The following is a 57,081-nucleotide window of genomic DNA, read 5'->3' as shown; positions in this document are numbered from 1 at the left end:
GGACCTGCGCGCCTTCCTGATGGAGCGGCTGGCCGGCCACGAACTACCCGAACGGGTGCTCGTCGTGGACGTCCTGCCCAAGAACCAGTCAGGAAAAGTCATCAAAAGGGAGTTGCGGGGGCTCTTCGGCGCCGCCGCGACGGGTCGTACGGAAGGCACGTGAGATGTCGGTACCGCTGGTAGACGAGTCGCACCGGGCGTCCCTCGCCCAGCACGGAATGTGGGTCACCGAGCGGGCGGGCGCGGGCGGCGCGGTCTACCGCATGCCGCTGGCGGTCCGCTTCGACGGCCCGCTGGACGCGGACGCGATGCTCGACGCCTGCGCGGCGGTGGTCCGGCGCCACCCCGTCCTCGCCTCCGTGCTGGCCGAGCGGGACGGGCAGGTCTGGGCGGCGCCCGGCGAGGCCCCGCCGCCGATCCTCTTCGAGGACGTCTCCGGCGACGCCCCCGGCGCGCAGGAGCCCCCCGCGGGCGCCGGAAGCGCCGCGGACCCGGCGGGCGAGCCCGGCTCGCCGGAGTGGCTCGCCGCCCGGGTCGCCGCGGCCCCCCTCGACCTGGGGACCGGGCCGGTCTCGCGGTTCACCCTGTTCCGGCTGGGGCCGCTGAGCCACCTGCTGCTGGTCGTGGCCCACCACGCCGTCTTCGACGGCATGTCCAAGGACGTGCTCCTGCGCGACCTGGCCGCCGCCTACAACGGGGAGGAGCCGCCCCCGCTGCCGCTCTCGTACGGCGAGGCGGCCCGCGCCGAGCAGGAGCGGGTGGACGCCGGGCTGGACGCGGCGGCGGAGTTCTGGCGGTCCCGGTGGCACGACGACCGGGAGGTCGCGCTCCCCGGGGCCACCGGCTCCTCGCTGCGCGCGGCCCCCGGGGAGGCGGTGGAGCTGGCCCTCGGCGACGAGGTGGCCCGGGCGGCCGGGCCGCTGGGCGTCACCCGGTTCGAGCTCCTGCTGGCCGCCCTGCACGTGCTGCTGCACGCCTACGGCAACGAGCGGGTGACGGTGGCGGCGGACCTGTCCACCCGGACCGAGCAGACCCGCGACCACGTCGGGCTCTTCGTCAACGAGCTCCCGGTGGCCTCGGTGCCCGACGGGACGTTCGCCGGGTTCGCCCGCTCCCTGCGGGAGGAGCTGCGCGCGGTCTACCGGCACCGGGAGGTCCCGCTGGCCCGGGCGCTGGGCGGGATCGGCCCGCGCAGCGCCCTCACCCCGGTCTCGGTGAGCTACCGGGCGCGGCCGGGCGCCGACCCCGTCTTCACCGGGCTCGACGCCTCCGTCGACTGGGCGATGTTCAACGGCGCGGTCCGCAACACGCTGCACCTGCAGGTCGTGGACGCGCCCTCCGGGCTCTCGGGGGTGCTGCTGTTCAACCCCGCGGTCCTCGGCCGCGCCGGCTGCGAGGCCGTCGCGGAGCACCTGCGGGCCCTGCTGCGCGGCGTCGCCGCCCGGCCGGAGGCCCCGATCGCGGAGCTGCCGCTCCCGCCGCGCGCCGCCGGGCCGGAACGCGCCGCGCGGCAGGGCGGTGAGCCGGGAGCCGCCGCCGGCGGGGCCGCTCGGGAGACCGCCGGTCCGGCCGCCGACCGGGAGGGCGCCGGTCCGGGGCACGCCGGTCCCGCCGCGGGCCCGGTGCCCGCCGGAGGGTCCGGGGGGAGCGGCGCGGCCGGGACGGAGGACGCGCTGGTCGAGCAGGTCGCCGCGATCTGGTGCGAGGCGCTGGAGGTGGACGAGGTCCGGCCGGACGACGACCTGTTCGACCTCGGCGGGCACTCGCTGACGATCACCCGGATCATCGCCCTCGTGCGCGACCGGATGGGCGTCGAGCTCTCCTTCGAGGTGTTCATCGACGACCCCACCGTGAGCGGGGTAGCCGACGAGATCGCCAGGTCCCGATGACGGCCGGGGCCGTACCGGAGCGGGCGGTGCCGCTGGAGTTCGCCGGGGCGCGCGGCGGGCGGGCCCCGCTCGCCTGGGGCCAGCGGGCCTTCTGGCGGCTGATCCGCTGGCTGGACGAGGACGACCCGTACTACAACCTGCCCTGGAGCCTGCCCGTCTACGGCAGGCGCGACCTGGACACCGTCCTGGGCGCCCTGCGCGCGCTGGTCGAGCGGCACGAGAGCCTCCGCACGACCTGGACGGAGACGCCGGAAGGGCCGGTCCAGCAGGTGATGCGCGAAGGCGTGCTGACGGTCGGGGTGCTCGACGCCGGGGAGGCCAAGCCGCTCGCCGCCGCGCGGGAGGCCGCCGCCGGACTGGCGGCCAGGGCCTTCGACCACGCGGCCGAGCCGCCGATCCGGTGCGCCGTCGTCACCGCGGAAGGACGGCCCCGGGCGGTGGCCTTCGCCCTGTCGCACCTGGCGGTGGACGCGTGGGCGCTGGAGATCCTCGCCACCGAGTGGCGGGCGCTGCTCGCCGGGGAGGAGCTGCCCGCCCCGGCCTGGCAGCCGCTGGACCAGGCCGCCCTGGAGCAGGGCGGCGGCGCGGCCCGGGGCGAGCGGGCGCTGCGGCACTGGCGCGCCGAGCTGGAGCGGGCCCCGATGACCCTCTTCGACTTCCCCGGGCGCAGCCCGGAGGAGCCGAGGTTCGTCAAGGTCGGGATGGAGTCGGCCGCCGCGGGCTCGGCCGCCCGGACGCTCGCGGCGCGCTGGGCGGTGAGCACCTCCAGCGTGCTGACCTCGGCATGCGCCGCGGTCCTGGCGGCGCTGACCGGGCACCGCCGGGTGGCGATGCAGCTCATCGTGGCCAACCGGCACGACCCGCGGACCGCGGGCATGGTCGGCACCGCCGTACAGGACGGGCTCTTCACGCTGGACCTGTCCGCCGGGACGTTCGCCGACGCCGCGCGCGCCGGGCACCGGCAGGCGCTGACCGCCTACCGGTACGCGCACTACGACCCGGCGGCGATGACGGCCCTGCGCGAGGAGGTCGGCCGCGCGCGCGGCGGCGCCGTCGACCTGTCGGCCTACTTCAACGACACCCGGCCCACCGGCGACTGGCCCGGCCTGCCGCCCGGCGACCCGGCCGAGCTGACCGGGCGGACCCGGACCTTCCCCGTCGGCGCGTGGCCGATGGTGGACGCCACCGCCTTCTTCGCCGCCGGTCCGGCCGCGCACACCTGCCGGCTCGACCTGCTGGTCGACACCGCCCGGCTGTCCCGCGCCACGGCGTACGAGCTCCTGCACGCGGTGGAGACCCTGCTGGTCCGGAGCGTCGCCGGGGACGTGCCGCTCGACGGGATCGCCGAACTGTGCGGCGTCACGCCGGTGGACCGGCCCGTGCGGGAGGTCACGCCGTGACCGGAGAGGATCATGCGGGAGGTCACGCCGTGACCGGGGAGGCCCGTGCGGGAGGCCGCGCCGTGACCGGAGAGGAACGGCGGGCGGCGCTGCTCGCCCGGCTGGCCGCGCTCCCGCCCGAGCGCCGCGAGGCCCTGCGCGCGCTCACGCTGGCCGGGGCGGCCTCCGGCCGGAAGGCCCCGGCCCCGGCGGGCGGAGGCGCAGGGGGCGCAGCGGTCCCGGGGGTCCCCGGGGGCACGGAGGCGGGCCGTTCCTGGCCGCTCTCCTTCGGCCAGGAACGGCTCTGGTTCCTCAACCGCTTCGACCCGGCCGACACCGTCTACAACACCCCCTGGTGCGTACGGCTGCGCGGCCCGGTCGACGCCGGGGCCCTCGCCGCGGCCCTCACCCGCGTCGCCGGGCGGCACCACGTGCTGCGCGCCCGCTTCCGGCTGGACGGCGACCGCCCGGTGCAGGTCGTCATGCCCGCCGGGCCGGTCCCGCTGGAGGCCGCCGAGGTCGCCGGGGACCCGGCGCCGGCCGTGGTGGAGCTCGTCAACCGGCCGTTCGACCTGGAGTCGGACCCGCCGCTGCGGGCGGCGCTGATGCGGCTGGACGACGGGACCTCGCTGCTCTGCCTGGTCCTGCACCACATCGTGGTCGACGGCTGGTCGCTGGACGTCCTCATGCGGGAGCTGGCCGAGTGCTACGCGGCCCTCCGCGAGAGGCGCGAACCCGCGCTGGAGGAGCTGCCGATGCAGTACACCGACTTCGCCGTCGAGGACAGGCGGCACGACCGCACGGCCCGGCTGGAGTACTGGACCCGCACCCTGGCCGGGGTGCCCGTCCTGGACCTCCCGGCCGACCTGCCCCGCCCGGCCAGATGGACGGGACGCGGCGGACAGGAGCCCCTGACGGTGTCCGGTGAGACGGTCGCCCGGCTGGAGGAGGTCGCCCGCCGGGAGCGCTGCACGCTGTTCATGGCCCTGGTCGCGGCCTACCAGGCCGCGCTCGGGCTGCTGGCCGGCCAGGACGACCTCTGCGTCGGGGTGCCGGTCGCGGGGCGCGGCCGGACCGAGCTGGCCCCGCTGATCGGGTACTTCTCCACGACGCTCGTGCTCCGCGCCGACCTGTCCGGCGACCCCGCCTTCCGGGAGCTGCTCGGGCGCACCCGCGTCACCCTGCTGCGCGGGCTCCAGCACGCGGACGCGCCCTTCGAGCAGATCCTCGGGGGGCTGCGCCTGCCACGCGACCTGAGCCGCCCGCCGCTGCTGCAGGCCATGTTCAACCTGCACAACATGCCCAAGGGCGACCTGCTGCGCACCTCGATGGGGGACCTGGAGGTCGAGGTCTACCCGGTCCCGCCCGCGGGCCGTACCAAGGCGGAGGTCTCGGTGGACCTCTGGCGCGCGGGCGAGGGGCTGGGCGGGGTCCTGGACTACGGCTGCGACCTGTTCACGGCGGAGACCGCGCGGCGGTTCGCCCGCGTCTTCACCGGCCTGCTGGAGCGCGCCGGGACCGGCCCGGACCTCCGCCTGTCCGAGCTGGGAGGCGGCTGACGTGACTCCTCCGCTCCCTGAAGGGAGCGGCTTCTCGCTTTCCTCTGCCGAGGTAGGCGACGGACAAGCCCTGCCCGTTTCAAGCAGAAGAACTGTAACAGGGAAGCGATTCCACTGCCGGGTGAACCCGGCAGTGGAATCGCTAGATCTGATTGATCCGGCACGGACCGGAGATCCGACCCCGGATCCGAGAAGGAAGGGAGACGAACGGTGCTGACGACGCCGAGGACGCCGACGACGCTGGAGCTGACCCGGCGCCGCCGGGACCTGACCCCCGACGAGGTGGCGGTGAGCGGGCCCGGCGGCGAGCTGACCCACCGCGAGCTGCACGAGCGGGTCGACGCCCTGGCGGCGGTCCTGCGCGAGCGGGGCGTGGGCCCGGAGGTCCCGGTCGGGATCTGCATGGAGCGCACCGTGGGGATGGTGGTCGCGGTGCTGGCCGTCTGGGCCGCCGGCGGCGCGTACGTCCCGCTCGACCCCGCCTTCCCCGCCGACCGGCTCCGGCTGATGCGCGAGGACGCGGGGGCCGGCCTGGTACTGACCCAGGACGGCGTGGAGGCGCGGCTGCCCGGCGGGACGCCCCGCACGCTGGTGCTCGCCCCGGACGGCACGCTCCCCGGTGCGCGGCCCGCCCCGGGCGGCCCGCCCGCCCCGGACGGCCCGACGGGCGACCTGGCCTACCTGATCTACACCTCGGGGTCGACCGGGCGGCCCAAGGGCGTGGCGGTCCCGCACGGCGCGGTGGCCAACCTGATCGGGTCGTTCGCCTCCCTGCTGGAGCTCACCCCCGCCGACCGCTGGCTGGCCGTCACCACGCTGTCGTTCGACATCTCGGTGCTGGAACTGCTGCTCCCGCTGACCTGCGGCGCCCGGCTCGTGGTGGCCCCCGCCGACCGGGCGGCCGACGGCCCGGCGCTGCGCGCGCTGGCGGCCGAGGAGCGGATCACGGTCATGCAGGCCACCCCGGCGACCTGGCGCATCCTGCTGGAGGCCGGCGGGGTGCCCGAGACGGTCCGGACGCGATTGTGCGGGGGCGAGGCGCTCCCGCGCGACCTCGCCGACGCGCTCGGCTCCGGCGGCGCCCGGCTGTGGAACGTGTACGGCCCGACGGAGACGACCGTGTGGTCCACGGCCGGTCCCGTCCCGCCCTCTCCGGCCCCGGTGGACCTGGGCGGGCCGATCGCCGACACCGCCCTGTACCTGCTGGACGCCGGGGGAGACCCGGTGGCGGAGGGGGAGACGGGGGAGCTGCACATCGGCGGCGCCGGGGTGGCGCGCGGCTACCACGGCCTGCCCGCCCTGACCGCGGCCCGCTTCCTGCCCGATCCCTTCTCCGGCCGGCCGGGCGCGCGCATGTACGCCACCGGCGACCTGGCCCGGATCGGCGCGGCGGGACGCCTGGAGTACCTGGGCCGGGCCGACCAGCAGGTCAAGATCCGCGGCTTCCGGATCGAGCTCGGCGAGATCGAGACCGCCCTGCGCGCGGCCGGGGAGGTGCGGCAGGCCGCCGTCGCCGTGCGCGAGGGGCCGGACGGGCTGCCCCGGCTGGTCGCCTACGTCGTCCCGGCCGGCGGTCCCAGCGGTCCGGGCGACCCCGGTGACCCCGGTGACCCCGGTGGTCCGGAGGGCGCGGGCGGGCTCTGGCCGGTGCTGCGCGCCCGGCTGCGGGCGGGTCTGCCCGAGTACATGGTCCCCGCCCACCTGGTGGTCCTCGACCGGCTGCCGCTCACGCCCAACGGCAAGCTGGACCGCGCGGCGCTGCCGCACCCCGACTGGACGCGGGTCGCCGGGACCCCCTACCGGGCCCCGTCCACCCCGGAGGAGAAGGAGCTGGCCGCGATGTGGACCGACGTCCTCGGCCTGGCCGAACCGGTCGGGGTCGACGACGACTTCTTCGAGCTCGGCGGGCACTCGCTCACGGCCGCCCAGATCATCGCCAGGGTGCGGACGATGTTCGGGGTCGCGGTGCCGATCGTGGCGCTGTTCGAGAACCCCACGGTGGCCGGGCTCGCCCGGGAGCTCGACCGCGCGGGCGACGGCATGGACGACGGGCCGGACCTGATGGACATGGCGGCGCTGCGCGAGCAGCTCGACGGGCTCAGCGCCGAGGAACTGGCCGCCCTCTTCGACGAACTGGCGCCGGGCGCATGAGGGCGCCCCTGTCCCCGGCCCAGGAGCGGCTCTGGCTCCTGCAGCGCCTCGACCCGGGGAACGCCGCCTACAACCTCTATCTCGTGCGCGCGCTGCGCGGACCGCTCGACCGGGCCGCGCTCGCCGGGGCGTTCGACGACGTCCTGGCCCGCCACGAGAGCCTGCGCACCCGCTTCACCGAGGAGGAGGGGGTGCCCTGGGCGGTGGTCGAGCCCCCGGCGCCCGCCGCCGTCGACTGGCCGGTCGCGCGGGACCGCCCGGAGGCGGAGCGGATGACGGCCGAGCGGGCCAACGCCCCGTTCGACCTGGCGCAGGGACCGCCCCTGCGGATCGCGGTGATCCGCCTCGGCGACGACGAGCACGTGCTCTGCGTCACGATGCACCACATCGTCGCCGACGGGTGGTCGCTCAACGTGATCCTGGACGACCTGGCCGCCTGCTACACGGCCCGCGTCTCCGGCGCGGTGGCGGAGCTCGCCCCGCTGCCCGTCCAGGCCGTCCACCACGCCCTCTGGCAGCGGAGCCGGGCCGGGCGCGCGGTGCCGTACTGGCGGGAGAAGCTGGCCGACCCGCCGCCGCCGGAGCTGCCCTTCCGCGAGGGCACGGCGAGCGGGGAGGGGGACTTCCACCGGGCGCACCTGCCGCCGGCGACGGCCCGGCGGCTGGAGCGGCTGGCCGGGGAGCGGCGCACCACCCTGTTCACCGTGCTCATGGCGGCCTACCAGGTGCTGCTCTCCCGGCATACCGGTCAGAGCGACATCCTGGTCGGCAGCGTCTTCTCGGGCCGGGACCGGGTCGAACTGGAGGGGATGGTCGGGTACGTCTCCCAGACGGTGGTCCTCCGCGGAGACCTGAGCGGAGACCCGCCCTTCACCGAACTGATCACTCGCATGCGGGGCGAGGTCCTGGGCGCGATGGCGGGTTCGGCCGTGCCGTTCGAACGGCTCGGCGAGCGGGCCGAGTCGCTGCTGCCGTCGATGCTGATCCTGCACACCCAGGACGGCGGCCCCCGGCGGCCGTTCGGGGACCTGGAGGTGACCGGGATCGAATCGGGGTTCCGGCAGGCCAAGACCGACCTGATGGTCGAGGCCTGGTCGGACGCCGACGGGCTGGGCGTCTCGCTCTGCCTCGATACGGGGCTGTTCGGCCCGGAGGCGGGGCGCCGGCTGGCCGGGCGGTTCGCCCGGCTGCTGGAGTCCGTCGCGGCCGGGCCGGACACCGCGATCTCGGAGCTGCGGATCTGGACGGACGAGGACGAGGCGGAGATCCGCGCCCACGCCGTGCCCGGAGGAACGGAACCACCGGGGGGTGACGGCCGTCCTCCGGCCGTCGGAGCCGTCGGAGCCGTCGGAGCCGTCGGAGCCGTCGGAGCCGTCGGAGCCGTCGGAGCCGTCGGAGCCGTCGGAGCGGGCGCCGGGACGGCGGGGACGGTCCCCGAGCTGATCGCCGAGGTCGCGCGGCGGTCGCCCGGTGCGGTGGCCGTGGTCTGCGGCGGGACGGAGGTCTCCTACGGGGAGCTGATGGCGCGCGCGGACGCGCTGGCCGGCGTGCTCGGGGAGAGCGGGGTGCGTCCCGGCGACATCGTCGGCGTCTGCCTGCCGCGCTCGGTCGAGGCGATCGTCGCGCTGCTCGCGGTGTGGCGGGCCGGCGCCGCCTATCTGCCGCTCGATCCGGACGACCCCGACGAACGGCTCGCCTTCTCCCTGGCGGACGCCTCGGTCGTCCATGTGGTCACCCGGCGGAGTCTCCCCCCCGGCCGCCTCGCCGTCGACCCGTCCGGCCCGGCGCTCGCAGGCCCGCGGCCCGGCCGCGCCCGTGCGGCGGCGGCCCCGGAGGCGGGCACGGGATCCGCTGCGGCCCCGGGGACGGGGACGGAGCCCGCGGCGGGCGCGGGACCCGCGGCGGTCCGGCCGGCCGACGCCGCCTACGTGATCACCACCTCGGGCTCCACCGGGCGCCCCAAGGGCGTGGTGGTGGAGCACGGGGCCGTCACCGCGCGGGTGCGGTGGATGCGCTCCGCCTACGGCCTGGCCCCCGGCGACCACGTGGTCCAGTTCGCCTCGCTCGGCTTCGACGCGCACGTCGAGGAGGTCTTCCCCACGCTGGCGTCGGGCGCCGCGCTGGTGCTGCTCCCCGACGGGGCGACGAGCCTGCCGGAGGTGCTGGCCGGTCCCGCGGGCCGGCGGGTCACCGTGCTGGACCTGCCGACCGCCTACTGGCACGCGCTGGTGGAGGAGCAGGAGGAGGTGGCCTGGCCGCCCGGGCTGCGCCTGGTGATCCTGGGCGGCGAGCAGGTCGCCGCCGCGGCGGTCGAACGCTGGCGGACCCGGTTCGCCGACCGGGTCCGGCTGGTCAACACCTACGGGCCGACCGAGGCCGCGGTCATCGCCACCGCCGCCGACCTGGGCGCCGACGCGGCCTCGGGCCGTCCGCCGATCGGATGGCCGATCGGCGAGACCTCGGTCCACGTGCTGGACGAGCGGGGCCGGCCGCTCCCGGCGGGCGCGACGGGCGAGCTCGTCATCGGCGGGGCGGGGGTGGCGCGCGGTTACCTCGGCAGGCCGTCGCTGACCGCGGCGGCGTTCGTCCCGGACCCGTACGGCCCGCCGGGCTCGCGCCGCTACCGGACCGGCGACCGGGCCCGCCGCCGCCTCGACGGGCGGCTGGAGTTCCTGGGGCGGCTGGACGGCCAGCTCAAGGTGCGGGGCTTCCGGATCGAGCCCGGAGAGGTCGAGAGCAGGCTGCTCGACCATCCGGAGGTGGGGCAGGCGTTCGTCACCGTCCGGGGCGAGGAGCTGATCGCCTACTTCACCGGCACGGCCGATCCGGCCGAGCTGCGCGCCCGGCTGGAGGGCGTGCTGCCCCGGCAGCTCGTCCCGGCCGCCTGGGTGCGGCTGGAGGCGCTGCCCCTGACCTCGAGCGGCAAGGTCGACCGCGCGGCCCTGCCCGAACCGGACCTCGTCCCGGCCGCCGGGCGGGTCCCGCCCCGCACCGACGCGGAGCGGCTGGTGGCCGGGATCTGGGAGGAACTGCTCGGGGTCACCGGCCCCGGCGTGTTCGACGACTTCTTCGCGCTGGGCGGGCACTCCCTGCTGGCCACGCGGGTGGCCGCGCGGATCCGCCGCGCGACCGGGGTGGAGGTCCCCGTCCGCACCGTCTTCGACCGCGCCACGATCGCCGGGCTGGCCGCCGAGGTGGAGGAACTGCTGATCGCCGAGCTGGCCGGCATGACCGACGAGGAGGCGCTCAGACTGCTCGACGGCTGACCGCCGTCAGGATGACGGGCGGCCCGATCCGGAACGCTGCTCGACGGCTGACCGCCGCCGTCAGGACGACGGGCGGCCCGATCCGGAACGCTGACCCCGGCGGAGCGGGAGGGACTGCTTGGCCATGCGCTGCGCCTGGGTGCTGCCCCCGGGGTGGTCGGCGCCGTGCGTCCCGCTCGCCTTGCCCGCGCGGGAGGGCGTTCCCCCGGCGGAGACGGGGCCGGCCTGCTGCCGCCGGGCGGCCGAGGCCTTCCGCTGCTCGTGCTGGGCCTTCGTCTGCCGTGATTTCGAGCTCATGGGCACCCCCGAGAATTGATGGCCATTAAGGTGGCTCATGTCCGTTTTATGGCGGTGGAAACGTGGGAGTCCGGCCGGACGCGCCCGGAGTTCGCCCCGCCCCGGCCGGAGGTCACGGTTCTCCGCGGTGGAGGCGGTAGAAGGGGTGGCCGGGGACGAGCTCGGCCCGCAGGACGGACCTGCCGGTGAAGGCCGAGGCGTGGACGCCGGTGGCCAGCTCCAGCGCGCCGCGCCCCTCGGCGCCGCTGACCTCGGGGCGCTCGCCGCGCTCCATGGCGTCCAGCAGGGCGGCGAGCTGCACGGCACGAGGGCCCTCCGCGCCCTCCCCGGGCGCCCAGAGCCCGAAGGCGGAGCCGCGGCCGGGGTCGCGGCGGCCGTACGGATGGCGCAGCTCGACCGTGCCGCCGGTGAAGTCGAAGCGCAGGCGGCTCTCCTCGCACGGGGAGGCCGGGCTGTCGGCCACCGTGGCCACGGCGCCGCTCTCGAACCGGACCAGGGCGAGGAGGACGTCCTCCGCCCCGGCCCGCCCGGGGGTGCCCGCCATCGCGCGGACCTCCGTCCACCTGCCGAGGACCGAGAGCATCAGGTCCATCTCGCCGAGGGAGGGCCCGCCGCCCCCGGGCTCCCGGCGCCCCCGCCGGGACGCGCCGGAGCGGTCGCCGCGGTGCCGGACGGTGACGCACTGGACCAGCAGCGGACGGCCCAGCTCCGGGGCGGCCCGCCGCAGGCGGCGGGCTCCGGAGCCGAACCGGTGCGCGGCGACGGCCGAGGCGTAGACGCCGGGGTTCTCCCGCTCGGCCATGGTGACCAGGTCGTACTCGGCCAGGGAGAGGCCGGCGGGCCCTTCGCACCAGACCCACGCCCCGGCCCGCAGGCACTCGGCGGTCTGCGCGGCGTGCAGGTCCGCAGGCGTGCAGAGGTGCACGAGGTCGGGGCGTTCGGCGGCGAGCATCCCGGTGAGCGAGGTGTGCGCGGCGGGGACGCCGTGCTCGGCGCAGAACGCCTCCGCCCGGCCGGGCTCGGGGTCCACGGCCGCGATCAGCCTGACCCGGTGGGATTCGGCGCGCAGCGCCGCCAGGTGGCCGAGGCGGGCGGCCGGGCCGGTGCCGACGACGGCGACCCGGATCGGGCGCGGCACCGGCGGCCGGGCGCGCCCCGCCCGGAAGACGGGGGTCACCGTTTCACCGGCGCGTCCGCAGCGCGCGGGAACGCGCTTTCCGTACCCGGGGGCGAGGGCCCGGCCGGATCCGCGCCGCCGGGGGAGGGCTCCCGGCCAGGCCCTCGACCAGGCACGTCATGCGAGTTCGCGGCATGCGGGCACCTGCTGTCCGAAAGTTTCTTAAGATTTCCGAGATTTTTCGCGTCCCGTACCGTAAGCGCTTTCGCGGGCCGCGTCAACGGATCTCTCTCGCCAACCTCTAGATAACGGTGTGAAGACGGCCGTTGATACCACGGAAAAGCCAATGTAACCTCAGCGCCATCTCTAGAAACTATCGGCAACGCGATGAAACTTTCAGAGATCAATCCGCGGGCAGCGGATCACATCTGCGGTAGCGACGGCAGAGGAAGGAAGACCACTGTGAAGTCGTTCAATCGGCGAAGTGTGGTGACGATGGCGGCGGCCGCGCTACTCCTTGCGGGGTGCGGCGGCGGCGGCCAGGAGAGCAACAACGCGGGATCGGGCGGGGGCGCCTCCTCCGGGGGCAAGGTCACCGTCGAATGGTGGACCATCCACAACATCGATCCCATGCTGGGCGTCTGGAACGGGCTGGTCAAGGACTACCAGGCCAAGCACCCCAACGTCACCATCAAGGTGAACGCGATGAACGTCGAGAACTTCAAGTCGAAGCTCACGACGGTCACCCAGTCGGGCAAGGCCCCGCACCTGTTCCACACCTGGGGCGGCGGCGTGCTGGCCCAGCAGGTCGAGGCGGGGCTGGTCAAGGACATCACCTCCGACATCTCTTCCTGGTCCGACACGCTCTCCCCGGTCGCCCTGTCGGCCTACCAGATCGACGGCAAGACGTACGGCGTCCCGCACGACCTCGGCATGGTCGGCTTCTGGTACAACAAGAAGCTCTTCGCCAAGGCCGGCATCGACGCGCCGCCGGCGACGTGGACCGAGTTCCTCGACGCCGTCAAGAAGCTCAAGGCGGCCGGGATCGCCCCGATCGCCCTGGCGGGCAAGGCCAAGTGGCCCGGCCACTACTACTGGGCCTACCTGGCCATGCGCGTGGCGGGCCTGGACGCGCTCAAGCAGGCGGCCGAGACCAAGTCGTTCGAGAACCCCGACTTCGTGACGGCCGGGCAGAAGCTCAAGGAGCTGACCGCCCTCGAGCCGTTCCAGCCGGGCTTCCTGGGCGCCGACTACGACAAGCCGGACGGCCAGGCCGCCACGATCGGCAACGGCAAGGCCGCGATGGAGCTGATGGGCCAGTGGGCGCCCAGCGTCCAGCGGGACACCTCCAAGGACCTCGGCGAGGACCTCGGCTTCTTCCCGTTCCCGGCGGTCGAGGGCGGCAAGGGCTCGGCGACGGAGGCCTTCGGCGGCGGCGGCGGTGTCGCCGTCGGTGCCGACGCGCCCCCGGAGGCGATCGACTTCCTCAAGTTCATCTCCGAGCCCGACAACCACCGCAAGGGCGTCAAGACGGGCGCCATCTTCCCCGCGGTCAAGGGCACCGAGGACGCGGTCACGGACCGGCACGCCAAGCTCGTGACGGAGAGCCTCAACAAGGCCACCGGCTACCAGCTCTACCTCGACCAGGCCTACCCGCCGGCCGTCGGCCAGCAGGTGAACGACAGCGTGGCCGAGCTCATCGCCGGGTCGAAGACCCCCGAGCAGGTCGTCGCCGACATCACGACGGCGGCGAAGTCGGAGTGACGACCGAGTGAAGACGAAGGAAGGGGCCGGGCGCCCGCCCGGCCCCCCGATCGGGGAGAACCGATGAAACCGGAGACCCTGGCGGCGGACAAGCGTCCGGCGCAGCCGGGACCCCGCCGGGCGCGGCCCGCGTCCGGCGGCGGCCCGGCCGGCCGCCGCAGGAGCCGGCGCCGCACACTGATGACGATCACCCTGTTCCTGCTCCCGGCGCTGGTGCTGTTCGTCCTGCTGGTGCTGGTGCCGATCGTGCTCGCCGCGTACGCCAGCGTGTTCAAGTGGAACGGGTTCGGCGGGCTGCCGACGAACTTCATCGGCCTGGACAACTTCACCCGGATGTTCCAGGACCCGGTGTTCCTCGGGGACCTGTGGCGCGGGCTGCTGCTGATCGTGCTCTCGCTGGTGGTCCAGCTGCCGCTCGCCCTGGGGCTGGCGCTGCTGCTCAACCAGCCCATGCGGGGCCGGGCCTTCTACCGGTTGCTGTTCTTCGCGCCGTACGTGCTGTCCGAGGTCATCACCGCGGTGCTGTTCACGATGTTCTTCTCGCCCGAGCGCGGCCTCGCCAACGAGATGCTGAGCATGATCGGGCTGGAGGAGCTGAGCTCGACCTGGCTGTCGGATCCCTCGAGCGTCATGTACTCGGTGTTCATCGTCATGACCTGGAAGTACTTCGGCTTCCACATGATCCTGTACTTGGCCGGGCGGCAGGGCATCCCCAACGAGCTGATCGAGGCCGCCCAGCTGGACGGGGCGAGCGGCTGGAAGGTGTTCCGCCACGTGACGCTGCCGCTGCTGGGCCCGACCATCCGCATCAGCGCCTTCCTGTCCATCATCGGAGCCATCCAGCTGTTCGACCTGGTCTGGGTGCTCACCGAGGGTGGGCCCATCCACTCGTCCGAGACGATGGCCATCACCATGTTCACCTTCGGTTTCGGGCGCTACCAGGTCGGCTACGCCAGCGCCATCAGCGTCGTGATGTTCCTGATCAGCCTGGTCTTCGCGCTCGGCTACCAGAGGTTCGTCCTGCGCCGCGACACCGAAGGGGCGATCACCGGAATGCGAGACCAGCGATGAGCCACACCAGCACCCGCGAGCGGGTGAGGAAGCAGCGCAGGCTCCGGCACCTGGGACTGCACGCGATCGTCATCGCGATCGGGGCGCTGATCGTCGTCCCGATCGCCTACGGCGTGCTCGGCGGCTTCAAGAGCAACCAGCAGCTGTCGACCAACCCGTTCGGCCTGCCGTCGCCGTGGGTGGTGTCGAACTACACCGACGTCCTGACCTCGCCGGACTTCTGGCGCCAGGTCGGCAACAGCACGTTCATCGCGGCCGCCACGGCCCTCATCGTGGTGGCCACGGCGGCCCTGGCCGGGTTCGTCTTCGCCCGGTTCGCCTTCCGGGGACGGGAGCTGCTGTTCACCCTGTTCACGATGGGGCTGATGTTCCCGTTCGCGGTGGCGATCCTCCCGCTGTTCGTGCTGCTGCGCAGCCTGGGCCTGCTGGACAACCCGCTCGGGGTGATCCTGCCCCAGGCCGCCTTCGCCCTGCCGGTGACGATCATCATCCTGCGGGGGTTCTTCCGGACGATCCCGGGAGAGGTGGAGGAGGCGGCGACGCTCGACGGCTGCAGCGCGTTCGGGTTCTTCTGGCGGATCCTGCTGCCGATGGCCCGTCCGGCCATCGCCACGGTCTCGGTGCTCGCGGTGGTCAACAGCTGGAACAACTTCTTCCTGCCGCTGGTCGTCTTCAACACCCCCGAGTGGTGGACGATCCCGGTGGGCGTCCAGCAGTTCAGCGGCCAGTACTCCACCGACACGGCCAAGGTGCTCGCCTACGTCATCGTGGCGATGCTGCCGGCGCTGGGGTTCTACGCCGTCGCCGAGCGCCAGCTCATCAGCGGCCTCACGGCCGGGGCGACGAAGGGCTGAGGGATGAGCGGGCGGCGCGCCTCACCGCGGGCCGGGCGGCCGGCACCGGTGGGGCGCGCCCCTTCGCGGGCCCCCTCAGCGGCCTCCTCAGCGGCCTCCTCAGCGGCCCCTTCGCCGGCCTCCTCAGCGGCTCCTTCAGCGGCGGGGCGGGGCCGTGCTCTCCCGGACGACGAGCTCGGTGGCCAGCTCCACGCGCTTGGCCTCCGGGGCGCCCGGCCCGGAGGCCACCACCATGCGGGTGGCCAGGGCGGCCATCTCCTGGAGCGGCTGGCGGACGGTCGTCAGGGAGGGCCAGGCCGACTGGGCCAGGGGCAGGTCGTCGAAGCCGACCACGCTGAGGTCCTCCGGGACGCGCAGCCCCCGCTGCCGGGCGGCCTCCAGCACGCCGAACGCCTGCAGGTCGCTGCCGGCGAAGATCGCGGTGGGCGGGTCGTCCAGGGCGAGCAGCTCGCGGCCCTGCTCGCGGCCGGAGTCCACCAGGAAGTCGCCGCCGCGGATCAGCTCCGGGGCCACGGCGACGCCGGCGGTCTCCAGCGCGGCCCGGTAGCCGTCGATCCTGGCCCGGCTGCACAGCATGTCGGCCGGGCCGCCGATGATCCCGATCCGGCGGTGCCCCAGCTCCAGCAGGTGCCGGGTGGCGGCCAGTCCGCCGTTCCAGTTGGTGGCGCCCACCGAGGCGACGTTGGGCGGGGGCTCGCCCTCGGGGTCGACGACCACGAACGGCATCGACCGGGCGCTGAGCTGGCGCTGCAGGCCGGCCGAGAGCCGGGAGGCCACGATGACCACCCCGTCGGTGCGCCGGGCCGCGATGCGCTCCAGCCAGTCGCGTCCGGGCCCGGCGTGGGTGTGCAGTACGGAGATCACGACGCTGGCCCCGGCCTCGCGCGCGGCGGTCTCGGCGCCGCGCACGATCTCCATGGCCCAGGGGCTCTCGATCTCGGAGAAGACCAGGTCGACCAGGCCCGCGGGCCCGTCGGCCTGGCCGACCCGGCGCTGGTAACCGTGCAGGTGGAGCAGGCGCTCCACCCGCTGACGGGTCTCCGGTGCGACCTCCGGACGGCCGTTGATGACCTTGGACACCGTGGGGACGGAGACTCCGGCCTCCTCGGCGATCAGCGCGATCGTCACCCGCTTCTTCGTTGGCATGGCACGGAGTGTACCCGAAAAGTTTCGGGATTTCCCCCCGCTGTGTCACCGGTCACTGGGAGCGCTTCCACGGCCGTATTGACGCATAACGGGCAATTATCTATCCTCGCCCGAGAGCGAAACATTCGGAAGTTCAATGAAACTTTCACAAGATCTCTACTCTCCGTGATAAGGGAGATTTGATGACTCTGCGTGTCTCCGGATCCCAACTCGTCGACTCGGCAGGCACTCCGGTGAGGCTGCGTGGAGTCGGCCTCGGGGGCTGGCTCAACATGGAGAACTTCATTACCGGCTACCCGGCCAACGAGGCCGGGATGCGGGACGCGGTGCGTGAGGCGATCGGGGAGGACCGGGCGGAGCTGTTCTTCGACCGGCTGCTGACCTCCTTCTTCGGCCCCGAGGACGCCGACCTGCTCGCCGCCGCCGGGATGAACTGCGTGCGCATCCCGTTCAACTACCGGCATCTCGAGTCCGACGACCGGCCGTTCGAGATCGACGAGCGCGGCTTCCGCCACCTCGACCGCGTCATCGGCCTGCTCGCCGAGCGCGGCATCTACAGCGTGCTGGACCTGCACGCCGTACCCGGGTCGCAGAACCAGCACTGGCACTCCGACAACCCCACCCACGTCGCCGCGTTCTGGCGGCACCGCCACTTCCAGGACCGCGTGGTGCACATGTGGGAGGCGATCGCCGACCGCTACCGCGACCAGCCCTACGTGGCCGGCTACAACCCGGTCAACGAGCCGGGCGACCCCAGCGGCAAGGTGGTCGGCCCGTTCTACGACCGGCTGGTCAAGGCGCTGCGCGCCGTCGACCCGGGCCACGTGCTCTTCCTGGACGGCAACACCTACTCCACCGACTTCTCGGTCTTCCGCGAGGTCTACGAGAACACCGTCTTCGTCTGCCACGACTACGCCCTGGCCGGCTTCGCGCACGGCGGGCCGTACCCCGGCTACACCCGCGGCGAGTGGGTGGACCGCGACCACCTGGTGCGGACCTTCGAGCGGCGCACCGCCTTCCAGCGCGAGACCGGCACGCCGATCTGGGTGGGCGAGTTCGGCCCCGTCTACACCGGCGACCCCGAGATCGACGCGCAGCGCTACCGGATCCTCACCGACCAGCTGGAGATCTTCGACGAGCACCAGGCCGGCTGGGCGCTGTGGACCTACAAGGACGTCGGCCTGCAGGGCCTGGTGAGCGCGGACCCCGCCGGGCCGTACCTGCGGCGCTTCGGGGACTTCATCGCCAAGAAGACGCGCCTGGGCGCCGACCGGTGGGGCTCCACGATGGAGGAGTCGGCCGACGTCCTGGCGCCGCTGCACCGGCTGGTGGAGACCGAGTTCCCCGAGTGGGACCCCTACCCGTGGGGCGCCCGCTACCAGACCGACGACCTGATCCGGCACATCCTCGTCGCGCAGGCGCTGCTGCCGGAGTACGCCGCCCTGTTCAAGGGCCTGTCCGACGACGAGCTGGTCGCCCTGGCCGACTCGTTCGCCCTGCCGGCCTGCGTGCGCCGTGAGCCGCTCATCGAGCTGCTCACCGCGAACCTCGCGGGCTGAGCCAGGCCCGCCGCACCCCGCCGAGTCCCGCCCGCCGAGAGACCGCCGAGAGAAGAGCACCCCCCATGAGCTCCCTCCGCTCCCTGCTGACCGCCGCCCTGCTGTGCCTGGCGACGCTCGTCGCCGTCCCGGCACCGGCGCACGCCGCGCAACCGGTGACGTACGACTTCGAATCCGGCACGCAAGGCTGGGGACCCCGCGGCGACGGGGTCTCGGTGACCGCCTCGTCCGAACTCGCGCGCTCCGGGACGGCGTCGCTGCTGGTCACCGGCCGCAGCGAGAACTGGCACGGGGCGGTCGTCGCGCCGCACTTCGCCGAGGGGCGGACCTACACGGTGACCGCCTTCGCCCGCGCCGTGGCGGGGGAGAGCACGGTCGCGCTGACCGTGCAGCGCACCCCCGACGGAGGGGACACGGTCTACGAGCGTGTCGCCGCCGCCACCGTCGGGGACGCCGGATGGGTGGAGCTGTCGGGGCGGTACACCTTCACCGGCGCCTCCACCGATCTGCAGCTGTACGCCGAGAGCTCCGACCCGGCCGCCGCCTACCGCCTGGACGACGTCACGATCACCGAGGAGTCCGGCTCCGGCGGAGAGGACGGGACGAGCACCGACTTCGAGACCGGCACCGCCCAGGGGTGGCGGGCGCGCGCCTCGGCCACCCTGGCCGCCACCGCCTCCGCCGCGCGCCGGGGAGGGTACGGCCTGGCCGTGTCGGACCGCTCCGCCTCCTGGGACGGGCCGGCGCTCGACGTCCTGCCGGTGATGGCCAAGGGCGCCAAGTACACGGCCTCGATCTGGGTGCGCCCCGAGGCGGCGACCTCGCTGGGGCTGTCGATCGAACGGCGCAGCGGGGACACACCGAGCTATGACCGGATCGCCGCGCCCCGCGAGGTCGCGGCCGGTCAGTGGACCGAGCTGAAGGGCACCTACACGCTCGGCCACGACGTCGACTTCCTGTCGGTGTACGTCGAGTCGGCCTCGGACACCACGCCGTTCGCCGTGGACGACTTCACCCTGGTCCACGTCCCGGCGGTGCCGATCCAGCGCGACATCCCCGCGCTCAAGGACGTCCTCGGCTTCACGATCGGCACCGCGGTGCAGCGACCCCAGACGCTCGGCGAGCACGGCGAGCTGCTGCGCAGGCACTTCGAGAGCGTCACCCCGGGCAACCAGCTCAAGTGGGACGCCACCGAGCCGCGCGAGGGCGAGTTCACCTTCGCCGAGGGCGACCACCTGGTCGACCACGCCCACGCCAACGGGCTCAAGGTGCGCGGCCACACCCTCGCCTGGCACAGCCAGACGCCCGACTGGGTGTTCGAGGGCACCAAGGCCGACGTGCTGCGCCGGCTGGAGAACCACATCCGGGCCGTGGCCGGGCGCTACAAGGGCAGGCTGTACGCCTGGGACGTCGTCAACGAGGTCGTCGACGAGAACCAGCCGGACGGCCTGCGCCGGTCGAAGTGGTTCCAGACCACCGGACTGGACTACATCCGCACCGCCTTCCGGGTGGCCAGGGAGGTCGACCCGGACGCCAAGCTCTACATCAACGACTACAACACCGAGTTCCCGCGCAAGCGCCGGGCCCTGTACGAGCTGGTCAAGAAGCTCAGGGCCGAGGGCGTGCCGATCGACGGCGTCGGCCACCAGCTGCACGTCAACATCGAGCAGCCGCACGCCTCGGAGATCGAGGAGACCATCGAGCTGATCGCCGGCCTCGGCGTCGACCAGCAGGTCACCGAGCTGGACGTCAGCGTCTACACCGACTTCGTCCAGTCCTACCCCGAGATCCCCGCCGCGCTCCTGCTGCAGCAGGGGCACCGGTACAAGGAGATCTTCGACGTCTTCCGCCGGCAGAGCGGGCACCTGAGCTCCGTCACGCTCTGGGGACTGGCCGACGACGACACCTGGCTGTCGACCTTCCCCATCACCCGGCTCAACGCGCCGCTGCTCTTCGACGACCGGCTGCAGGCCAAACCCGCCTACTGGGGCGTGGTCGACCCGTCCAGGCTGGAGCCGCTGGTCCACGACGTCGAGGTGCCCGAGGGCACGCCGAGGATCGACGGCCGGCGCGACCGGGAATGGGACCTGCTGCCCGACGTGCGCCCGGCCAGGAACGGCGGCCTGTCGGCGGGCGTCCAGTTCCGCCGCTCCGCCAAGGGCCTGTCGGTGCTGGCCGAGGTGACCGACCCCTCACGGGACGGGCAGGACACCGTGACCGTGACGGTCGGCGGAGCCGACCACGTGATCCGGCGCACCGGCCCGCACGCCAAGGGCCCGCACGCCAAGGGCCTGCGGGCGCATGTCGGGAAGACCCCCGGCGGCTACCGGGTCGAGGCGCTGCTGCCCGCGGGGGCCTCCGGCGCCGGCGGGGTCCGGCTGACCGTCCGGGACGCCTCCTCGCAGGACACCCTGGTCTGGGCGGGCGAGATGACCCCCGTCCCGGCGGTGCGCACGACCGCGGCGGTCCGGGGCACACCGAAGGTCGACGGCACCGTGGACGCCGTGTGGGCCAGGGCGCCGGAGATCCGGACCGCGACCTGGGTCCAGGGCACGGCCGGGGCGACCGCCCGGGTGCGCGCCCTGTGGGACGCCGGACGCCTGCACGTGCTGGCCCGGGTGAGCGACCCGCGGCTCAGCGAGGAGTCCCCCGACGCCTGGCAGCAGGACTCGGTGGAGATCTTCGTGGACGCCGACAACGGCAAGACCAAGGGCTACGGCGACGACGACGGCCAGTACCGGATCTCCTTCACCGGGAGGCGGACGGTCGGCGGCCCCCTGGACCCCGCCGCCATCGAGGGCAACCTGACGAGCGCGGTCCGCCAGGTGCCCGGCGGGTACGTCGTCGAGGCCACGATCGAGCTGCCGACCGCCGCCCTCGGCGGGGACGCGCTGCTGGGCTTCGACGTCCAGGTGAACGACGCGACGGGGGCGAGCCGTACCGCCGCGGCGACCTGGAGCGACCCGACCGGCCTGGCCCACCTCAGCACCGCCCGCTGGGGCGTGCTCGGGTTCGCCCGGTGAGCCGGGAAACGGTACGAGAAAGCGGAAGAGGGCACGTGAGGACGTTCGGCAACCCCGTCATCCCGGGATTCCACCCCGACCCGTCGATCTGCCGGGTGGGGGAGGACTACTACCTGGTCACCTCCAGCTTCGAGTGGTATCCCGGGGTGCCGGTCTTCCACAGCCGCGACCTGGTGAACTGGCGGCAGCTCGGGCACGTGCTGGACCGCCCGTCCCAGCTGCCGCTGGACGGGATCCGGCCGAGCGGCGGGATCTACGCCCCCACCATCCGCCACCACGACGGCGTGTTCTACGTGATCACCACGCTGGTGGACGGGCTGGAGAACCTCGTGGTCACCGCGACCGACCCGGCGGGGCCGTGGAGCGAGCCGTACCTCCTGGACCTGCCGACGGCCTTCGACCCGTCGCTCTTCTTCGACGACGACGGGAGCGCGTGGGTCACCGCCAACCGGCCGGTCGGCGACGACGGCCTCGGCGAGGTCTTCCTGCGCGGGCTGGACCTGGCGTCCATGAGCCTGACCGGGCCGGAGCACGTGCTCTGGACCGGTGCGCTGCGGGACGCGGTCTGGCCGGAGGCCTCCCACCTGTACAAGGTGGACGGCCGCTACTACCTGATGATCGCCGAGGGCGGCACGGACATCGACCACGCGGTCACGGTCGCGCGGTCGGAGCACGTGACCGGGCCCTACCGGGGCAACCCGCGCAACCCCGTCCTCACCCACCGGGACCTGGGCCGCGACCACCCGATCACCGGCACCGGCCACGCCGACCTGGTCCGCACGCCGGACGGGCAGTGGTGGATGGTCCTGCTCGCCATGCGCCCCTACGGCGGCTACCACTACAACCTCGGCCGGGAGACCTTCCTGACGCCGGTCCGCTGGGAGGACGGCTGGCCGCTCGTGTCACGGGTCGAGCCGTACGGCCCGGCCCCGGACCTGCCCGAGCATCGCTGGCCCGCCGAGCCGGCCTGCGACCACTTCGACGCGCCGCGGCTGGCGCCGTGCTGGAACCACCTGCGCACGCCGCGCGAGCCGTACTGGAGCCTGACCGAGCGCCCCGGGCACCTGCGGCTGCGGGTCCGCCCGCAGACGCTCTGCGAGCGGGCGAACCCGAGCCTGGTGGCGCGGCGGCAGCAGCACCGGGACTTCGCGGTGCACGCCTCGCTCGACTTCACCCCCGGCCCGGGCGAGTGCGCCGGGCTGGTGCTGGTGCAGAACGACGACTTCCACATCCGCTACGTGCTCACGGAACGGGGGCTGGAGGTGGTCCGCCGGGAGGGCGGGAAGGAGGAGGTCACGGCCCGCGTCCCGGTGCCCGGCGGCCGGATCGTGCTGGGGATCGAGGCGCGGGGCCAGGAGTACCGCATGCGCTGCGCCGCGACCCCGGGCGAGTGGCTGCCGGTGGGGGACCCGGTGGACGGGCGCCTGCTGAGCTCGACCGTGGCGGGCGGCTTCACCGGCGCCTACGTCGGCATGTACGCCGCGGGCGGGAACGGCGGGAACGGCGGGAACGGCGGGAACGGCGGGAACGGCGGGAACGGCGGGAACACGGCCGACTTCGACTGGTTCGAGTACGTCGGACTCGCCCACTGAGCCGCGGCCGGTCCGGGGGCTCCCGCCCGTTTCCCCCGGTCCGGCCGCACACCGCCTCCGCAGGCACCGTCTGCTCGCACACCGCCTGCTCGCACACCGCCTGCTCGCCGCACCGTCTCCGCGTGCGGCGGTCCGGCCGTGCGGCCCGCGGCCGGTCAGCCGCGCAGCCGCCGGGCGGCCAGGGAGATCACCCGGACCGCGGCCGCGGGCGAGAGCCGTACCGCGCGCCAGAGCAGCCGGCCCGAGGCCGGGGCCACGACGAGGGCCTTGTTCCGGGCGACGCCCCGCATGATGTCGCCGGCCAGGGCGTCGACGGAGTAGAGCCGCCCCTGCGCCCGGACCGCGGCCAGGCGGGCGCCCGCGCTCGTGGCGGTCTGCGGCAGGCCCGGGTTGGCGTGGTCGAGCAGCGGGGTGTCGGTGAAACCCGGGCAGACCACGCTCACCCGCACGCCGTGCGCCCTGGCCTCGGCCCGCAGCGCCAGGGAGAGCCCGACCACGGCGTGCTTGGTCGCGGTGTAGGGGAGCATCAGCGGGGCGGGGGTCAGCCCGGCCAGCGAGGCGGTGTTCACGATGTGCCCGAAGCCCTGCTCGATCATGATCGGGTAGGCGGCGTGCACGCCGTGGACCACGCCGCGCAGGTTCACGTCGATCGTGCGGTTCCAGTGGTCGAGGGTGAGCTCGTCGGTGGTGCCGCCGACCGCGATGCCCGCGTTGTTGAAGACGAAGTCGAGCCGCCCGTGCTCGTCCCGCACCCCCCGGACGAGCGCGCGCACGGCCTCCGGATCGGTGACGTCGACCTCGGCGCCCGCGCAGCCGAACTCCCCGGCCGTGCGCGCGGCCCCCTCCCCGTCGAGGTCGGCGGCCACGACGTGCAGGCCGCGCCGGGCCAGCTCCCGGCAGAGGGCCCGGCCGATGCCGGACGCGCCCCCGGTCACGATCGCGGTCCTGCGGCCCCGGCGGGGAGGGACACAGCCTCCCACCGGGACACCGCCTCCCACCGGGACACCGCCTCCCACCGGGACACCGCCGTCCGGCTCCCCGTCCCGATCGATCATGCGGCCGCCTTCCGTGCGGGCTCGTCGTAGATCCCCATGGCCTTCCAGACCCTCCGCTGGACCCGGTTCATCATGCCCAGCTCGGCGCAGAGTTCACGGGTCCTGGAGACCGAGTCGCGGATCTGCTGCGCCATGTGCGGGTCGTCGGTGTAGACCTCCCGGACGACGTCGTCCGGGATGCGGAACGCCCTGATCATCGATCCGGGCGGCGAGAGCATGATGCGGGCCATGACGCCCAGCACGACGGGGGAGGCCAGGCCCAGCAGGAGGCGGTGCAGGCGGGGCAGGCGGGGGACCCGGCGGCGCAGGTAGTGCCGGGCGAAGGAGATGTGCCGGGCCTCCTCCGCGATGTGGATCCGCATGATGGTCTCCTCCAGCGGGTGCTTGATCTGCCCCTCCCGCAGCGCCTTGCGCTGCACGTGGTCGATGGGGTCCTCGCCGCCGAGCACGAAGACGAAGAACAGCTCGGTGGAGATCAGCGGGATCCAGGGCGTGATCTGGGAGAGCAGGCTGAGCGGACCGGGCATGCCGCGGATCGGGAGCCTCGTCCGGTTGACGAACTCCTGGAACATCATCCCGTGATGCCCCTCCTCGATCGTCTCGTGGTAGACGTAGCGGAACTCGGGGGAGCCGTTCGGCAGCCGGTAGGCGTAGTTGAGCAGGCCGCGTTTGAGCAGGTTCTCGAACTGCAGGCCGATCTTCATGGCGGTCGCCACCCGCCACAGCCCGATCTTCGCGCGGACCTCCGGCGGCTGCGCGCGGTACCACGCGGAGCCGCCCAGCCGGTCGACCCCGGGCAGCTCCCAGCGGGGGTCGTCCTGGTGGACCAGGAAGTCGGGATCGTCCCAGGGGATGTCGACGTAGGGCTCCCAGTGCTTGTCGACCGAGGCCTTGGAGAGGCGCTCGATGACCGCCTCGTAGGCGCGCCTCTCCGTGACCGCCCCGTCGCGCTCCCGGTCGGCCGTGGTTTGCGGAGTCGCTGTCATGCGGGCCTCCCTCTCGGATCTCCTGCTCCGTATTGTACGGAGAATCCAATAAGGCGGAAAGCCCGGAAAACTGAGGTCTTTCAGAACGGAGGGTCCTTTTCGTCACCCCGGAGTGGCGTCTGTCGCCCGCGGGAGGTGCGTCCTTCCCTCAGGGTTGTATTCAGCCCACCCCCCGAGCCCGAAGGCCGTCTTCCGGCGGCTCCCGGTGCTGCCACCCTTCCCCTTATGGCAGCACCGGTGTCGTCAGTGCCCCGGCCCCTCCTGGGCGCCGCCCTCCTGTTGTTCGTCAGCGCGGCCTGGGGATCGGCCTTCCCGCTGATGAAGGACCTCATCGGCCGCATGCCGGTGGCCGACCTGCTGGCCGAGCGGTACGGCCTCGCCACGCTGGTGCTGCTCGCGCTCCGCCCCGGCTGCCTGCGCGGGCTGCCCGAGGGCGCCTGGCCCACCGGCATCCTGCTCGGCCTGCTGTTCGGGGTGGGGCAGACCGCCCAGGCGGTGGCGCTGCACGACCTGCCCTCACCTGTCTCCGGGTTCACGGTCGGCTCCTACGTGGTGATCACCCCGATCCTCGGCCTGGTGGTGCTGGGCGCCCGCCTGTCGCGGCGGACGTGGGGAGCGGTGGCCCTGGCGGCGGTCGCGCTGGTCGCCTTCACCCTCCTGCGCGGGACCGCCGGGCAGGACGTCTCCCTGCCCGCGCTGGGCGTCACCCTGCTGGCCGCGGTCCTGTACTCCGCGCACACGCTGGTCCTCGGCGCCTCCGGCCGGGCGCGGCAGGACGCCTACGCGGTCACCGTGATCCAGCTCGGCGTGATCGCCGCGATGACGGGCGTGCTCGCCGTCCCGGACGGACTGACCCCGCCCCGGACCCCCGGGGACTGGGCGATCCTGGGCCACCTGTCGATCGTGGCCTGCGCGCTCGGCTTCCTGGCCCGCTCCTTCGGCCAGGCCCACGTCCCGCCGGTGCCCGCCGCGGTGATCCTGTCGTCGCAGCCGCTCTGGGTGACCGCGCTGGCCGCCGTCGCCTACGGCGAGGCGCTCACCTGGAGCGTCCTGCTCGGCGGCGGGCTGATCGCCGCGGCGATGCTCCTGGTCGTGGCGCCCGGCCGCCGGCCGGCCGCGGGCGCGGGGCCGGCGGGCGCCGGGCGGGCCGGGCACCCTCCGGGCCGGCCGGTCACGGGCGCGCCACCGGCAGCCGCAGGACGAACCGGGCACCCCCCGGACTGTCCTCGATCCGCAGGGTCCCGCCGTGGGACGCGGCGATCTCCCTGGCGATGGACAGTCCAAGGCCGGTGCCCCCGGCGTCCCTGCTGCGGGCGGCGTCCAGGCGGGTGAACCGGCGGAAGACCACCTCCCGCTGCTCGGGGGCGATCCCGGCGCCGTCGTCGAGCACCTCCAGGACGGCGGTGTCCCCGCGCGCGGCCACCGTCACCGTGACGGCGGAGACGGCGTGCCGCTCGGCGTTGTCCATCAGGTTGGTGAGCAGCCGGGAGAGCCGGAGCGGGTCGCCGGTCACCGTCACGCCCGGCTCCAGCCTCCTGACCACCTCGACCCGGCGCGGCCGGCGGTCCAGCTCGCCGCGGGCCAGTTCGCCCAGGTCGACGGCCTCCTCGGCGGCGGGCGCGCCGGAGTCGAGCCTGGCCAGCGTCAGCAGGTCGGCGACGATCGCCTGGAGCCGGTCCAGGCTGGCGAGCATCGCCTGCGCCTTGGTGGTCCAGTCGACGTCCTCGGGATACTGCAGGGCCTCCTCCACCTGGGTGCGCATCGCGGTGAGCGGGCTGCGCAGGTCGTGGGAGGCGTCGGAGGCGAACCGGCGCTGCTGCTCGACCGCCTCCTCCAGCCGGTCGAGGGTCTGGTTGATGGTCTCGGCCAGCTGCCTGATCTCGTCCTCGGCGCGCGGCACCGGGACCCGGCGGCCCACGTCGGTCGCGGTGATCTCCGCGAGCTCGCCGGTGATCGCGTTCACCGGGTTCAGCGCCCCGGTCACCGTGCGGTAGGTGCCGGCCCCGGCCAGCACCACGATGAGCAGGGAGACGGTGACGAGGAAGGCGAACAGCCCCGAGTGCACGTACCAGGGGATCATCGCGCCGACGGAGTAGACGAGCCAGTCGCCGGCCGGCCGGTGGATGCGGAAGACCACGGCGATCACGCACTCCCCGGGCATCCGGGGCGGGTCGCACAGCTCGCGGCCGGCCATGACGTCGTCCCCGCCGGGCCGGAAGTCCGCGACCGGGGGCGCTCCGGCCAGGTCGGGGGTGGCCGCGACGACCCGCCCGGAGGAGTCCAGCACCTGGCTGCCGACCCCGTTGCCGTGCTCCAGCACGGCGGGCAGCCGCCCCCGCTGGGCGAGGTGGACGACCTCCAGGGCGGCGCCGGCCACCTGGTTGGTCTGGTAGTCGCGGGCCAGGTCGTAGAGGGCGAGCGTGGCGACCGTGGTGATGACGAGGCCGGACAGGGCGGCGGTGGCGACGGCGATCAGCGTCAACCGGGTTCGGACGGACCACGAGTGACGTGTGATCACACCGACCTTCCCCCCGAACCCAGACGACCGCACCAGGCGGAGTAATTGCCGTTACCTGGCGATACATGGCCAAGAAGGGGCAAAGATCATCTCCGGGTCCGGTGTAGAGCAATGCTCTGTACGGCCGCGCCGCCGCTCGTTAGAGTAAGTGGGCACTGATTGGAGTGGACATGGATCTCGAGGAGTACCGGCGGCGCGCCAGGATCTGGCTGGAGGTCAACGCCCAGGACGGCCCGGACGGCCGGGCGGGGGACGCCTCCGACCCCGGCGGGGTCGCCGCCGCCAAGGAGTTCATGGCGAAGCTGTACGACGCGGGCTACTCGGGCATCACCTGGCCGGGCGAGTGGGGCGGGCAGGGCCTCACCCAGGCCGAGGAACGCGCCTTCGCCGCCGAGGCCGCCGCCTTCACCCTGCCGACCTACGTCTTCTCCATCGGCCTGGGCATGTGCGGGCCGACCCTCGTCGACCTGGGCACCGACGCCCAGCGCCGCCGCCACCTGCGGCCGCTGCTGCGCGGCGAGGAGATCTGGTGCCAGCTGTTCTCCGAGCCCGCCGCGGGCAGCGACGTCGCCGCCCTGCAGACCAGGGCCGTGGCCACCGACGGCGGCTGGGTGGTCGACGGGCAGAAGGTCTGGACCTCCGTCGCCCAGCACGCCGACCGGGGCCTGCTGCTCGCCCGCACCGACGCGGACGTGCCCAAGCACAAGGGCCTGACCATGTTCATCGTGGACATGCACGCCCCCGGCGTCACCGTCCGGCCGCTGCGCGACATGACCGGCCGCGCCCACTTCAACGAGATCTTCTTCGACGGCGTGCACATCCCCGCGGAGAACGTGGTCGGCCGCGTCGGCGACGGCTGGAACTGCGCCGTCACCACCCTGCTCCACGAACGCCTGTCGATCTCCAGTGGCGTCGGCATGGGCGGGCAGAAGGACAACCCGGTCGCCTTCGAGGCGCTGCGCCGCACCGCCGACACCGCCGACCCCGTGGTCCGCGACCGGCTCGTCGAACTGCACATCCGCTCCCGCGCCCTGGCCCTGTTCAACCAGCGGCTCGCCCAGGAGACGAAGGCCGGGATCTTCCCCGGCGCCCGGGGCAGCGCGGCCAAGCTGCTGCTGGCCGAGCTGACCATGTTCCAGGCCGACCTGGCCACCTCGCTGGCCGGGCCGGAGGCCGTCGCCTGGAGCGAGGACGGACCCGGGGACGCATCCCCGGGCGGGGCCGGGAACGGGGAGGGACCCGGAGACGGGGCCGGGGCCGGAGGGAGCGGCGGGACGGCCGGGGGCGGTGGGCTGGCCCACGCCGTCTCGCTCGCGCCCGCGATGGCCCTCGGCGGCGGCACCAACGAGATCATGCGCAACATCGTGAGCGAGCGCGTGCTGAACCTGCCCCCCGAGCCGCGCACGGACAAGAACGTGCCGTTCAGGGAGCTCAGGACGAGTGGAGAGGCCCCCCGATGAGACTCGTGCCCACCCCGGAGCAGCGGGAACTGCGCGACGCCGTCCGCTCCTTCCTCGCCGCCGCCTCGCCCATGCCGGCCGTACGGCGGGCGATGGAGTCGGAGCCGGGCCACGACCCGGAGGTCTACCGGCGGCTGGCCGGCGAACTCGGCCTGACGGGCCTGATCGTGCCCGAGGAGCGCGGCGGGACCGGCGCCGGGCACGCCGAGCTGGCGGTCGTGCTGGAGGAGACCGGCGCGGCGCTGCTGCCGGGGCCGTTCCTGGCCACCACGCTGGCCGCGATCCTGCTGACCGAGACGGGCGAGAAGGAGATCCTGACCGGCGTCGCCGCCGGGACGACCACCGCGACCGTCGTCCTCGACGGGAACCGGGCGCTCAACGGGGCCGAGGCCGACGTGGTCCTGACGATCGACGGCGACCGGGTGCTCGCCCGCACCGGCGGCGCGCGGCGGCCGCTGCACACCCTCGACCCCACCCGCAGGCAGGCCCTGGTGGAGCCGGGCGGCGAGGTCGCGGCCGTCTCCGCCGAAGGGGTCTCCCGCGCCCGCGACCTGTTCGCCGTGGCGGTGGCGGCCGAGCAGCTCGGCGTGCTGCGGGCCTCGCTGGAGGCCATCGTCGCCTACAGCAGGATCCGGGTCGCCTTCAACCGGGTGATCGGCTCCTACCAGGCCGTCAAGCACCGGCTCGCCGACATGCACTGCACACTGGAGCAGGCCGAGTCGATCGTCCGGTACGCCGCCTGGGCCGCCGACGAGGCCCCCGCCGAACTGCCCGGGGCCGCGGCGCTGGCCCAGGCCTACCTGGGCCGCGCCTGCTTCGAGGTGGCCTCCGGCAGCCTCCTGCTGCACGGCGGCATCGGCTTCACCTGGGAGCACGACGCCCACCTGTACTACAAGCGCGCCAAGGCGGACGAGGTGCTCCTCGGCCCGCCGCGGGTCCACCGCGCCCGCCTCGCCGACCTGCTGGAGCTGTAGAGCCGTAGAGAGACCTGCCGGAGCCGTAGAGCCGCACAGAGAGGGGACCCATGGCCGACATCAGCGGGCTGCCGGGCTTCTACCGGATCGCCGAGGCCGACCCCGGGCGCAGGGCCGTCATCGACACCGACGGGACCGTCACCACCTACGGCGAGCTGCTCGCCCGCGTCAACCAGGTCTCCCACGGGCTGCGGGCGCGGGGACTCGGCCGGGGCGACGTGGTCGCCGGGGTGCTGCCCAACGGGATCGACGCGGTGATCATGCTCCTGGCCACCGGCCAGATCGGGCTGTACCACGTGCCGGTCAACTGGCACCTGACCGAGGACGAGATCGGCTACATCCTGGCCGACAGCGAGGCCCGGATCACGGTGACCCCCGAGTCGGGCGGGACCGCCGCGCTGGCCGAGGGGCAGCCGGAGCACGCGCCGCAGGACCGGACCGCGGGCGCGGTCATGTGGTACACCTCGGGCACCACCGGGTTCCCCAAGGGGGTGCGGCGCCCGCTGTCCGGCGCCGAGCCGGAGCAGGCCGTCCCGCTCTACACCTGGTTCCTCGGCGAGGTCTGCGACCTGCGGCCGGGCGACGAGGTCCACCTGGTCACCTCGCCGATGTACCACTCGGCCCCGTGCGCGCACACCGTGTTCGCCCTGCACCTGGGGCACACGCTGGTGATCGCGCCGAGGTTCGAGCCGGTGACCGTCCTGGAGCTGATCGAGCGCCACCGGGTCACCAACGCGATGATGGTGCCCACGATGTTCCACCGGATGCTGCGCCTGCCGCCCGAGGTCCGCGAGAAGTACGACGTGTCCTCGCTCCGGCAGGTGGTCCACACCGGCGCCGCCTGCCCGGTGGCCGACAAGAGGCAGATGATGGACTGGTGGGGCCCGGTCCTGTACGAGTACTACGGCTCCACCGAGTCCGCCATCGCCTTCGCCGTCAAGCCGCACGACTGGCTGGAGCGCCCCGGCACGGTCGGCCGCCCGGCCCCGGCGTTCGAGGCGAGGATCCTCGGCCCGGACGGCGAGGAGCTCCCGCCCGGCGAGCCCGGCCTGGTCCACGTCAGGTCGGCCACCAGCCGGTTCGAGTACCTCAAGGACCCCGCCAAGACCGCCGCCGCCATGCGGGGCGACTGGTACGCCCCCGGCGACATCGGCTACCTGGACGCCGACGGCTTCCTGTTCCTGTGCGACCGCCGGACCGACCTGATCGTCTCCGGCGGGGTGAACATCTACCCGGCCGAGGTCGAGGCGGCGATCCTGGAGCATCCCGCGGTCGCCGATGCCGCGGTGATCGGGGTGCCGGACGAGGAGTGGGGCCACGTCGTGGTCGCGCTCGTCCAGCCCCTGCCCGGCCCCCGCCCCTCGGCGGAGGAGCTGCTGGCGCACCTCGGGCCCCGCCTGGCCCGCTTCAAGCACCCCCGGGTGATCGAGTTCCGCGACGAGCTGCCCCGCACCCCCACGGGCAAGCTCTCCCGCTCCCGGGTCCGCGAGGACTACCTGGGGCGCCGGTAGCCCTCGACGAGGCGCCTGCCCAGCCGCTGGGCAGGCGCCTCCACGTACCGCCAGGTCAACGCGCTGAGGCCGAGCAGCAGCCCCAGCACGCCTGCCAGCGCCGCCAGCCGCGGACCCGGCGGTACGGCCAGCGGCTCGGGCCAGAACCGCTCGACGCCCTCCAGCAGCAGGGGATGGAGCAGGTAGATCGAGTAGCTGACCAGCCCCGGCCAGGCCAGGACCCGCGGCACCGTGCGGTGCCGCAGCGCCATGCCGCCGGCGAAGGTGAGCCAGGCGGCGGCGATCGCGATCTGGAGGCCGGGCTCGCCGTGCGCCAGCCAGATCCCGGCCAGCGGCACCAGCGCCACCCACCCGGCCTGCCGCCAGGGGATCTGGCCCTGCTCGGCCCGGTACAGGGCGGTGCCGGAGAACATGGTGGCCAGGATCAGCAGTCCCTGCCCGGGGCCGGGGAAACTCTGGTTGACCGCCAGCAGCACCAGCACGGTGACCCCGATGACGATCGCGCCCGCCCGCCGTACCCGCTCCGAGCGCGTGAACACCGCCGCCAGCCCCGCCGCCAGCAGCGCGGTCACGGCCAGCACGACCATCAGCATCCGGCCCGATCCGCCGGCCGAGAGCAACGCGACCGGCAGCAGGGCCGCTCCCGGCACGGCCGCCGAGGTGAGGCCGAGCGCGCACGCGGTGCTCCCGCGGTGCAGGCCGAGGGTGAACATCGCGGTCACCAGCAGGTAGAAGGCCATCTCGTACGAGAGCGTCCACAGCACGTTGACCAGGTTCGGCACGTACAGCAGGTTCTGCAGCATCGTCAGATGACCCACTGCCAGAGCGATCGTCCGCGACCCCCACCAGACGTGCAGGCCGTCCCACCCGGCCGCCAGCAGCAGTCCCACGCCGGCCAGGCACACTCCGAACAGCGGGTACAGCCGGAGGACACGGGAGACCCAGAAGTCCCGGACGCTGCCTCGCCGCTCCAGTGACGCGGGCACGATGTAGCCGCTGACCAGGAAGAACACCATCACCCCGTACCAGCCCGGTTCGAAGACCGCCTTGACCGGCAGCCGTGCCTCGGGCAGCAGGAACTTGAAGGCGTGCTCGAAGACCACCGCCACGGCGGCGATACCGCGCAGGGCGTCGAGCCAGGCCATGCGGTTGCCGGTCTGCCGGGCCGCCGTCGGAGGAGTGATCATCCGGCGATGTTAGCGACCAAGTGGTTGAAGACGCTTATATGCCGATAAATGTCTATGTTCTGGCGTCGAAGGGCTCCGCGACACGCGGGCCGCCGTGGACGCACGCGCATGGAGGCGAGCTTTCCGGCCATGGAGGGTTCCGGCCGCGCGGGGTTGACTTGCCCCATGACGCAGAACGACGCAGAGAAGACGACGTTGGTCACGGGCGGCACCGGTAAGACCGGGAGGCGGGTGGCGGCAGGGCTGCGGGCACGCGGGCTGCCGGTGCGGATCGGCTCCCGGTCCGGGAACCCGCCGTTCGACTGGAACGACCCGGGCACCTGGGAGCCCGCGCTGCGGGACGCCGGGTCGGTGTACCTCTCCTACCAGCCCGACCTGGTGGCGCCCGGAGCCGTCGAGGCGGTCGGCGCGCTGGCCGGGCGGGCGGTGGCCGCCGGAGCCCGCCGCCTGGTCCTGCTGTCCGGCAGGGGCGAGGAGGAGGCGGAACGCGCGGAAGAGGCCGTGCGGGACTCGGGCGCCGAGTGGACGGTCGTGCGCGCGAGCTGGTTCTGCCAGAACTTCGACGAGGGCCACCTGCTGGAGCCGGTGCTCGGCGGCGCGATCGCGCTCCCGGCGGGGGACGTCGCCGAGCCGTTCGCCGACGCCGGCGACATCGCGGACGTGGCGGTCGCGGCCCTCACCGAACCCGGCCACGCGGGCCGGGTCTACGAGGTGACCGGTCCCCGGCTGCTGACCTTCGCCGACGCGGCCGAGGAGATCGCCGAGGCCTCCGGCCGGGAAGTCCGCTACGTCCCGGTCTCCGTCGACGGGTACGCGTCCATGCTGGTGGAGTACGGCGTGCCCGCCGGGGAGGCGGAGATGCTGGCCGCCATGTTCGGCAAGGTCCTCGACGGCCGCAACGCCCACCTGGGGGACGGGGTCCGGCGCGCGCTGGGCCGCGACCCCCGAGACTTCACCGACTACGCCGAGGCCGCCGCGGCCACCGGCGTCTGGAAGGGCTGAGGGCGGCCGGGGACGGCGGGCCGGGGGCCCGGAAGCGGCCGGCCACCGGGACCCGGGGCCCGGACCCGGACGGCTGGAGAGACCGGGACCGGGACGGGCCCGGGCGGTCTGAGCGCGGGGCCGTCCGGGGCCCGTGCCCGGTCACCGGACGGCTGCCCGGGCCGTGCCCGGCCGCCCGGGACGGCCCCGGGCTCAGGCGGGCCTGCCCAGCTCGGCGCGGAACAGGCGCAGGACGTTCTCGCCGAGGATCTTGACGATCTCCTCCTCGGCGAAGCCGTGCCGGTCCAGGGCCTCGGTGACCAGCGGCAGGCCGGACGGCCCGGCCAGGCCGGGGACGGCCGCCAGCACGTCGAGCCCGCTGACGCCGGCCTCGCAGCACGGCGGCGTGACGTCGTGCATGACCTCGCGGATGAAGTCCGGGCCGAGGCCCACGTGGTCGATCCCGGCCACGCCCGCCACGTGCGCGATGTGGTCCACCAGGCGGTCCACGGTGTACTCGGCGGGGTCCTCCGACAGGAACGCCGCCAGGAAGTTCACGCAGACCACGCCGCCGGTCGCGGCGACGCCGCGGATCTGCTCGTCGGCGAGGTTGCGGTGGTGGTCCCGCAGGGCGCGGGCCGCCGAGTGGGTCGCCATCACCGGCCGGGAGGCCAGCTCGAGCACGTGCTCGACGCCCGACGCGCCCAGGTGGGAGACGTCGAAGACCATGCCGAGGCGCTCCATCTCCCGGACCGCCGCCACCCCCGCCGCCGTCAGCCTGCTCCCGGTCGCGTCCTCGCCGCTGCCGTCCGCCAGCGGAGTACGGCCCCAGTGGGCGATCGAGGCGACCCGCACGCCCAACCGGTGCAGGGCGGGCAGCAGCTCGACGCTCGCGTCCAGGCCGGGCATGCTCTCCAGCGCCAGGACCAGGGCGATCCTGCCCTCGGCGAGGGCCTCGTCGATCTGGGCGCCGTCCGTGCAGAGCCGTACCTCGGCGGCGTTCCCCTCGGCCAGCGCGTGCGCGCACTCGATCATGCGCAGGGTCTGCCGGAGCGCGCCCTCGGGCCGGTACTGGTCGTCGACGAACACCGGCAGCACCTGCAGGTCCACCCCGCCCTCGCGGAGCTGGGGCAGCCAGCGCTCCCGGAAGAACGACGCCCAGCGCTCCGGCGGCCTGGCCGTCACGGCCATCAGCAGGTCGTTGTGGGTGTCGGCGACCACGGCGCGGTGGTGCAGGCCGTGGTGCGGAGCGCTGGGGAGGTCGGCGGGCACGGGCGGGTTCCTCCTCGGAGAAGACGGTTGCGCACCGACGCTACCGCCCCGGTGCGCTCACCCGCCGAAGCGGAACGCCCCCGGCCGGGGCGAGCGGGTCAGGCGCCGGTAGAGCGTCGTCGGCCCCGGCCAGTTGTTGGTCACCCGGCCCGCCGCGTTCTTGTACCAGCTCGTGCACCCCGCCTGCCAGACCATGTCGTCCATCGCCCGCTCCAGCCTCCGCCGCCAGGCGTCCATCGCCTCGGGCCGCACCTCCATCGGCCCCGCATCCGCCAGGTACGGCAGGCAGCCCATGATGTAGCGGACCTGGCACTCGAGCATGAAGACGATCGAGTTGTGGCCCAGGTTGGTGTTGGGCCCGTACAGCAGGAACAGGTTCGGGAAGTGCGGCACCGCGATGCCCAGGTACGCCTCCGCGCCGTCCTTCCACTCCTCGTGCAGGCGGCGGCCCTGCCTGCCGACGACCTCGATCGGTGCGAGGAAGTCGGTGGTCCGGAACCCCGTCGCGTAGACGATCACGTCGGCCTCGCGGTGACCGGCGACGGTCTCCACCCCCGAGGGCGTGACGCGGACGATCGGGTCGGTGACGACGTCCACGTCGGGCCGGGCCAGCGCCGGGTAGAACGCGCTGTCGATGACGACCCGCCGGCAGCCGACCGGGTAGGCCGGGGTGAGCCTGGCCCGCAGCTCCGGGTCGGGGATCCGGGCGTGCAGGTGCTCCAGGGCGCGCCTGCGGAGCAGCCCGGTGCTCCACCCGCCCGCCAGGGCGCTGTGCAGGGTGGCCTCGGCGTAGCGGTAGACCCACTCGCGATAGGCCCGCTGCAGGAACGGGACGTACCGGAAGGCCGCCCGCGCCGCCGGGCCGAAGACGGCGTCCGGCTTGGGGATCACCCAGTTGGGAGTGCGTTGGAAGACGTCGAGGTGTCCGGCGGCCTCGGCCACCGGCGGGATGAGCTGGGCCGCCGACGACCCGCTCCCGATCACGGCCACCCGCCTGCCCGTCAGGTCCACCGAGTGGTCCCAGCGGGCCGAGTGGAAGGAAGGACCGGCGAAGGACGACCTGCCGGGGATGTCGGGCAGGCGGGGCCGGTTGAGCTGGCCGACGGCCGAGACCACCACGTCGAAGAGCCGCTCGCCGTCCGCCGTGCGCACCCGCCACCGGCCCAGGGACTCGTCGAAGGCGATCGAGGTGACCTCCGTGCCCAGCCGGATGCGCGGGCGCAGGCCGTACTTGTCGGCGCAGGCCTCCAGGTAGGCGAGGATCTCCGGCTGCCCCGGGTAGCGGCGGGTCCAGCTGGAGTACTTCTCGAAGGAGAAGGAGTACAGGTGCGAGGGGATGTCGCAGCCCGCCCCCGGATAGGTGTTGTCCCGCCAGGTGCCCCCGACGTCGCCGCCCTTCTCGAAGACCGTGTAGGAGCGGATGCCCGCCTGCTCCAGCCGGATGGCCATGCACAGCCCGCCGAACCCGGCACCGATGATCGCGACAGTGGGACTCATACGTCGGCCCTCCACGAGTCAGGATCCACTTACACTAGGCGATCCGCGCGCCCGGAAACAGGGGCGGAGATGACGACGGCGGCGGCGGGGCCGGGACCCGGGAGGGGGCCGCGCCCCGGACGCAGGGAGCCGGGGAGGGGGCGCGCCTCGGACGGAGGAAGCCGGGAAGGGGGCGCGCCTCGGAAAGGGGGCGCGGGGGGCGGCGGGGGCGGCGGGGTTCGGCCCCTCCCGGAGCGGGCCGGTAGTCTGCCGCACGTGTCCACCCTCGCCGACGCCGTCACCGAGCTCGAGACCCTCTACGACCCCGCCTGGGCGGAGTCGTGGGACGCGGTCGGGCTCGTCTGCGGCGACCCCGCCCAGCCCGTCCGGAAGATCCTGTTCGCGGTGGACCCGGTCGCCGCCGTCGCGGACGAGGCCCTGGCGTGGGGCGCCGACCTGATCGTGACCCACCACCCGCTCTACCTGCGCGGCACCACGACCGTCGCGGCCACCACCTTCAAGGGCCGGCTGGTCCACCGGCTGATCAAGAACGACGTGGCCCTCTACACCGCCCACACCAACGCCGACGTCGCCGACCCCGGAGTCTCCGACGCGCTCGCCCGCGCCGTGGGCCTGACCGGGCCGCTGGTCCCGCTGAGCCCCGCCGCCGACGACCCCCGCCGCGGACTCGGCCGCGTCGGTTCGCTGCCCGAGCCGACGCCCCTGCGCGACTTCGTACGGCGGGCCGCCCGGGGACTGCCCCGCACGGCGGGCGGCCTGCGCGTCGCCGGAGACCTCGGCCGGGAGGTCCTGCGGGTCGCGGTGAGCGGGGGAGCGGGCGACTCCCTCCTGGGCACGGCCCGCGCCGCCGGAGTCGACGTCTTCCTCACCGCCGACCTCCGCCACCACCCGGCCAGCGAGTTCGCCGAGGCGTCCTCCTCCGGCGGCGGCCCCGCCCTCGTCGACGCCGCCCACTGGGCCACCGAATGGCCCTGGCTGGCCGACGCCGCCCGGCGGCTGACGTCAGGGTTGGCGGCGCGGGGGATTAATGTTGAGGCACGTGTCTCCGAGACGGTCACGGACGCATGGACGACAACAGCAGAGTCAATGACCCCGGCCTGAAGGCCGGGGCGTGAGGTACGGCACCGCCGTATCTCAAGCCCGCGTTGACCAGCCCCAGTCATCAGCGGATGGAGGTGCGAAGTGATGGCTACGTCCGATGTGCGACGGCAGACCCACCGGCGGGTGCTTCCTCAGCCCGCCGCTCTGGAATCCACGGGAGCAGACACCCCGGGTCGGGACGAAACGGCCCGTGGAGACACGATCGGCGACGATTGCGTACCGGGCATCGGACCTGGGCGAGGGGAGACCCGCGCGTGGCGCACCCGCGCGCGCGGGCGTCACCCCGAGGCGGCTGCGGTCGCCGAGGGAGAGCGGGGCGGTAACGTCCCATCCGTGTTCGTGCTCGACAAGCACGGCGAGCCGCTGATGCCGTGCCATCCGGCGCGTGCCCGCGAACTGCTGGCATCGGGGAGGGCGGTGGTGGTCCGGCACACACCGTTCGCCATCCGGCTCAAAGACCGTACGGTCGCCGACTCCAGGGTGGCCGGGGTGGAGGCGGGCATCGATCCGGGCAGCCGCCACACCGGCCTCAGCATCTTCACCCAGGCGGGCGGCGTCCGACGGGGGATCTTCGCCCTGCAACTGGACCATCGGGGCGGGTGGATCCGCGACAAGCTGACCGCCCGCGCCGCCTACCGGCGGGGTCGCCGGTCACGGAACCTGCGCTACCGCGCCCCCCGGTTCAACAATCGGACCCGGCCCAAGGGGTGGCTGGCGCCGTCGCTGCGCCACCGCGTCGACGGCACCCTGTCGTGGATCACCCGGCTGCGCCGGTGGGCGCCGATCCGGGCGATTCACGTGGAGCGGGTTGCGTTCGACACCTCCGCGATGGCGGCCGGGCGGTCGCTGTCGGGAACGGAGTACCAGCAGGGCACCCTGGCAGGATATGAGGTCCGCGAATACCTGCTGGCCAGGTGGGAGCGGCGGTGTGCTTACTGCGATGCGCAGAACGTCCCGCTGAACATCGATCACATCCGGCCCCGCGCCCGGGGCGGCTCCGACCGGATCAGCAACCTCACCCTGGCGGTGCACGCGGTCTCGGGCGGACGTACCAAGTGGAACCGGCACCGGACCGCAGCGCCGAAGTCCCACACGCTGGACGCCCTGCACGTCGGTGAGATGGAGACCGTCGTTTCCTGGCCGTCGACCGTACTGGTGGCGTCCGCGACCGGGCGCGGCTCCTACGCCCGCACCGCACCGGACCGGTACGGCTTTCCCCGGCTGCGGCGGCCCCGGACCAAGCAGGTGCACGGGTTCGCCACCGGGGATCTGGTCCGCGCGATCGTCCCGGCCGGGAAGAAGGCCGGGACCCATGTCGGGCGGGTCGCGGTCCGCACCACCGGCAGCTTCAACATCCGCACCGTCCGCGGCTTGGTGCAGAGCATCGGCCACCGCCACGTGCGGTTGCTGCAACGCGCGGACGGCTACGGCTACACCACCATCAAGGAGACCACGATGACCGACCGTTCCGCGTTTTCTCCCCGGCCTGAAGGCCAGGGCTTCCACGCTGGAGGTAATCAGTGAAAGCAGCCCCGGCATCCCAGAAGCGCCTGCTCGACCTGGCCGAGGTCGACTCCGTCCTCGACCGGCTGGCCCACCGCCGCCGCACCCTGCCGGAGCTGGCCGAGATCGACGAGCTCGCCGCCCGCGTGGCCAGGCTGGCCACGCAGGTGATCGCCGCCGAGACCGAGGCGGGCGACCTGGCCAGGGAGCAGTCCAAGGCCGAGTCCGACGTCGACTCGGTCCGGGTCCGCGTCGAGCGGGACCAGAAGCGCCTCGACTCCGGTCAGGTCTCCTCCCCCAAGGACCTGGCCAGCCTCCAGTCGGAGATCGCCTCGCTGACCCGCCGCCAGGGCGACCTGGAGGAGGTCGTGCTGGAGATCATGGAGCGCCGGGAGGCCGCCGACGAGCAGGTCGTCAAGCTGTCCGCCGAGCGCGACGAGCTCGCCGCCGCCCGCGCCGCCGCCGAGGACCGCAGGGACGCCGCCTTCGCCGAGATCGACAAGGAGCTCGGCGAGGTGAAGGCCAAGCGCTCCGGCGTCGCCGCCGACGTCCCCGCCGACCTGCTCTCCCTCTACGAGAAGCTCCGCGAGCAGTTCGGCGTCGGCGCCGCGATGCTCCAGGGCGGCCGCTGCCTGGGCTGCCGGACGAGCCTGTCCATCGCGGACGTCAACCGCATCAAGGCCGCCCCGCACGACGAGGTGATCCGCTGCGAGGAGTGCCGCCGCATCCTGGTCCGCACCCCCGAGTCCGGGCTGTGACGTCCTATCTCGTCGAGGCCGACGGCGGGTCCCGGGGCAACCCCGGTCCCGCCGGTTACGGCGCGGTGGTCAAGGACGCCGCCGACGGCCAGATCCTGGTCGAGGACGCCGCGGCGATCGGCACCGCGACCAACAACGTCGCCGAGTACCGCGGGCTGATCGCCGGCCTGCGGGCCCTGCTCGACCTGGCCGGGGACGGCGCGGCGGCCGAGGTGCGGATGGACTCCAAGCTGGTCGTCGAGCAGATGGCCGGCCGCTGGAAGATCAAGAACGAGGGCCTGCGCCCGCTCGCCTCGGAGGCCGCGGCCCTGGCCCGCCGCCTCCGGGTCACCTGGAAGTGGATCCCCCGCGAGCGCAACACCGATGCCGACCGCCTGGCCAACGAGGCCATGGACGCCGCCGCCAAGGGCCTCCCCTGGCGCTCGACCGCCTCCGTGACCGGGGGAGCCCCCGCGATCGGGGGAGCCTCCGGGCGCGGGGGAACCTCGGCCGTCGGGGCCGCTCGCGTCTCGGAACGCCCGGCCGCCTCCTCGTCCTCCGGTCCCGCCGCCTCCGCGCCCGCCGCGTCCCCGGCCGCCGGACGGGCCGGAGCCTCCGCGCCCGCCGCCCAGGGGTCCCTCTTCGACGCGACGGACGTCTCCGAGGTCCCGTCCGGCCTTCCGGCGAAGGCGGCCGCGACCGCGGGTACGGTCACCGGAACCGCCCCGGGCACCGGCTGGCGGCCCCCCACCACCGCGGCCACCACCCTCATCCTGCTCCGCCACGGCGAGACCCCGCTCTCCGTCGAACGCAGGTTCTCCGGCCTCGGGGACCCCGAGCTCACCGCGAACGGCGCCGCCCAGGCCGAGGCCGCCGCGGCCAGGCTCTCGCAGCCGCCGTACGGCGTGCAGGTGATCGTCAGCTCCCCGCTCAGGCGGGCCCGGGCCACCGCCGAGGCCGTCGCCGTCAGGACCGGCCTGGAGGTGGTCGTCGAGGAGGACCTGCGGGAGGTCGACTTCGGCGACTGGGAGGGCCACACCTTCACCGAGATCCAGCGCCGCTGGCCGGACGGGCTCAAGGCGTGGCTGTCGGACCCGGCTGTCGCGCCGCCGGGCGGGGAGAGCTTCGAGACGGCGGCGCGGCGGGTCGAGGCGGTGCGGGACGGTCTCGTCGAGCGCTACGAGGGCAGGACGGTCCTCGTCGTCTCCCACGTGACGCCGATCAAGACGCTGCTCCGGCTCGCGCTGCTGGCTCCGCCCGCCGCGCTGTACCGCATGCACCTCGACCTGGCCTGCCTGTCCCAGGTCGAGTACTACGCCGACGGTCCGGCCGTGGTGAAGTCGTTCAACGACACCTCGCACCTGCGCTGACGGTGAGGGTGGGCCCGGCCGGAGATCGCCCGGGAGCGGATAAGCTAGGCGGCACGGCGGACGAGCCGGCCGGGCGGCCGCGTCGGGTCCCTTGCGGGCCCGCCGAGGAAGGTCCGGGCTCCACAGGGCAGGGTGGTCGGTAACGCCGACCCGGGGTGACCCGCGGGACAGTGCCACAGAGAACAGACCGCCTCTCGCAAGAGGGGTAAGGGTGAAACGGTGGTGTAAGAGACCACCAGCGCCCACGGTGACGTGGGCGGCTCGGTAAACCCCACCCGGAGCAAGGTCAAGAAGGGACGCTCCGCGAGGAGCGTCCCGCGCGCGACGTTCGAGGGCTGCCCGCCCGAGCCGCGCGGGTAGACCGCTCGAGGCCGGCGGCAACGCCGGCCCTAGATGGATGGTCGCCCCTTCATGCGAGTGAAGGACAGAACCCGGCCTACAGGCCGACTCGTCCGCCCTATCCGCCCCTGACCTGCGGCGGAACCCTCAGACGGGAAGATCGAAGCCCTGAGAGGGCACATCGGGGGCACATCCGGCGGACCCGAGCGCCGGGGCGAACGCGTTGTCCAGCGCCGTCCGCGCCCGCTCGGAGGCCTCCGGGACCAGATGCCCGTACAGGTCCACGGTCGTCGTGATGGACTCGTGCCCGAGCCACCGGGACACCTCGGAGATCGGCACGCCCTCGGCGAGCGCCGTACTGGCGAAGGTGTGTCGCAGATCGTGGAACGTCATGTCCACCGGCACCCCGGCCGCGAGGATCGCGGGCCGCAGTACGTCGGCGTTCCGCCGGCAGATGCTCGGCGATCTGCCGTGCCGCGGCGAGGTGGTGTTCCGCCTCGCTCTGGTTCCACAGCCGGGAGTAGGCGGCGGCCCGCAGGTGCAGCGCTCCCCACAGCGCCCGGATCGTGTCGTCACCCGTACCCATGTGCGGGTCAAGCTGGTCGAGCGCGGACAGCGCCGCGTTCTTCGCCGGGTCGAGCGCCGCTTCGTGGAACCAGACGCCGCACAGGTCCCAGGACGCGGCAGCGACGAGTTCGGGAACGCCGACCTGCTGGGCGGCGACGAGCTCGCGCTGTAGCGCCACCGAGGAGATTGGAGGAGACGCGCGCCATGTGGCAGGCCCGCAGCATCAGCGCCTCTGCCCGGTCCTTGTCCGCTGTCGAACCGGAGGTGATGAGCAACAGGTCGGTGATGATGCTCGGCAGCACCTCGCCGAGGGCGGTGAATTTGGCGTCCTGGCGGAGTTGCTCGGCGAGCCGGACGTTCGCCTCCAGTTCGTCGAGGCCCCGCGGTTCCCGGTTGCCCAGGAGCGCGGCCCCGCCCGGCATGGTGGCCTGCTGGAGAGCCGGACGCAGGCCGGGGACCGCGGAGTGTCCGGAGTCGAGGTCTTCCGTGTCGTGCCGGTACGGCTGGCCGGTGAGTTCGGCCATCTCGACTCCGAGCGCTTCGGCGAGCTGGCCGACGACGCTCATCCGGTCGAGCGGCAGCCGGCCGTTCTCCACCTTCGACAGCCAGGAGACCGAGCGGCCGATCTTCTCCGCGAGGGTGGCCTGATCCCAGCCCTTACGGTGACGGGCCCGCGCGATCCGCTGGCCGGTCGTCATCTGTTCGGTAGCCACGTTCTCCCCTGCCTCTCGTCGTCTGGTTCGACGATAAGCCGGGTGATCTGAGCCACTGGCAGAAAAACTGCCAGTGGGCAAACGCCTGTAGCCGCAGGCCGGGTGTGACCTGCGGAAACAGACGATGATGAAGTTGTCCGCAACTGCGCGCGACATGTTCAACGCACCGTGTCGAGCATTCCGGTTACCGGATCGGTCAGAACATATCCGCTATTTCCATCTCCTCTCAATTCCGGGTTAATCCGAGGGCGGTCATCGGGCCTGGCCGAGGAGGAGCCGCAACCACAGGCGCTCGGCGTCCCGGATGCGCAGCCACTCGCTCTCATGGACGGCCACGCCGTCGGAGCGGTACGTCCGGCGGATGAACGCCAGGCCCCCGCCGAGGCAGAACTCGTAGCTGACCGCATGGTGGGAGCAGGTGTGCTCGCGGATGCGGATACGGTCCGCGCGAGGAGCAGCCGGGTTCCAGGTCAACCGCTCATAGGCCTGCTGGAGCGGTGCCAGGTGGAGCGTGTGGTAGACGTCCGCGGTCCGCCCCTGGTCGCGCATGGTCTTACCTCAGCCCCTCTTGCTCTTGGAGGAGTCGGACGAAGTTCGCCAGGCCGTCTGCGCAGACCGTGCGCTGAAGGCCGGCGTCGATCTGCTGGTCCGTGAGCGTCTCGCCGCGCCGGGTCGCGTAGAAGGCTCCCGCGTCGCTGCGGAACACCGACCAGGAGGGGAAGACCGTGCGGATCGCGTCGAGGTCGTAGGTCACCGGGGTCATGATCTAACCGTAGGTCAACCTGTCCTATCCTGTCTACACCATTCCTAGGAATTGCTGTTCTATGTTCGCAGGTAGGGGCATACCTAGAGTCGTCTTGTGATCGAATGGGACCCCAGGCTGTACAAGTGGGAGCAGATAGCGAACGTCGTCGCCGAGCGCATCAAGGACGGCATCTATCCGCCCCTGACGCTGATCTCCGAGGTGAAGCTTCAGGAGGAGTTCGACGTCGCCCGGGTTACCGTCCGCAAGGCGATGGAGGCCCTGCGCGCGCAAGGCCTGATCACGACCAAGCCCGGCAAGGGATCGATTGTCAGCCCTGCCGACAGCTCATGATCGGGTAAGAGGACGCGCATGTTCGCCTGACACCCGTCTGAAAGCGTCAGTCCATGATCGTACGATCACCGTCCATGACTGACGCCCGAACCGTATCGTTCGATCTATATGTCCACTATCGCCAGACGTACCTCGTCGACGACACCGACGACGCCATGGGCCCGAACGGCATGCCCGCCGATCACCCGGTGCATCCCGTCGGGATCATCCGCGTGGACGACGGCGGTGCCTTCCTGATCACAGGCCTGCACACAGGCACGGTCGGCTTCTCGGTGACCGTGGTCGACCATGATCCGGGAGCCGACATCGACGGGTACGAGGACATCGTGGAGATCAGCTTCAAGTCCGAGGCCGGACAACTCTCCCTACACGAGTGGGGCGGTGGGGACTTCCACGAACTCCCCGAACTGCCTGCTGGACCAGGCTGGTACCGGTTGCGCTACCACGCCCAGAACATGGACGAGGCCGCGGAGGTGGACACCTCAGACGAGATCATTGACCGCTATCTCCTGCAGATCTGGCCCCAGGATGAGTCCACGCCACGTGTCGTCAAGAGCGCGAGCGGATGCCTTGCTTACTGGCGCAGGCCACGCTGAGGTCCAAGAGGTCTCCGCTGCTCAACGATGACCCCACGCGCCCAGCTGAGCCACCAGGTTGAAGAGCACACCTTCCCGTATCCCGCAGCAGTCCAGCAGGCGGAAGCCATACCAGATGGGGCACCCGCCTGAACAAGATCATCCGTGCTCGTGAGCTGCGGATGAGAACTTTCTCTACGTCTTTAAAGGCGGTCCGCTCCGCGGCCCGCCGCGCGTCGGACGGTCGCCGGCCGCGCTGCGGCTCTTCGGCCGGTCGCGGCCGCGCCGCCCACGCGCTCAGGTCCACCAGGCAGACCGCTGGAGACGATGAAGTCATCCGGTAGCTGCGGAGATCTCTCGGTAGGGCTGCCGCGCCGCTTCCGCTCCTCGGGCCTGGCGGCCCTGCGGTACGGGTCGGCTTGCCATCGAATAGCCCTTGATCTCGCCGTGAGGCCCTCAGGAGGCTGCGAGCGCCCGCGGTAGGATGTCAGCCGCGCAATAGCTTGCGCTCTTCGGCCTTAGACAACGTGCTCGTGGACTTGGACGAGGCGTTCCGGGTGTGGGGCGGAGAATTCGTCGAGGACCACCGGCTCGGTGCTGGGGGAAGTGCTGGGTAACCGGGCGATCACTTCGGATTGAAGTCTTCGAAGACGTCGAGCGTCTTCGGTCTCGATCGGACCATGCGGCTCGACCTCCTCTCCGGCCAGCCGGGCGGCCATGGGCCAGATTATGGCTAACTTGATCATCGCTTCGGCGTGCACGATCTTGCATTCGTAGTCGCGGGCCAGCCTTCTACAGCATCCCAACCAAGAGAACGTCCGTTCCACTACCCGTCCGCGGGGCAGCACCTGAAAGCCTTTCACGCCAGCGTTGCGCGGCATCGCAACGGTCTCTGTCCTTGGCGGCCCAACACACCAGCCCGGAATCAACGGTGTTGACGTACCCGCGGTCCATCCACGCAAGCCCCACCCGCGGAAACATTGCGCGGAGCTCGGAAAGGACCAGCTTGGCGCCGGCCCGGTCATGCACGGAGGCCGAATTCACCACCGCTCGCAGCGCCAGGTCACAGGTGTCCACCAGCAGGTGACGCTTACGGTCCTGCATCCTCTTGCCCGGCTCGAAACCGATCGCCTCGCCGCCCTGGCAGGTGCGCACGGGCTGCGAATCCAGCATCGCCACCAGCGGCTGCGGGTTACGGCCCTCGGTGACACAGACCTTCTCACGCAGCACGTCATGGACACGGTCTCAGGTGCCGTCGGCTGTCCAGGTGCGAAACCGCCGGTAGGCCGCATCCCCATTGATCCAGGTCATGCAGGACCAGCCGTCAGACGCAGTTGGTGCCCACACGTACAGCACCGTGTCGATGATCAGTTGGCGCGGGAACTTCGGCGAGTGTCCGCCTCTGTGCGGGTCCCGCGTGGGCAGCAACAGCGCGATCACCGCCCACTGAGCATCGGTCAAAGGGTTGTCATGGGAAGGCTCACACGTGCAGGAACACATGTCGATGATCCTTGCGAAGCCGGAATCCGTAAGGATGCATCACGGGAGCTTTCCCGCAGAGTGTACGGACCCTAGGTTAGCCGACCCAGTCCTCTGACCACACCTTCTCTTCAAGCCATAGCGTTCATGAAGGCCGTACCCAATGCCCAATGCGAGCCCACATGCTGATGGAACAAGGAGGGCGCTCGCGACAGGTGTCGTCACAAATTGTAGTGTTTCAATTACATAAAGTGAGTATCCCTTGAGTGTCGGACTTGTGCAAACACACATCGTCCTCACGTGTATGCTCCAGACACTCGCGGCGTTGGACCCTCGACAGGAGTCGACAGAGCATGCATAGCAAGGTGACCCTGGTAACACCAGAGTTGGCCCAGGAGTGGCTCAACAAGAACGATCAAAATAGGCCGATGAGCAGGCAGTTCGTTGCTACCCTTGCCAAGGCGATCGAGCGCGGTGAGTGGCAGGTCACGCATCAAGGGATCGCGTTCAGCGAGAACGGCTCACTTATCGACGGCCAACACCGGCTCGCTGCCGTGGTCAAGGCGAATATGCCTGTGGAAGTGCTTGTCACGTGGAACGTTGCCCAGACTGCTTTCACGGTGATGGACACCGGTCGAAAGAGGACGGGACGCGATGTCTTGTCGCTGGCTAACGAGACCAATAGCACTCACCTGGCAGCCGCTATACGAGGACTCCACCTCTATCGAACGGCGCGGGATGCACAGTGGTCAGGGGGTCAGTCGATCGTCAGCAACGACCAGATCTTGAAGATCCTCGAAGAGAACCCGGGCATGCGCGAGGCCGTGACGCGCGGGATTGCGATTAACCGGAGTACAAAGATTACGATTACAGCGGCGGCGGTCGGCTGGTACGTTACGAGTCAAGAGCGGCCAGACGTCGACCAGGGGCCCTGGCTTGACGGGCTCCTCACCGGAGCGAATTTGACCGTTGGTGACCCTCGCCTCACATTGCGCAATACCATGCTGAACCTTGCCAGTGGGAAGGCGGTTCGGCGAAAAGATGACTCACGAGAGCATCTGCTGTACTACCTGAAGGCATGGAATGCCTGGGTGGAAGGGCGTCAGAGCAAGCTGTTGCGGCGGTCTCCTGGGGAACAGATGCCGGCTGTCTCTCGACGTTCCTCTCCTCCGGATCTGCTACCACAGTAGGTTGATCAGCAGTCCGTTCGTTGCGAGATGTGTCTTGCTTGGGGAAGCTCATCCGGTGCTCCGCGGCCTGTGCCAGGCCATGGCGGTACTGGAGGCCATCCTGAGCCCAGACGACGAGGAACGCCGTACCATTCCTTCGACGTGGACTGGAGCCCAGGGGAGGCGGCGGCCTCCATGCGCAACGGCTCTGGAGACGAGTACCCCATCGTCTTCTCAGCGGGGAGTGCCTACATCCGCGGGTTCGACCACGAGGCAGTGATGAGTCCGTACGGCAATGACGCAGCTTGGCCGGGAGTGCTCGACTCCGTTCCCGAGGACTTCCGCGACTGCGTGACCAAGCTCGCGTTCGACGAGGACGGCATGCGGGTCGTGATCACCTGCCTGTGGCGCGAGATCGGCGACGATCGCTGGCGCATAGGCAAGATCGACTACTCGGACGGGGTGAACCGCCCCGACGGCGTGATGCACTTGTTCGCGCGGCTCGTCGACCCGTCTGCGGAGGCGTTCCGGTGTTTCGCCGAGGACTACTACGGGGTCCCGATGAATCTCGGCGCGGTGCGGCACGCCTACGCCCCCGCCCGCCGACGCAGGCGATGGTCACCGCGCTCAACGCCGATCTCACCGTGAACGACCTCGCCGGAGACCTCGCGGCGGCCCTGTATTCCTCCGCCGCCGACTGAGATGACGGCCCCCCGTAGGGCGGTGATCGTGCAACGGCTCGCGCTCTTCGACCTGGACGACACGCTGGTGAACCTGGACGAGGCGTTCCGGGAGTGGGCTGCGGAGTTCGCCGAGGGGTACGGCCTCGGACGTGAGGCGGTTGACTGGCTCATTGCTCTCGACCAGGCGGGTTATCCACACCGTGAGGTCTTCTTCGGCAAGGTCCGCGAGCACTTCGCCCTCGCCGAGTCGATCGAGGAGCTGTGGGGCCGCTACCGCAGGCGCATGCCGTACCTGGTGCGCTGCCAGCCCGAGGTGATGGACGGACTAGCGCGGCTGCGCGCGGCTGGGTGGAGGGTGGCCATCGTCACAAACGGGACGGCGGACAATCAGCTCGGTAAGATCCAGCGGACGGGACTGGCCGAGGCCGTCGACGCCTACGCGCTCTCCGGGCTGGAAGGCATTCGCAAGCCCGATGCAGGCCTGTTCGAGATCGCCGCCCGGCGGTGCGGCACGGCCCTTGCCGGCGGGGGATGGACGGTCGGGGACCACCTGGTCGCCGACATCGGCGGGGGACGGGCCGCCAGTCTCCGGACGGTCTGGATCGACCGGGGAACGTGGCCGGACCAGGAGCGCGAGGCGGACCACGTCGTCACGGACGTACTCCAGGCCATGGAGATCCTGCACGGCGAGCGCTGAGCGGAACATCGTGCGGTGATCCGCAAGGGAGCCCGCCCGGCAGGGATCCATGGACTGATGGACGGGGACGTTACCTTGGTGCAGGTGACCTTTGTGAACGTCGTCCGGGGCAAGGGCGACGAACCGTATCTGTGTCCGTGCTGTGGATTCCGCACTCTCGACGAGCGAGGCATGCACGAGATCTGCCCGGTGTGCTTCTGGGAGGACGACGGGCAGGACGGGCATGATGTCGACGAGATCCGTGGCGGTCCCAACCGAGGGTTGAGTCTTACCCAGGGACGGGACAACTTCGCCGTATTCGGCGCGAGCGACAAGCGGGACGTCGGCAAGGTCCGCGATCCGCTCCCGCACGAACATCCGATCGGATGATCTTGCTAACGTGGATGCTAACAGCGGATCCGGACGGACCTGGACGATCACGGATTGAGGGGCGCCGTGGAATCGTCCTGAGCAGGCGTGGAAGACGGAGGCGGACGGTCCTGGACGGTCTGCATTCGGTTTGTAAACAGAAGGTCAGGGGCTTGCAGGCCAGAACCGCAGCCGGTACGCCTCCAGTCCTTCGGGAAGGCCTTCTTCCGGGTAGCGGGCACCGAGGCCGGGGCGGACGCTCGCGCAAAAGAACCAGGTGCGAGCCTGCTCGCACAGATCGATGATCTTTCGAGAGGGGTGGCTGTGAACCCCGGTCAACCGCAGCTTGCCCGAGCTGGAGTAGAACTCTGCCGTCTCGCTTCTGCTCCACTGGTCGGTGTCGTCGGGTGGCGGGCCGTCCCAGCGCTCAACGGTGACGTCGACACTGTGCCAGGATTCCGTCTGGCTGCTGATGATGGCGGCGTTCGCGCCGGCCAGGAACCAGTCGGTCCTACTCGCCCGGTCCGCGAGCTCGAAGAGGCCCTCGGTCCCCTCCGGTTGCCCGTTGGCTCCATCAAGGTCGATGACCATGAACTGGCCGAAATCGATCGTGACCGTGTCCGACAGGCGTTCGATCAGACGGGACATCGACGTCCTTGGGGTGAGGCGGGAGAGGGAAACCGATGCTACCTCTTAATGATCATCCGGTGTGGCCGGCCATGGTGCCGGACGAGTGCGGTGACAACAGCGCTGACGGCGACGTCCTCGCACCCGAGCTCACCTCAGCCACCGCCCACCACCCTCTGACCACGGCGTCCGATGCCCGATAAGGGCGATCGCTCCGCCTGAAAAACGGACGGTCGCTCTGTCGCAGAAGTCAAGGCAGTTCCGGCCTGTCTCTGCAGATCGGAGGGCGGGGTCTGAATCAAGGTGCGGGTAGTTCGCCCATGCGAAGCAGGACGAGCCCTTCGTCGTACCACTCGGAGCGGTCGCCAGCCGGAGGCAGTTCGACTCCCGCACATCCAGCAGGAGCGGAAAATTGTTGTCGGAGCTGTTTCATGAGCTGTTCGGCCAGCTTGAGCGTCTCCGGCAGGTCGTCAGGGGCCTCGATGCTGAGGCCGAGAACCGTCGCCCCATCGCGGGTGATCGTGATGATGGCCCCATAGTGGTCACGAGCCCTGAGGTAGAGCGTGAAGGCGTCATCCCCGTCTGCGCGGCGTAAGTCGTCCAGGGCCTGGGCATCTGTGTCGCTCGTGATACCCAGGACATGGACCCGTGTGAAAGTGTGGAACCGTTCGTCGCCGGGGTCGTCCACATCGACGTAGGTGTCGATGAACTGTCTGAAGATTTCAGAGCTACGCCCCGGAATCCACACGTAGACGTCAAGGCATAGGCACACAGGCTCAGCATAGGTCCTCACACCATGCTGGATCGGTGCAGGTCAGCCCCATAAAAGGCGTCAGGGTGAGGGATACCGTCGTCGGCGGGGTGCGGTCTGGAGAGGACGCAAGCGGAGCGTGAGGTATTTCCGGCGAGAGTGGGACGAGGACCGTGGAGATCGGTACGCGAGCTGGGGGACGTCCGTGTTCTACCTGGCGATCGACGACGAAGGATACGCCCATATGCAGGTCGAGGCATACGCCGACGGAACGGTGACCGCCTACGATCCGGAGCATGACGAGGATCGGTACGGCATGCTGACTTACGCCCGGTCGGATCTGGACGGGTTCGCCCCGTACGAGATCAGCGAGCAGGAGTTCCACGAGGTGTTGAGCCGGCTTTCCCCGATGAACCTGCCGACTGATCGGGCGTGGCCGCCAGGGCGATGATGCGCCGTATTCCATCGCCCCTCTGCCGGAGCACCAAGCCTGCGAGGACAGCCCTCCTGAGCCGAGCAGGGGAAGCGCCCGCGGGGCACATCGAGGGCACATCACGCCGGAAGGCAGCGACAACCATCGGCAAACGACGACAGTGTTTTCCCATTTCAGAGCCAAAGTCGTTGATCCCGCCGCAGGTCGCAGGCAGGCGGAATCAGAACCCGGCCTACAGGCCGACTCGTCCGCCCCACCCCTTTGACCGCGGGCTCAGGGTTCAAGCTCCGTTCTCGTTCCGGCTCTGTTCCGCCAGGCCCTTGATCTCAACGTCGACGGCGCCCCGGCCGAGGTCCTCGTCGTCCGGGAACAGGTGCCCGTGGGTATCGAAGGCCTCGCCGATGGCGGCGTGGTCCAGGCGGCGCTGGATGCTCTTCGGTTTACGGCCAACGAGGCTCTCCGGCCGCCCCAACCTCGGACCTCGCCTCCGGGGTGGTGTACGCCCGTCCGTTCCAGGTCGAGGGAGCCGAGGCCGGAGTGGGCGGCAGGCGGGTACGGCGACGAGCGGCGTTCGCCGCCCCTTCCATCCAGAAAACGAACATAAAGTCATAAAAGGGACTCGATTCGAGATCGGTGAAGGAGCTCGCGGTGCACAAGGTCGTCCACATCCGGCCGGTCGATGACGTCATCAGCCACGAGGAGGCCGCTGACTGCCTGTGCGGTCCTGCCGGGGAAGGGGTGTACGCGGCGGCCACGACGCAGGCGGTCGGCCTGATCTACCGTCACCACGCGCTGCAGCCCTGCCGGGAATGGGAGGCCTCCGCCGACGCCTGAACGGCCGGGCGGACCCGGCCGGGTCCGCGGCCGTGCGACCCCGTCAGCAGATGGTGATGGCCCCGCGTCGGGCGGGGCCGCCCTCCGGGCCCGCGTGAGCACCGGTGGGCGACCGCCTCTGTCCGTCTCGGTGCACCGGTCACCGGCTCACTGATGACCCGCGCGGGCGGCCTGGACGGTCTCGCGAAGGTGGGCTTCGGCCTCGTTGCTGAGGGAGGTCTGGATGATGTGCCCGCCGTAGGAGGAGATCTCCGGGATGACCTTGTCCGGGGTGCTCCGCACGACCAGGGCCAGCAGTGCGGCGGTGCCGGGCTCCAAGCGGGTGGCGAGCTGCCGCATGAAGTCGTCGTCGACGCCGACGTCGCTCATCGCGCCGCTCGCCGCTCCGGCGGCGGCGCCCAGGGCCATGCCGAACAAGGGCATGAAGAACAGCATCCCGATCAGGCCGCCCCACAGCGCGCCGCTGCTCGCGCCCAGGCCGGTCATGCTGGTGGCCTGGTGCAGTTTGATCTTCCCGTCCTGGCGGCGTTCGACGACGACCGCGTCCTCCAGGGTGATGAGGTTCTGCTGCTGCAGCTCGGTCAGCCGGCCGCGGACCGCCTGGGCGGTGGCGACGTCGGGGTAGGCGACGGCGATGAGATGGCTCATGGGTGTCCTGTTCTCTGGTCGGTTTCGTCGATGACGGCCTGGTGGACCGCGGCGTGCATGCGAGCCGGCGGCGTCCCGGCATCCCGGCGGGCGGCCGGGTGGCGTGCCGCTGACGCTTGTCTGCTCCCCCCTCCCAAGTCGGGAGAGCCCCACGCTCAGCCAAAGAAGTGCTGTGGGTCGCAGAAGGAGTCCTCTTGGAGCGCCCCGGCCGAGGCCGCGCGGACCGGAGTGGGGACGGGCCGGGCAAGTCCCACCCGAGGGGTGATTTATCCGATTTATGGGCTTTATTCCGATTATGTGGATGCTGGAGGGTCCGGTGGGGTAACCCAGCCTTGAAAGGAGGGGCGGCCGAATCATCGCGCGCCGCTCGGCCGATGACCCCAGGCTGTCCGGGCGGAGGCTCCGCCGGATCAGGCCGATGCGCAGTCGAGGTCGCATCACCGGCGACAGGCCAGGCTGGGCACCACACGGCGCCGGACGAAGGCCGCCGAGACGGGACATCCCGATCGGCGCCCCTGCCCCGCTGCACCATAGGGCGGAGGGCGGGCGGCCACGACGAAAAAGGACCCGAAGATGGCGAATCCACGCTATGCACAGACACCGCACCGGGACGGCTCGTCGGCGACGATGCCGCCACCGCGCCACGGGGCGCAGCAGGCGGACGCAACGGACCGGGCGCAACCGACGGGAGCGGCGCCACCTCCTCCGGTCACCGGCTGGGTCGGCTGGGTGATGTTCGCCGGCATCACGATGATCATCACGGGCTGCTTCCAGGCCGTGGCGGGCCTGGTGGCCCTCTTCAACACCGACTTCTACCTGGTGACCGCGAGCGACCTGGCGATCCCCGTCAACTACACGGCCTGGGGATGGACGCACCTGATCATGGGTGCGATCGTCGCCCTCGCCGGCGCCGCCGTCATGGCGGGCCGGACCTGGGGCCGGGTGATCGGCATCACCCTCGCAGCCGTCCAGGCCGTCGCCAACTTCGCCTGGTTCGCCGCCTACCCGTTCTGGTCGGCGATCATCATCGCGGTCGACGTCTTCGTGATCTACGCGTTGGCCGTGCACGGCGGCGAGATGCGGCACTTCGACCGCGCGGATGCGGACCCGCGATAGACCCGCCCGGTGGGGTCGGATGCGGACGCTCCCCCGGCCGGCCGCATCCGACCGCGACAGGTAAGGAGCAAGCCGGTCCGCGACAGGTAAGGAGCAAGCCGGTCCGCGACAGGTAAGGCGCCGATGAACCTGCAACCGCTTCCGCTGGTCACCGGCGTGGCGCTGGCACGCGGACTCGCCGTTCCGTGGGAATGCCTGTGGTGGATCCTCCGGCCGGAGGATCCACCACAGGTCAGGGGGGCGATGTCCGTACGGCGTCGCTCCCCGGCCGCCGCGGACGTCAGGAACCGCAGACCGTGCCCTTGGCGGGGACCTTCCCATCGATCAGGTAGGCGTCGGCGACCTTCGTCGTGCAGGCGTTGACCCCGTAGGCGCCGTGGCCCTCGCCCTTGGAGGTCACCAGCACGGCCGTCTTGAGCTGCTTGGTCAGCTTCGGCCCCCACGCGTACGGCGTGGCCGGGTCACCGGTCGTGGCGACCACCACGATCGGGGCCGAGCCGGTGGCGTCGACCTTCTTGGCCGCGTCGCTGCCGGCGAACGGCCAGGCCCCGCAGAGGGCGCTCAGGCCGGCGCCGCCGAACATCGGATTGATCTTCCGCGCCGCGGCGTCGGTCCTGGCCTGTTCCGCGGCACTGGGCCGCTCGGCGGAGTCGGCGCAGCTGATGGCCGGGAAACTGGTCAGCATGGTCGAGTAGGTGCCGTCGGCCCGGCGGCCGGTGTAGCCGTCGGCCAGGCCCAGCAGGAGCCGGCCGTCGCCCTTGAGGGCCGATCCCAGTGCCTGCTCCAGCACCGGCCAGGCCTGCTGGGCGTACAGCGCCGCCCCGATGCCGGTGACCGCCAGGCTCTGGGTGAGCTCCCGCCGGTCGACCTTCAGCGGCTTGGCGTCCAGGCGCTTCCACAGGGCCCGGACCGTCCTGTCGGCGGTCTTCCGGTCCGCGCCGAGGACGCACTTTCCGGACCCCTTCGCGGCGCAGGCGGCGAGGAACGCCTTGTACGACCGCTGGAACCCCCTCATCTGGTCGAGGGTGCGCTGCCGGAACGAGACCGTCGGGTCCAGCGGGGCGTCCAGCAGGAAACGGCCCACCTTCTCGGGGAACATCGTCGCGTAGACCGCCCCCAGATGCGTGCCGTACGACATGCCGAAGTAGTCGAGCCTGCTCTCACCCAGTGCCTCACGCAGCAGTTCCAGGTCCCGGGCGGCGCTGACGGTGCCCACATGGGGCAGGATCTCACCGGAGGTCTTCTCGCAGGCCCGGACGAACTCCGCGGTGGCCCGCTTCAACTGTGCCCGCTCGGCCCGGGTGTCCGGGGTGGCGTCGGCGGCGTTGTACTCCTCCATCTCCGCGGCGTCGCCGCACCGGACACCGGAGCTGCGCTCCACTCCGCGGGGGTCGAAGGAGACCAGGTCGTAGCGGGCGTTCAGCGCGGTGTAGGCCGGAGCGGCCAACGGCAGGATGTCCACGCCCGAGCCGCCGGGCCCGCCGAAGTTGAACACCAGCGAACCCAGCCGCTTGCCGGAACCGGTGGCCTTGATACGGATCAGCGCCAGCTCGATGCTCTTGCCGCCCGGGTCGGCGTGGTCGAGGGGGACGGTGAGCGTGCCGCACTCGGTGCCGGCGGGAAGCTTCTGGCCCTCGGCGGGCCGCATGCCGGCGCACGATCCCCAAGCGATCGTCCCCTGTCCGGAACCCGAACCGGTGCTCGTCGCGGCGGCCGGGCCGCCGGCGGTGACCAGGGCCAAGGGCAGGGCGGCGGCGATCGCCGTGATTCTCACAGGGCGCATGGGCACTCTTTTCATGATCGGAAGGTTTCTGTCGGGGCGAGGCGTCCTCCAAGAAAGATCTTGCCTTTCCTGTCCGCGAGCGGACAGTCGCCGATATCACCGGACGCATGTGGATCTTGCGTACGAGTTCGATGACAAATGTCATCCGATCCGGAGGTCCGCAGGCCGGGGGCGTGCGACGACCGACCTCGGAAGGGCCTGCGGGCGGAGCGGAGCCCGTATGCGTTCGGGCGGACGGATCTCGTAGGCTGCACCCGTGCTCCCCGACCTGCCGTGGCCTTCGATGACTCACCGCGAGGCCACGGCCGAGCTGGTGCTGGCGGGCTGGACGCCGTGCGGCGTCGGCGACTGGGCGATCGGCCTGCGCTCTCCGGACGGGCTGTGGGCGGCCAGGGTGTGCCCGTTCGACCCGGCCTACGCCGCTTTCCTCGAACTCTGCCGTCGCCGGCCGGGCAACCCCCACCTGCCGCGCATCGCCTTCGACACGCCGCTGGAGGGTGGCGGCACGCTGGCCGTGCTGGAGTTCCTGATCCCGCTCGAGGCGGCGCGGGCGGAGGAGCTCGCCCGCCGGTGGCGGGAGGGTACGGGCGGCCCGGCCCTGGCCGAGGTGCGGCGGGTCGCCGCCGCGGTCGACGCCGAGTTCCGGGCCCGGACGCCCTGGTGGGACGGGGTCGACCTGAACGCCGGCAATCTGCGGCAGGCACTCGACGGGCGGGTGGTGGTCGTCGACGTGTTCTGCATGGACGGCGCCTCCGTCTACGGGCAGGTCCTCCGGGACGCCGCCGTGGTCCGCGCCGAGCTGCCCGGCAGCCGTCACATCCTCGACATCCCGTACATCGCCCGGGAGAGCACCCCCGAGGAGATCCGCGCTCTTCGCTCCGCGTGGTACCGCACGCCGTAGGAGCCGGCGCGGCGCGATCGGAGACCGGGTGACGCCGACCGGCACGGGCCGCAGCGCCGAAGCGCCGGTCGCTCCCCTTCAGGCGACGTGTTGCTGCCAGGGGGTGGTGTGCAGCAGTTCGTCGATGCGGGGGGCGGGGACGGGCGGGGAGAACAGGTAGCCCTGGGCGTGGGGGGCGCCGAGTTGGCGCAGGAGGGCGGCCTGGTCGGGGGTTTCGACGCCTTCGACGATGGTGTCGAGGCCGAGGCTGGCCGACAGTTCCAGGATGGCTTTGGTGAAGGCGCGGGTCTGGGGGTGGTCGGCGGCGGTGGGCGGGGTGGTGAAGGAGCGGTCGATCTTGAGGATGTCGACGGGCAGGGTGCGTAGGTAGGCCAGGGAGGAGTAGCCGGTGCCGAAGTCGTCCAGGGCGATGCGGATGCCGTGGGTGCGCAGGGTGGCCAGCAGGGTGGTGATGCGGTGGGTTTCGGCGGGGGTGGTGGCCAGGAGCATGCTTTCGGTGATTTCGAGGATGAGGGCGTGGGGGGGCAGGTGGTGGCGGGTCAGGGTGTCCAGGACGGTGTGGGGGAAGGCGGGGTCGCGCAGTTGGCGGCCGGAGATGTTGACGGTGACGGCGGTGTGGTGGCGGTGGTGCCAGCGGGTGGCGTCGGTGATGGCCTGGTTCAGGGCCCAGTGGCCGAGGTCGGTGATGAGGCCGGTGTCTTCGGCGATGGGGATGAAGACGTCGGGGGGGACGGGGCGGCCGGTGGTGGTGGGGGTCCAGCGCAGGAGGGCTTCGACGGCGTGGATGGTGCCGGTGGTCAGGTCGACGACGGGTTGGTAGTGGAGGGTGAGTTCGTTGCGGGTGCGGGCGTGGCGCAGGCCGGTGGCCAGGGTGGTGTGGTGCAGGTGGGCGGTGCGCAGGTCGGGGTGGAAGAGGGTGGTGTGGTTCTTGCCGTGGGCTTTGGCGGTGTAGAGGGCGAGGTCGGTGTCGCGCAGGGCGTCGGTGGGGGTGGTGAGGGGCAGTCCGGTCAGGATGCCGATGCTGGTGGTGAGGTGGAGTTCGCGGTCGCCGATGCGGTAGGGGTGGGCCAGGGCGGTGCGGATGCGGTGGGCCAGGGTGGTGGCGGTGTCGGGGGTGGCGTGGGTCAGGACGAGGGCGAACTCGTCGCCGCCGAGCCGCGCCAGGGTCCGGGCGGAAGGGGCCAGGGCGCGCAGGCGGCCGGCGACGGCGACGAGGAGTTCGTCGCCGACGGGGTGGCCGTAGGTGTCGTTGACGTCCTTGAAGTCGTCCAGGTCCAGCAGGAGCAGCGCCGGCGGGAGAGGCCCCGAAGCGGCGACGGCGGCCTGCAGCGCGTCGATGAGCAGGGTGCGGTTGGCCAGGCCGGTGAGCGGGTCGTGTGAGGCGCGGTGGGCGAGGCTGCGGCGGAGCAGTTCCTGGTGGTGCAGGGCGGTGGACAGCTCGCCGGCCTGGGCGGCGAGGCGGTCGGCCTGGTGGTCCAGGACGAGGGCGCGGTTCTCGGCCAG

General features: G+C 72.2%; 51 protein-coding genes, 1 other RNA gene and 1 pseudogene (1 of these 53 only partly in view). 32 read left to right on the top strand and 21 right to left on the bottom strand.

Features of this window, described 5'->3' with window-relative positions; translation table 11 throughout:
• The 6 genes from IEZ06_RS15385 to IEZ06_RS15360 form a co-directional block, all read left to right on the top strand.
• Positions 1-163, top strand: partial view of a class I adenylate-forming enzyme family protein gene (locus IEZ06_RS15385; RefSeq protein ID WP_189237375.1) — the 3' end only. It extends 1,307 nt beyond the left edge of the window; the window shows 163 of its 1,470 coding nt (coding positions 1,308-1,470); the start codon falls outside the window, past its left edge; it ends in the stop codon at positions 161-163.
• 1 nt (position 164) lies between these two features.
• Entirely contained in the window at positions 165-1,889 is a 1,725-nt protein-coding gene (locus IEZ06_RS15380) for a condensation domain-containing protein (protein ID WP_189237374.1), read from the top strand.
• Entirely contained in the window at positions 1,886-3,289 is a 1,404-nt protein-coding gene (locus tag IEZ06_RS15375) for a condensation domain-containing protein (protein WP_189237373.1), read from the top strand. The genes IEZ06_RS15380 and IEZ06_RS15375 overlap by 4 nt, the downstream gene beginning before the upstream one ends.
• A gap of 62 nt (positions 3,290-3,351) precedes the next feature.
• Positions 3,352-4,827: a condensation domain-containing protein gene (locus IEZ06_RS15370; protein ID WP_189237372.1), complete on the top strand. Its 1,476-nt coding sequence runs from the start codon at positions 3,352-3,354 to the stop codon at positions 4,825-4,827.
• A 210-nt stretch (positions 4,828-5,037) separates the two neighbouring features.
• Positions 5,038-6,978: a non-ribosomal peptide synthetase gene (locus IEZ06_RS15365; RefSeq protein ID WP_189237371.1), complete on the top strand. Its 1,941-nt coding sequence runs from the start codon at positions 5,038-5,040 to the stop codon at positions 6,976-6,978.
• The gene (locus IEZ06_RS15360) at positions 6,975-10,244 is read left to right on the top strand and encodes a non-ribosomal peptide synthetase (RefSeq protein ID WP_189237370.1); all 3,270 of its coding nucleotides are present in this window, start codon (positions 6,975-6,977) and stop codon (positions 10,242-10,244) included. The genes IEZ06_RS15365 and IEZ06_RS15360 overlap by 4 nt, the downstream gene beginning before the upstream one ends.
• 60 nt (positions 10,245-10,304) lie before the next feature.
• Here IEZ06_RS15360 and IEZ06_RS15355 read toward each other — a convergent pair whose 3' ends face one another.
• Together IEZ06_RS15355 and IEZ06_RS15350 are read right to left on the bottom strand one after the other, a co-directional pair.
• A complete protein-coding gene (locus tag IEZ06_RS15355) occupies positions 10,305-10,541 on the bottom strand; it encodes a hypothetical protein (RefSeq protein ID WP_189237369.1) in 237 nt (78 codons plus the stop codon).
• A gap of 112 nt (positions 10,542-10,653) precedes the next feature.
• Positions 10,654-11,718, bottom strand: coding sequence for a Gfo/Idh/MocA family protein (locus IEZ06_RS15350; RefSeq protein ID WP_229798187.1), 1,065 nt, complete (start codon positions 11,716-11,718; stop codon positions 10,654-10,656).
• Between the two features lie 402 nt (positions 11,719-12,120).
• Here IEZ06_RS15350 and IEZ06_RS15345 point away from each other — a divergent pair, with 402 nt between their 5' ends.
• From IEZ06_RS15345 to IEZ06_RS15335, 3 genes are all read left to right on the top strand, one after another.
• Positions 12,121-13,422: an extracellular solute-binding protein gene (locus IEZ06_RS15345; protein ID WP_229798185.1), complete on the top strand. Its 1,302-nt coding sequence runs from the start codon at positions 12,121-12,123 to the stop codon at positions 13,420-13,422.
• 63 nt (positions 13,423-13,485) lie between these two features.
• Positions 13,486-14,493 (top strand): carbohydrate ABC transporter permease, encoded by a 1,008-nt coding sequence (locus IEZ06_RS15340; RefSeq protein WP_189237368.1) that lies wholly within the window; start codon positions 13,486-13,488, stop codon positions 14,491-14,493.
• Positions 14,490-15,347: a carbohydrate ABC transporter permease gene (locus tag IEZ06_RS15335; protein WP_189237367.1), complete on the top strand. Its 858-nt coding sequence runs from the start codon at positions 14,490-14,492 to the stop codon at positions 15,345-15,347. The genes IEZ06_RS15340 and IEZ06_RS15335 overlap by 4 nt, the downstream gene beginning before the upstream one ends.
• Before the next feature lie 135 nt (positions 15,348-15,482).
• Here the strand turns inward: IEZ06_RS15335 and IEZ06_RS15330 are convergent, their stop codons facing one another.
• Entirely contained in the window at positions 15,483-16,493 is a 1,011-nt protein-coding gene (locus IEZ06_RS15330; RefSeq protein ID WP_189237366.1) for a LacI family DNA-binding transcriptional regulator, read from the bottom strand.
• A gap of 182 nt (positions 16,494-16,675) precedes the next feature.
• Between IEZ06_RS15330 and IEZ06_RS15325 the strand changes: the two genes are divergently transcribed.
• From IEZ06_RS15325 to IEZ06_RS15315, 3 genes are all read left to right on the top strand, one after another.
• Positions 16,676-18,052 carry a glycoside hydrolase family 5 protein gene (locus tag IEZ06_RS15325; protein ID WP_189237365.1) on the top strand — a complete coding sequence of 459 codons (1,377 nt, stop codon included), beginning with the start codon at positions 16,676-16,678 and terminating at the stop codon, positions 18,050-18,052.
• Positions 18,053-18,117: 65 nt separating this feature from the next.
• On the top strand, positions 18,118-21,075 hold the full coding sequence (locus IEZ06_RS15320; RefSeq protein WP_189237364.1) for an endo-1,4-beta-xylanase: 2,958 nt from the start codon (positions 18,118-18,120) through the stop codon (positions 21,073-21,075).
• A 35-nt stretch (positions 21,076-21,110) separates the two neighbouring features.
• Positions 21,111-22,667 carry a glycoside hydrolase family 43 protein gene (locus tag IEZ06_RS15315; RefSeq protein WP_189237363.1) on the top strand — a complete coding sequence of 519 codons (1,557 nt, stop codon included), beginning with the start codon at positions 21,111-21,113 and terminating at the stop codon, positions 22,665-22,667.
• A 155-nt stretch (positions 22,668-22,822) separates the two neighbouring features.
• Here IEZ06_RS15315 and IEZ06_RS15310 read toward each other — a convergent pair whose 3' ends face one another.
• Both IEZ06_RS15310 and IEZ06_RS15305 read right to left on the bottom strand, forming a co-directional pair.
• Complete coding sequence (locus tag IEZ06_RS15310) at positions 22,823-23,602, bottom strand: SDR family NAD(P)-dependent oxidoreductase (protein WP_229798183.1); 780 nt, start codon at positions 23,600-23,602, stop codon at positions 22,823-22,825.
• A 116-nt stretch (positions 23,603-23,718) separates the two neighbouring features.
• Complete coding sequence (locus IEZ06_RS15305) at positions 23,719-24,708, bottom strand: AurF N-oxygenase family protein (RefSeq protein ID WP_189237361.1); 990 nt, start codon at positions 24,706-24,708, stop codon at positions 23,719-23,721.
• Positions 24,709-24,933: 225 nt separating this feature from the next.
• On the opposite strand from IEZ06_RS15305, the pseudogene IEZ06_RS36325 reads away from it, so the two are divergent.
• Positions 24,934-25,791 (top strand): annotated as a pseudogene (locus IEZ06_RS36325) (DMT family transporter); the annotation flags it as partial.
• A gap of 88 nt (positions 25,792-25,879) precedes the next feature.
• Here IEZ06_RS36325 and IEZ06_RS36320 read toward each other — a convergent pair.
• A complete protein-coding gene (locus IEZ06_RS36320) occupies positions 25,880-27,226 on the bottom strand; it encodes a sensor histidine kinase (protein WP_229798181.1) in 1,347 nt (448 codons plus the stop codon).
• Between the two features lie 170 nt (positions 27,227-27,396).
• Here IEZ06_RS36320 and IEZ06_RS15295 point away from each other — a divergent pair, with 170 nt between their 5' ends.
• The 3 genes from IEZ06_RS15295 to IEZ06_RS15285 are packed head-to-tail and all read left to right on the top strand — an operon-like array spanning position 27,397 to position 31,171.
• Positions 27,397-28,686, top strand: coding sequence for an acyl-CoA dehydrogenase family protein (locus IEZ06_RS15295; protein ID WP_189237359.1), 1,290 nt, complete (start codon positions 27,397-27,399; stop codon positions 28,684-28,686).
• Positions 28,683-29,660 carry an acyl-CoA dehydrogenase family protein gene (locus IEZ06_RS15290; protein ID WP_189237358.1) on the top strand — a complete coding sequence of 326 codons (978 nt, stop codon included), beginning with the start codon at positions 28,683-28,685 and terminating at the stop codon, positions 29,658-29,660. The genes IEZ06_RS15295 and IEZ06_RS15290 overlap by 4 nt, the downstream gene beginning before the upstream one ends.
• A gap of 50 nt (positions 29,661-29,710) precedes the next feature.
• Positions 29,711-31,171: an AMP-binding protein gene (locus tag IEZ06_RS15285; RefSeq protein ID WP_189237357.1), complete on the top strand. Its 1,461-nt coding sequence runs from the start codon at positions 29,711-29,713 to the stop codon at positions 31,169-31,171.
• Here IEZ06_RS15285 and IEZ06_RS15280 read toward each other — a convergent pair.
• Complete coding sequence (locus IEZ06_RS15280) at positions 31,153-32,358, bottom strand: acyltransferase family protein (protein ID WP_189237356.1); 1,206 nt, start codon at positions 32,356-32,358, stop codon at positions 31,153-31,155. The genes IEZ06_RS15285 and IEZ06_RS15280 overlap by 19 nt on opposite strands.
• A 165-nt stretch (positions 32,359-32,523) precedes the next feature.
• Here IEZ06_RS15280 and IEZ06_RS15275 point away from each other — a divergent pair, with 165 nt between their 5' ends.
• Positions 32,524-33,360, top strand: a complete 837-nt coding sequence (locus IEZ06_RS15275; protein WP_189237355.1) for a Rossmann-fold NAD(P)-binding domain-containing protein — start codon at positions 32,524-32,526, stop codon at positions 33,358-33,360.
• 192 nt (positions 33,361-33,552) lie between these two features.
• On the opposite strand, the gene IEZ06_RS15270 is transcribed toward IEZ06_RS15275, so the two are convergent.
• Together IEZ06_RS15270 and IEZ06_RS15265 are read right to left on the bottom strand one after the other, a co-directional pair.
• Positions 33,553-34,611 (bottom strand): dipeptidase, encoded by a 1,059-nt coding sequence (locus tag IEZ06_RS15270; RefSeq protein ID WP_229798179.1) that lies wholly within the window; start codon positions 34,609-34,611, stop codon positions 33,553-33,555.
• A gap of 57 nt (positions 34,612-34,668) precedes the next feature.
• The gene (locus IEZ06_RS15265) at positions 34,669-36,108 is read right to left on the bottom strand and encodes a flavin-containing monooxygenase (protein ID WP_189237354.1); all 1,440 of its coding nucleotides are present in this window, start codon (positions 36,106-36,108) and stop codon (positions 34,669-34,671) included.
• 255 nt (positions 36,109-36,363) lie between these two features.
• Here IEZ06_RS15265 and IEZ06_RS15260 point away from each other — a divergent pair, with 255 nt between their 5' ends.
• The 5 genes from IEZ06_RS15260 (at position 36,364) to rnpB (ending at position 41,274) form a co-directional block, all read left to right on the top strand.
• Positions 36,364-37,209: a Nif3-like dinuclear metal center hexameric protein gene (locus tag IEZ06_RS15260; RefSeq protein ID WP_203871965.1), complete on the top strand. Its 846-nt coding sequence runs from the start codon at positions 36,364-36,366 to the stop codon at positions 37,207-37,209.
• Positions 37,210-37,542: 333 nt separating this feature from the next.
• The gene (iscB, locus tag IEZ06_RS15255; RefSeq protein WP_203871966.1) at positions 37,543-38,733 is read left to right on the top strand and encodes an RNA-guided endonuclease IscB; all 1,191 of its coding nucleotides are present in this window, start codon (positions 37,543-37,545) and stop codon (positions 38,731-38,733) included.
• The gene (locus tag IEZ06_RS15250) at positions 38,730-39,470 is read left to right on the top strand and encodes a zinc ribbon domain-containing protein (protein WP_068898423.1); all 741 of its coding nucleotides are present in this window, start codon (positions 38,730-38,732) and stop codon (positions 39,468-39,470) included. Before iscB ends, IEZ06_RS15250 begins: the two co-directional genes overlap by 4 nt.
• Positions 39,467-40,819, top strand: a complete 1,353-nt coding sequence (locus IEZ06_RS15245) for a bifunctional RNase H/acid phosphatase (RefSeq protein ID WP_189237352.1) — start codon at positions 39,467-39,469, stop codon at positions 40,817-40,819. Before IEZ06_RS15250 ends, IEZ06_RS15245 begins: the two co-directional genes overlap by 4 nt.
• Positions 40,820-40,880: 61 nt before the next feature.
• Positions 40,881-41,274, top strand: an RNA gene (gene rnpB, locus IEZ06_RS15240) — RNase P RNA component class A.
• A 31-nt stretch (positions 41,275-41,305) separates the two neighbouring features.
• Here rnpB and IEZ06_RS37180 read toward each other — a convergent pair.
• The 4 genes from IEZ06_RS37180 to IEZ06_RS15220 form a co-directional block, all read right to left on the bottom strand.
• Positions 41,306-41,734, bottom strand: a complete 429-nt coding sequence (locus tag IEZ06_RS37180; protein ID WP_268245604.1) for a tyrosine-type recombinase/integrase — start codon at positions 41,732-41,734, stop codon at positions 41,306-41,308.
• A 17-nt stretch (positions 41,735-41,751) separates the two neighbouring features.
• On the bottom strand, positions 41,752-42,438 hold the full coding sequence (locus IEZ06_RS15230; protein ID WP_189237350.1) for a helix-turn-helix domain-containing protein: 687 nt from the start codon (positions 42,436-42,438) through the stop codon (positions 41,752-41,754).
• 252 nt (positions 42,439-42,690) lie between these two features.
• The gene (locus tag IEZ06_RS15225) at positions 42,691-42,987 is read right to left on the bottom strand and encodes a hypothetical protein (RefSeq protein ID WP_189237349.1); all 297 of its coding nucleotides are present in this window, start codon (positions 42,985-42,987) and stop codon (positions 42,691-42,693) included.
• A gap of 4 nt (positions 42,988-42,991) precedes the next feature.
• Complete coding sequence (locus IEZ06_RS15220; RefSeq protein WP_189237348.1) at positions 42,992-43,201, bottom strand: hypothetical protein; 210 nt, start codon at positions 43,199-43,201, stop codon at positions 42,992-42,994.
• A 96-nt stretch (positions 43,202-43,297) separates the two neighbouring features.
• Between IEZ06_RS15220 and IEZ06_RS15215 the strand changes: the two genes are divergently transcribed.
• Both IEZ06_RS15215 and IEZ06_RS15210 read left to right on the top strand, forming a co-directional pair.
• On the top strand, positions 43,298-43,534 hold the full coding sequence (locus tag IEZ06_RS15215) for a GntR family transcriptional regulator (protein WP_189237347.1): 237 nt from the start codon (positions 43,298-43,300) through the stop codon (positions 43,532-43,534).
• A 74-nt stretch (positions 43,535-43,608) separates the two neighbouring features.
• Entirely contained in the window at positions 43,609-44,130 is a 522-nt protein-coding gene (locus tag IEZ06_RS15210; RefSeq protein ID WP_189237346.1) for a hypothetical protein, read from the top strand.
• A gap of 771 nt (positions 44,131-44,901) precedes the next feature.
• On the opposite strand, the gene IEZ06_RS36315 is transcribed toward IEZ06_RS15210, so the two are convergent.
• Both IEZ06_RS36315 and IEZ06_RS36310 read right to left on the bottom strand, forming a co-directional pair.
• Complete coding sequence (locus tag IEZ06_RS36315) at positions 44,902-45,339, bottom strand: transposase (RefSeq protein ID WP_203871969.1); 438 nt, start codon at positions 45,337-45,339, stop codon at positions 44,902-44,904.
• A 15-nt stretch (positions 45,340-45,354) separates the two neighbouring features.
• Positions 45,355-45,570 carry a transposase gene (locus IEZ06_RS36310; RefSeq protein WP_203871970.1) on the bottom strand — a complete coding sequence of 72 codons (216 nt, stop codon included), beginning with the start codon at positions 45,568-45,570 and terminating at the stop codon, positions 45,355-45,357.
• Positions 45,571-45,941: 371 nt separating this feature from the next.
• Here IEZ06_RS36310 and IEZ06_RS15200 point away from each other — a divergent pair, with 371 nt between their 5' ends.
• The 4 genes from IEZ06_RS15200 (at position 45,942) to IEZ06_RS15185 (ending at position 48,506) form a co-directional block, all read left to right on the top strand.
• The gene (locus tag IEZ06_RS15200; RefSeq protein ID WP_189237345.1) at positions 45,942-46,778 is read left to right on the top strand and encodes a hypothetical protein; all 837 of its coding nucleotides are present in this window, start codon (positions 45,942-45,944) and stop codon (positions 46,776-46,778) included.
• 141 nt (positions 46,779-46,919) lie between these two features.
• The gene (locus tag IEZ06_RS15195; protein WP_229798177.1) at positions 46,920-47,405 is read left to right on the top strand and encodes a hypothetical protein; all 486 of its coding nucleotides are present in this window, start codon (positions 46,920-46,922) and stop codon (positions 47,403-47,405) included.
• A 75-nt stretch (positions 47,406-47,480) separates the two neighbouring features.
• Positions 47,481-48,137, top strand: a complete 657-nt coding sequence (locus IEZ06_RS15190; protein ID WP_229798175.1) for an HAD family hydrolase — start codon at positions 47,481-47,483, stop codon at positions 48,135-48,137.
• A gap of 15 nt (positions 48,138-48,152) precedes the next feature.
• Positions 48,153-48,506: a CPCC family cysteine-rich protein gene (locus tag IEZ06_RS15185; RefSeq protein ID WP_203871971.1), complete on the top strand. Its 354-nt coding sequence runs from the start codon at positions 48,153-48,155 to the stop codon at positions 48,504-48,506.
• A 144-nt stretch (positions 48,507-48,650) separates the two neighbouring features.
• On the opposite strand, the gene IEZ06_RS15180 is transcribed toward IEZ06_RS15185, so the two are convergent.
• Both IEZ06_RS15180 and IEZ06_RS15175 read right to left on the bottom strand, forming a co-directional pair.
• Positions 48,651-49,133, bottom strand: a complete 483-nt coding sequence (locus tag IEZ06_RS15180) for a hypothetical protein (RefSeq protein ID WP_189237344.1) — start codon at positions 49,131-49,133, stop codon at positions 48,651-48,653.
• Positions 49,134-49,410: 277 nt separating this feature from the next.
• Positions 49,411-49,905 carry a hypothetical protein gene (locus IEZ06_RS15175; protein WP_189237343.1) on the bottom strand — a complete coding sequence of 165 codons (495 nt, stop codon included), beginning with the start codon at positions 49,903-49,905 and terminating at the stop codon, positions 49,411-49,413.
• Between the two features lie 163 nt (positions 49,906-50,068).
• Between IEZ06_RS15175 and IEZ06_RS15170 the strand changes: the two genes are divergently transcribed.
• Entirely contained in the window at positions 50,069-50,314 is a 246-nt protein-coding gene (locus IEZ06_RS15170) for a hypothetical protein (protein ID WP_189237342.1), read from the top strand.
• Between the two features lie 262 nt (positions 50,315-50,576).
• On the opposite strand, the gene IEZ06_RS15165 is transcribed toward IEZ06_RS15170, so the two are convergent.
• Positions 50,577-50,768, bottom strand: coding sequence for a hypothetical protein (locus IEZ06_RS15165; protein WP_189237341.1), 192 nt, complete (start codon positions 50,766-50,768; stop codon positions 50,577-50,579).
• 176 nt (positions 50,769-50,944) lie between these two features.
• Between IEZ06_RS15165 and IEZ06_RS15160 the strand changes: the two genes are divergently transcribed.
• A complete protein-coding gene (locus IEZ06_RS15160; RefSeq protein WP_189237340.1) occupies positions 50,945-51,130 on the top strand; it encodes a hypothetical protein in 186 nt (61 codons plus the stop codon).
• A gap of 147 nt (positions 51,131-51,277) precedes the next feature.
• Here IEZ06_RS15160 and IEZ06_RS15155 read toward each other — a convergent pair whose 3' ends face one another.
• Positions 51,278-51,778, bottom strand: a complete 501-nt coding sequence (locus tag IEZ06_RS15155; protein WP_189237339.1) for a DUF1269 domain-containing protein — start codon at positions 51,776-51,778, stop codon at positions 51,278-51,280.
• Between the two features lie 573 nt (positions 51,779-52,351).
• Between IEZ06_RS15155 and IEZ06_RS15150 the strand changes: the two genes are divergently transcribed.
• Entirely contained in the window at positions 52,352-52,894 is a 543-nt protein-coding gene (locus IEZ06_RS15150) for a DUF7144 family membrane protein (protein ID WP_189237338.1), read from the top strand.
• 280 nt (positions 52,895-53,174) lie between these two features.
• Here the strand turns inward: IEZ06_RS15150 and IEZ06_RS15145 are convergent, their stop codons facing one another.
• Positions 53,175-54,677, bottom strand: coding sequence for an alpha/beta hydrolase (locus tag IEZ06_RS15145; RefSeq protein WP_189237337.1), 1,503 nt, complete (start codon positions 54,675-54,677; stop codon positions 53,175-53,177).
• Positions 54,678-54,960: 283 nt separating this feature from the next.
• Here IEZ06_RS15145 and IEZ06_RS15140 point away from each other — a divergent pair, with 283 nt between their 5' ends.
• Positions 54,961-55,578 (top strand): hypothetical protein, encoded by a 618-nt coding sequence (locus IEZ06_RS15140; protein WP_189237336.1) that lies wholly within the window; start codon positions 54,961-54,963, stop codon positions 55,576-55,578.
• 78 nt (positions 55,579-55,656) lie between these two features.
• Here the strand turns inward: IEZ06_RS15140 and IEZ06_RS15135 are convergent.
• A partial coding sequence (locus IEZ06_RS15135) for a putative bifunctional diguanylate cyclase/phosphodiesterase (RefSeq protein ID WP_189237335.1) occupies positions 55,657-57,081 on the bottom strand: 1,425 nt, incomplete at its 5' end.

Source organism: Planomonospora antibiotica, assembly GCF_014647955.1.
Classification (GTDB): Bacteria; Actinomycetota; Actinomycetes; order Streptosporangiales; family Streptosporangiaceae; genus Planomonospora; species Planomonospora parontospora.
Note: the sequence above shows the minus strand (reverse complement) of the source record. Positions and strands in the feature narration are given on the sequence as shown.

Coding starts and splice junctions, on each gene's coding strand:
- IEZ06_RS15380 (WP_189237374.1), top strand. CDS start 165: ATGTCGGTACCGCTGGTAGACGAGTCGCACCGGGCGTCCCTCGCCCAG.
- IEZ06_RS15375 (WP_189237373.1), top strand. CDS start 1,886: ATGACGGCCGGGGCCGTACCGGAGCGGGCGGTGCCGCTGGAGTTCGCC.
- IEZ06_RS15360 (WP_189237370.1), top strand. CDS start 6,975: ATGAGGGCGCCCCTGTCCCCGGCCCAGGAGCGGCTCTGGCTCCTGCAG.
- IEZ06_RS15355 (WP_189237369.1), bottom strand. CDS start 10,541: ATGAGCTCGAAATCACGGCAGACGAAGGCCCAGCACGAGCAGCGGAAG.
- IEZ06_RS15340 (WP_189237368.1), top strand. CDS start 13,486: ATGAAACCGGAGACCCTGGCGGCGGACAAGCGTCCGGCGCAGCCGGGA.
- IEZ06_RS15335 (WP_189237367.1), top strand. CDS start 14,490: ATGAGCCACACCAGCACCCGCGAGCGGGTGAGGAAGCAGCGCAGGCTC.
- IEZ06_RS15330 (WP_189237366.1), bottom strand. CDS start 16,493: ATGCCAACGAAGAAGCGGGTGACGATCGCGCTGATCGCCGAGGAGGCC.
- IEZ06_RS15325 (WP_189237365.1), top strand. CDS start 16,676: ATGACTCTGCGTGTCTCCGGATCCCAACTCGTCGACTCGGCAGGCACT.
- IEZ06_RS15320 (WP_189237364.1), top strand. CDS start 18,118: ATGAGCTCCCTCCGCTCCCTGCTGACCGCCGCCCTGCTGTGCCTGGCG.
- IEZ06_RS15305 (WP_189237361.1), bottom strand. CDS start 24,708: ATGACAGCGACTCCGCAAACCACGGCCGACCGGGAGCGCGACGGGGCG.
- IEZ06_RS15295 (WP_189237359.1), top strand. CDS start 27,397: ATGGATCTCGAGGAGTACCGGCGGCGCGCCAGGATCTGGCTGGAGGTC.
- IEZ06_RS15290 (WP_189237358.1), top strand. CDS start 28,683: ATGAGACTCGTGCCCACCCCGGAGCAGCGGGAACTGCGCGACGCCGTC.
- IEZ06_RS15285 (WP_189237357.1), top strand. CDS start 29,711: ATGGCCGACATCAGCGGGCTGCCGGGCTTCTACCGGATCGCCGAGGCC.
- IEZ06_RS15280 (WP_189237356.1), bottom strand. CDS start 32,358: ATGATCACTCCTCCGACGGCGGCCCGGCAGACCGGCAACCGCATGGCC.
- IEZ06_RS15275 (WP_189237355.1), top strand. CDS start 32,524: ATGACGCAGAACGACGCAGAGAAGACGACGTTGGTCACGGGCGGCACC.
- IEZ06_RS15265 (WP_189237354.1), bottom strand. CDS start 36,108: ATGAGTCCCACTGTCGCGATCATCGGTGCCGGGTTCGGCGGGCTGTGC.
- IEZ06_RS15225 (WP_189237349.1), bottom strand. CDS start 42,987: ATGCGCGACCAGGGGCGGACCGCGGACGTCTACCACACGCTCCACCTG.
- IEZ06_RS15220 (WP_189237348.1), bottom strand. CDS start 43,201: ATGACCCCGGTGACCTACGACCTCGACGCGATCCGCACGGTCTTCCCC.
- IEZ06_RS15210 (WP_189237346.1), top strand. CDS start 43,609: ATGACTGACGCCCGAACCGTATCGTTCGATCTATATGTCCACTATCGC.
- IEZ06_RS15200 (WP_189237345.1), top strand. CDS start 45,942: ATGCATAGCAAGGTGACCCTGGTAACACCAGAGTTGGCCCAGGAGTGG.
- IEZ06_RS15180 (WP_189237344.1), bottom strand. CDS start 49,133: ATGTCCCGTCTGATCGAACGCCTGTCGGACACGGTCACGATCGATTTC.
- IEZ06_RS15155 (WP_189237339.1), bottom strand. CDS start 51,778: ATGAGCCATCTCATCGCCGTCGCCTACCCCGACGTCGCCACCGCCCAG.
- IEZ06_RS15150 (WP_189237338.1), top strand. CDS start 52,352: ATGGCGAATCCACGCTATGCACAGACACCGCACCGGGACGGCTCGTCG.
- IEZ06_RS15145 (WP_189237337.1), bottom strand. CDS start 54,677: ATGCGCCCTGTGAGAATCACGGCGATCGCCGCCGCCCTGCCCTTGGCC.
- IEZ06_RS15140 (WP_189237336.1), top strand. CDS start 54,961: ATGACTCACCGCGAGGCCACGGCCGAGCTGGTGCTGGCGGGCTGGACG.